The sequence below is a fragment of the Pseudomonas sp. UM16 genome (assembly GCF_050312595.1).
Lineage (GTDB): Bacteria > Pseudomonadota > Gammaproteobacteria > Pseudomonadales > Pseudomonadaceae > Aquipseudomonas.
Genome location: NZ_JBNPJT010000005.1, coordinates 57,326 through 114,996 on the forward strand (window position 1 = coordinate 57,326; position 57,671 = coordinate 114,996).

The following is a 57,671-nucleotide window of genomic DNA, read 5'->3' on the forward strand; positions in this document are numbered from 1 at the left end:
TCGCTAACCGGGACTGAAATCCCCAGACGATTTTCAGGTATACCCCACACAGGTCCAACCCGCTTCACATCAACGACGGCAGTGCACATTGATCCTTTTATCCGCCCATGTTCCCCGTCCTGACGCCTCGCAGGATGATCAGTTCAGGAATTCCGCGACAGTCGTGTGGAGCCATTAGCTGCCGTTCGCTCAACACTGAGGAATGAGCGCGACAGCCTTGATCTCAACCAAGAGACCGTGGTGGGCCAATTCCGACACGCCGATCCTCGTCCACGCGCACGTTCGGCGGGGGAAAAACCTGTTCTTCACCTCCCGGAACAGATCCATGTATCGGCTCATTTCCACATGATATGTTGTCATCTCGACAACATCTGCGAAGCTGCAACCAGCGGCCGACAGGACCTCGTCGAGATTGCGCCAACATGCTTCGAACTGCTCTTCAGGATCGTGAATGACATTCAGATCGTCGTCGCGACCGAACTGGCCCGCGCAAAACAGAAGATTTCCGGCGCGCACGGCGGGAGCATAGCCAGCCCCTTCAATGATAGCCCGCATTCGGGGCGGGACAATGACTTCGCTTTTCATGCTCTACTCGCTTCTTCCCAATTCGAAGGTTTTAATGTTTTGCTTATGTTGCGGTAACCTGCAGGTTGAGCGTCCGCAAAGTCCGCGCCGACGATCGGGAAAATGATATCGCAGACGCACCCCGCGGGCTCGTCGATCGAAGCGCTGGCAATCTCAACCAGCAACCTTTCCTCGCCATAGACCCGCTCGATATCCTTCGCGATATCACCCACTACCTTGCGTTTCGAGCGCGTCCCGATCTTGTGGACCGTCTCGATCAGCAGATCGACCATGGCTTCCGTAAGTTGCGCTTCCGCAAGCAATGCAACGCCGCCGATCAGTGTGCGAGGCGTGTGTATAGACATACGGGTTATCTCTTATTGATGCCGTGTGAAGACGATCGGCACGCCGATTTGTTCCCACTGACGATAGTCGGCTTTAGAGACTTTCTTCTTCACGCCAACAAATCCCGTCCATGGGCTGAGTTGACGTGAAGCTTTAAGCTTTCTGGGGCAGGACTTGCGGCAACCCGAGTCGTTGTGCAGCCAGCTCGCATACGCGCAGGGCCTCACCGTCCATCCACACCCGACGCTTGCGCTCTTCGATCATTCTCACTGGCCCGACTTCCTCAGGTGTACCGGCATGGAATGGCGGCTGCGGCGCGTATTCGATGATCAGCTGGGCGTGCTTGGCCATATCTTCTCCACGCAAAATGGCGGCAAGCGTCAAACCAAAATCAATGCCTGCCGTCACACCGCCGCCGGTCATGCGATTTCGATCATGCACTACGCGACTGCGATCGAGCGTTGCGCCGAGCAGTGGCAGCAAATCAGCCACACCCCAATGAGTATTCGCACGGTACCCGTTGAGCAAACCGGCGGCGCCGATTACCAGTGCACCGGTACAAACGCTGGTGACGTACTTTGCGGTTTGCCCGCGGTCAGCCAGAAACTGCAAGGTGGCTTCATCCTGCATGGCCGCCAGCGATCCCATTAGGCCACCCGGCACAAACAGCACATCAAGGTCGTGGGGGCAGTCGTCAAACACCATGTCTGGCGCAATATCAATGCCGACGTCGGTTGAAACGGGCGCCATAGTCTTGGCCACAAGGTAAATGTCGCTGCCGATGATATTGAACACGGTCTGTGACCCAACCAGGTCCAGCAGGACCATGCGCGGATGCACCAGCATGGCAATCTTGAGTTTGGGGCCGGCCGGTTTGGAGTTGGGCATGGGCATGCCTGGATCTTTCTGGCCGGCCAACGCTTTATCACCCAGCGCGAGTCCGCCGGCGACAATGAGGGAGGTTGAAAGAAAGTCGCGACGGCCGATGCCATTGGAAAATGAGTCGTTCATGGTGTGTTTTCCTGTGGTTCAGAATGAAAAAGTGCTGGAAAGCAGCAAAGTTCGAGGCGTGGCGCGTGAGATGCCGGAGACCTGCCCGGTGGAGGCGGAGGCCCAGTAGCGCGTGTTCGCGACGTTTTCCACAGCCACCCGCAGTACTACCGGCTTGCCCATCACGCCCTTGAGCGAATATCGCGCGCCCAGGTCGTAACGGGTCCAGGCATCAATGGATTGGGTGTTGGCGGCATCGACGTATTGTTTGTCGGTGCGAATGACCCGTGTGGACAAGGTGAGGTCAGGCACCGGGGTATCCCATTCAAGGCCGAGATTGGCTTGATAGTTCGGTACGCCAATCGCTTTTTTATCGTCATACACGCCGCCAGCGGTCTTGGTCTGGCGACCGTCGATCAGCGTTGCGCCACCGAGGATGCGTACCTGCGAAAGCAATGCGCCGGAGATATTCCACTCCAAACCACGGTTGCGCTGTTCGCCATCCAGGGAATAGATATTGGTGCGCAGGTCCGTGATGCCGTTGGGTTGGGTGATCTGGAACGCTGCCAGGCTGGTGAACCAGGTACCGATGTCCGCCTTGATCCCGGCTTCGACCTGACGCGACACCACCGGAGCGAGTATGTCGCCGTAATTGAGCGCCGTGTTGGGTACTGACGGGCCTTGCTGCAAGGCCTCGACATAATTGCCATAGAGGCTCAGATGATCATTTAGCTTGAACACCACCGCCAGCGCCGGTGAAAACGCCGAACAATCGTAGGACGACGTTTTTGCACCACTCTGCGCAGCGTAGCTGTCGCTCTGGATGGTCTGCTGGCGGCCACCTAGGGTCAGCTGTACACGCTCGTTCAACACTGACAGCGTGTCGGCTAAAGCAACACTGCTGAAGTTGACTTGGGACGTGTTATGGATGTCGTCCAGGTCCGCAACGGCTGATGTGTTGGGCTTGGGCTGCGAGATCGTGTTGTAGGCATTCGCGGCATAGCTGCCAAGCGCTGTGCTCACGGCTTTGAAATCCTGGCGCCAGTACGCCGTAGCCAGTGTCAGGTGATGGCCCACAGGCCCGGTATCAAAAGTTCCGCGCAGCCCGGATTGGGTCGACACAGACGTTCCGTTGGACGGAAACGAGCGGATCGTCGCGAGGTAATCGCCGTTGGCCTTGAGGTTGGTGGGCTGCACATAAATGCCGGTTGTCTCGGTGGTGCTGATGCCCAGGTTGGTGAAGGCGGTCCATTGATCCGTCAGGTCGTATTCGCCGCGCAGTGCGGCGTAGCTGTCCTTGCTGGTAACCGACGCCCAGGGTTGTCCAAGGTCGGTTTGGCCATTGATGATCGGCGGTTTTTTCACCCCGGGTGCCAATGTGGCGACCCAATCCACTGCGTCGACTTTCTGCCGCTGCGTGCCGAAGTCGCCATACAGACGCAGGCGATCACCTTGATAGTCGAGGCTCAACGCCGTGGCGCCAAGCTTGGAGGACTGATCATCGACCGTCAGGTCACCCTCGTTGACAAGGCCGTTGAAACGAATGCCGAACTGTTTGGCTTCACCAAAGCGACGCCCGACATCGACATGAGTGCCTAGCTCGCTGTTGGACTCATAACTGGTCGTCAGCGTCGTTACATCGTCATCCGTGGCACGCTTTGGCACGATATTGATCGCACCACCAACCGAACCGCCAAGGGACACCCCATTGACGAAGGTGTCCGGGCCCTTGAGGATTTCAATACGTTCGGCAAATACGGCGGGGTAGCGTTGTTTCGGTGCGATACCGTACAGACCGTCCAAGCCCATGTTGTAGGAAAACAGACTGAAGCCGCGTATGTAATACACGTCCCGATAGCTCGCCCGTGGAAAGACCACGCGTACTGAAGGATCGGCAGCCACCACATCGGCAATGCTGCGTGCCTGGCTGTCGGCAATGTAGGTCGAGGTGTAGCCCGTCACATTGAACGGGGTGTCAAGGCGGTCGCGGTTACCAAGCAGGCCCAATCGGCTGCCGCTTGCCACTTGCCCACCCGGCGCTTCGGGCAGCAGGGTGGTTGCCAGGCTGGCAGAGGGTAGCCCGACCGGTGTGGCGGTGATGCTGATGGACGTCAGTTCAACCGCGGTGTCGATATCACTTTGAGCCTGTGAAGCGGTGACGAAGCACAGGGCGCAGAAGGTCGTCGCCCAGGATGGAGCGTTTGAAAAGTGTTGTGTCATGACGTGGTTTCCCAGGTATCGCTGAAACACCGGCCAGCACGTCAACATGGATCTGACGTGCAACCGCGGACGTCCGACCCGCCTCGCAGGCAGGGGGGGAAACCCAAGATTTAAACGAGCAATCAAGGCGCGGCACTCGCCGACATGCAGCAAGGGCACGTGAGGGTTTAACCCTGCATGGAACCTGGCGGAGCGCGAGTGCGCGCCCCTGGGAAAATCGCCCCACGCCCATAGCCGCCGTTGACACTCCAACCTTTCCTTGGTTGATCAAGACGCTTCGGGTGAGACCTGGTCGCGCGACATTAACTTGTCAAGCCCTGCTGCGGAGCTTTCTGCGACGGCAATCAGCCTTTCTTCCTCCCATCCCTCTCGTGCCGCCGCCGACAGGCCGAGCATGCTTACGGCGACATAATCCACGACCCTCGCAGGTGCTGGTATGTCACATGCTGTGAGAAACGCCAGTACTTTGTCACGGTTCTCGCCAGCAATCTGTATAGCAGCGATGGCCCACTCCGTTGTCCCACACTTTGCGTGCTCGAGGATAAAACAACCACGCCGTAGAGGATGGGCGGCATAAGCACGCGCCGCAGCGATAAGCATTTCGCCAAGGGCAGTCTTAGGCGAATTGCTAGGGATCAAAAAGCGGTCCAGTGGCACCACGGTGGCCGAGTAGCGTTTCAATGTATCCAAAAAAAACGCTCCTTTGCTGCCGAAAGCAGCATAGAAGCTTGGCGCCGTGATCCCGATCGCTTCGGTCAGCGTAGCCACGCTGACATTTTCATAGCCGTGCTCGTGAAACAGATCCTGTCCGACCTGGATAGCCACTTCGAGCTCGAATTCACGCGGCCGCCCACGCGATTTCTTATTTACGTTAACAGGCATTACAAAAAACCTTTACTTTCAGGGATTCCGAATATTATAGTGGGTATTAACGTAAATAACCACATCCTCATTAGCCACGGTTTTAGGCAGGGATTCCACGCGACTTTAAGGCCAATTATGAAACACTCCCCATCACCAATTCCGGTCGAAAAAACACTTGATTCGAGCTCGGCGCTGCCGATCGCCGCATTGGCCGGGCTCGCAGCCAGCGGCTTCCTGTGCATCGTTACTGAGACGCTCCCCGCAGGTCTGTTGCCCCAAATCGCCTCAGGCCTCCGGGTCTCAGAAGCGATTGCCGGGCAGTTTGTTGCTGTTTATGCGCTGGGATCGTTGTTGGCAGCGATCCCACTCACGAGTTTGACGCAAGGCTTCCGCCGAAGACCCGTGTTGCTCGCCACAATCATCTGTTTTGTGATCGGCAACACATTGACAGCTCTTGCGGACTCAATTGGCGTCGTGCTGGCCGCGAGGTTTATCGCCGGGTGCGCTGCCGGCCTCGCTTGGGGAATCCTAGCGGGGTACGCGCGCAGCATCGTACGTCCCGATCAGACTGGTCCAGCAATGGCGGTCGCCATGGTTGGTGTGCCCTTGGCGCTCTCGCTGGGTGTCCCATTGGGGACATTCCTGGGGAGCTTCGTAGGGTGGCGTGGATCGTTCCTGATCCTTTCGGCGCTGGGTGTCATGTTGATCGGATGGATCATCGTGAAAGTACCCGATGCTCCCGGCCGGACAGGGGGCAATCGGCCCTCACTTCTTCGTGTGCTCGGGACACAAGGCATCATCCCGATCCTGCTGGTCATTCTGACCTGGATGACAGCCCACAACATCCTCTACACCTACATCGCGCCGTTTGCAAAGGCGGCGGAAACGCGGGTCGATCTTGTCTTGCTAGCATTCGGAATTAGCTCGCTCCTTGGCATCTGGATCGTCGGACAGCTAGTGGATCGGATGCTGCGCCGGTTAGTACTTCTCGCTATTGGCTCGTTCGCTGTAACTGCCGCCCTACTGACGATCATTGGGGAGCTAGAAATTGCCGTCTACGCGGGCGCCGTAATCTGGGGGCTTGGATTTGGTGGGGCCGGCGCGATGATGCAGACCGCGTCGGCTGACACGGCCGGCGATGGTATCGACTTGGCGCAGGCAATGGTGACCACCGCGTGGAACTTAGCGATCGCCGCCGGTGGGGCGCTTGGTGGGGTGTTGCTCACGACTGGAGGGACGCCGATGCTGCCGCCCACTGTTGCCGCTCTAGCAGCGCTCGCGTTCGTTATTGCACTGGCTGCACATCGCTTCGCCTTCCCCCCTGGTCACCGTGCTCAGGCGAGCCATTGATCTGCTGCTGATTTATTATCCAACGAAAGGTAAAAAGCATGAAATCATACGCAATCGCGCTTGCACTTGCGGCGTTAGTCACAATTGGAGCGCCCATCCAAGCTGCACCGCGCCAAGCCCATCCTATAGCGCAGGAGGAATTTCCGATCCCTAACGGTTTCATCGGGGGATACGAAAGTGTTGACGGGGTGAACTTGCATTTCGTGCGTGGCGGTAAAGGTCCGCTCGTGCTGCTCGTCCACGGTTTCGGGCAAACATGGTATGAGTGGAATATCCTCATGCCGCAACTCGCGGAACGCTATACCGTCGTAGCAGTAGATCTGCCAGGTCTTGGCCTGTCGGAGGCTCCGCAAACGTCTTACACCGGCGTCGACATCTCCGAGTATCTCCACAAACTCGCCAAGCGCCTCAGCAATGACAAGCCCTTCTACCTTGTCGCACATGATATAGGGATCTGGAATAGCTATCCGATGGTCGCGCGTCACCCGACGGATATCGTTAAGGCAGCCTTCATCGAAGCCACAATTCCTGACGATACGCTCTATTCACTACCAGCCTTTATCGCGACCGGAGAGGCCCCTGGCTGGCATCACAGTTTCTTCGCGGCCTCCGATCAGCTTGCGGACGCGATGGTTAAAGGGAATGAGCGTTTATTCCTGACGCACTTCATCCGTAACCACGCGAGCAACCAGGAGGGGCTTACGGATGAGCTGATAGACAGCTATGTCCGCTCATACTCGAAGCCGCCGACCTTCCACCACGCATTTGAATATTATCGCGCGCTTCCCCGGTCTATTACGCAGAATGAGAAATTGGCGAAAACAAAGGTAACGATGCCAGTTCTTGCCGTTGGCGGGGGTGGCAATGGCGGATTCGGCGCCCTGCAGCCGGAGAACATCCGACGCTACGCGACCAACGTTGAAGCGCACGTGTTGCCAGGGTGCGGACACTGGGTCTCAGAGGAGTGCGCGCCAGCGCTAAATCCGTTGATCAGTTCCTTCCTGGATCGGCCATGAGGGAGGAAGGCACTATGTCTAGCAAAGTTGGCTGCGGGAGGAACACAACTACGCGGTCCGAACGCCCTTTCCGGGATGGAAAAGGGACCGGGTAATTCAATGCATTATGTCCGCGCCCCATGGGGTTCACTGATAGAGCTGATTTCCGTCCCGACTGACACAGGGCCAGGATGCGAAGTGAATCGCTGGAGGCCTACTTGAGCTCGCAATGGAGTGTGCGGTAACACTGAGCGACGCTACGCAATCCGCACTTAATCGCTTTCCGCCTCTCGGCTTTTGAGGGGCTGGAAAGCCCTGACTTTCCTTGTGGCTTGATCTATTCGGGGTCGCGGGTGATTCGGGTCGACTTTGCAGACTATGCGCTTCAGCACACGTGTGCTCGCATCGAGGGACTCAGCGCAGATAAAGCATTCGACAGCATCAGTTTGCCACCTCTGTTCAATGCATCTTCAACAAGAGACAGGTTTAATTCCCATCCGACAGTTTTAGTTCTCAAACACCAGAGGTGAATAGGCACGTGTGCCTATCTAGGCAACCAATAAAACCCTTTGTACGATTTTTTCCGTTTTCTGTAGGCTCCCCTCTAACAATCAACAAAACTACATGACAAGCCTTGTATTTGGCCTCACCTGCCCTACCTGTTGATCAGGATTGATAGTTCACGGGGCGCGGTAGGGACGGCAGTTACCTGCCGCCCCCCCCCCCGCACAGATCCGTACGTGCGGAACTACCGCATACGGCTCCTGCCTCGGGTATGTGACGCGAAGCGATCCTCAGGGTAAGGATGTGCATTTCTGGGTCTAGGTATGGACAGCAAAGCAATTTTAAGCCTCATAGATTTAGCGCTGAGTGGAGACCCCCGCACCCTACGCATGCATCTTCATAAAATGCTATACGCTTCTTAAAGGCAAAAAAATGGCTACTGGTGACAGTAGCCCTCGAAATTGAAGCTTGATATTCATATACACACCCTCAAGCAGGGGGGTGGAGGTCTCACCCTACGCCGATGTTCAGCCATCGCCGGGGTTCCTATGCCAGTCCTTGCCGCTGAAGGCCACTGGTTTCGCGCTCAATTGCATCGTATACAAGCTGAGACTTGTGTCAACCAAATGTAAGCGGCCGGCTAAATCGCTGCCGTGCGCTTGGGATTTTGGCTTTTTTCGGCATTAGCTTGAACTCAGAGAGTACAGGTCGCCCCATGGTAAAGCTCGGCCACTGCTTCATGAGACTGACTAAGCACTACAAACGCGCCTAATCATGAAGAACCTTGGATATCACTGGGGGGCAGATTAGCAGTGGCCGCTGGCCTTGAACCAAGAGACGGCTTAACCCTATGTCAGCCTCGCCAGTCGCAGAGGCGATGATTGCACGTCCAGAAGGTTCGCGGCCGGCAGAGGCTGTTCGTAAGGGAGTAAGCGTAATCAGACTAGCGCCTTTTCTTCTTTCTCTTATTTTTTTGGCGCAGCTCTTGCTTTTGTTTAAAAACGGCCGCATTCCACAACCTCGCAGCTTCACTAGCATGTTGGTAAATTCCAGGGCTATGCTTAATGCTAGAAAATAAGTTTAGCAGTACCGGGGAAACTTCCATTTTTTGCTTTCGCATTATAAAAACTATTTGATGTGCAGCAATATAAATGCAAAAAGTCGTGAGCAGCAGAGCAATCTGTAACCATAATGATTTACTTGTTGAAAAAGAATTCGAATATATGAGAATCAAAAAGTATACATATGTCGATCCAACAATTATCAAAGCGATCAGTAGAGACCAGACAAGAGGCCTCGAAAACTTTGCCCGAGCAATACGAAGCCTAGTTAAACTTTGCACATCCCAAATGCTACCTAATAAAAATGGCAGCCCAAAAAAAGCAATATCAATATTTGAAAGACTGTAGGAAACAGGAGAGCAGTACACAACTACGAATAATACTGTAGCAGCGATTAACGTAAACACCACATCCCTTTTAACCTCTGAGTAAAACTCGCCCATATAGGGTGTGCTTTTTCCTGATACTGCCATCACGAAATCATAGCAATATATAGCAGCCACTATCCAGGAAATTGATAGCACTGCAAGAGCAACGTCATGCCACCAGTAGTCGTTTGTGAAGCTGAGCTGCCATAATGTCGAAATGACCGCCACGGCAAGAATAGTCAATTTCATAATAACCCTTAATACTGCCAGAGATCCCCACAAGCCTAATTATTTAATACAGGAGGAAAACAAGATCTAGATAGGGGCCGATACAGCTCGAGCACCGCCTTGAAAAGACAATCTTCAGCAAAAATGCATTGCGTATATATCGCCTTATTTTTTGCTCTATTGAATTTTAGGTCGAGATATCTCTTTCTATACAAAAACTCTGGCCTACGTATAGCTTTGAGCACGGTATCTATAGGAATGAATGCGTGCAAAATACTTTCGAAATTATTTTTCTTGGACCCCCTACTGGCGATGCCAATTACTTCCATCGACGTATCAAAAATAGGTCCACCACTGTTACCCTGAAGCAAAGGTATATCAACCAGCCAATGCTGCTGTTCATATATATGCCTGCCTTGGACCACCTTACCCCCATTTATATATGGAGATGGGCAGGAATCAAATCCCCCCGGAAAACCTACAGCTAAGATCGGGTCCATCGCGGCTTTTGGCTTTCTGGCGGCATGGCGCGCTTTTCACGCCGTCACAGGAACTGCATTGCGCTGACGGGCGTATGCCAAAAAGTCCTCTATGTTGTCATTGCAGAGCAACCCAACAACTTGGGTCACTTCCTCTTTCGGCCATTCCCACCATTGCGAAGCCAGTAGTTCGGCGCGAACGTGCTCATCAAATCGCCAGCCGACCACCCGCGCAGGATTGCCGGCAACGATGGCGTAAGGCGCCACATCCCGGGTAACCACCGCGGATGCAGCAACCACGGCACCTGATCCCACGGTAACCCCGGAGAGGATGGTGCATTGGGAACAAAGCCATACATCGTTGCCGATAATCACATCCCCACGCGAGCCGCCATAATTGCCGATATGAGCCGCCTCCGAGAGTTTGGCCGGGAAAGGATAGGTCGTCACCCAATCGGTACGGTGATGCCCACCCAAGACAATCAGGACACCACCAGCGATCGAGCTATAGGCGCCTATTTCAGGGTGGTGCCGTCGCCGAAATCCTTGACCGTTGGCAGACCATAGGTCCCCGAACCATACGCATACTGGGGGTATTTCTTTTTGAACACATATGCCCCTCGATCAAACTCAGGCACCTGCTTCAAGCGCGCTTTCCGGCGTCGGTTTCGTGCATTGGGGTTACCCCATTTCACATAAAAAACCACGATGAGCAACGAGCACAGTGAAAGCGCCAGGGCGATCCATTCGATCATCTTTTCTCCTTCGGTAAGGCGTGGACAGGGTATTGCGTAGGCTCAGCGGCGCAGCGCTGAAAACTACATGTGTTTTCCTAATGTGAAAACTTATAAAATATACGGGTTTCACTCAGTCAAGATCATCGCCAAGCGCCGACGCCCGGTTAAGGATTTGTACAATGAACGCCTCTACAGCACGGCTGATCCCAGACGTGCCCTTCAGCGTCAGCCACTTCGATGACTGCCGCAATACTGGCTCGGGTTCAGTGTTCATTATCGCCTCGGGCAGCTCGGCAAAAGACTTCCCGTTCCAGACGTTTGCCGACATTCCAATGATCACGATGAACGGCGCAATCTCGATGTTCATCGATACAACGATCAAACCGTTCTTCTATGTCTGCACGGACCGGGATTTCTCCAATCAACAGCCCGAGCTGTTTGCCCAGGCCATGCACAGAAGTGAACGGGTCGCGCTCTGGGAAGATCACTACAACAGCGCCCATGTTGCCGCCAGCGGTGAGTTGTACTTTCTGCGCAAGGCACGCAAGGCGACGTTTTCCGATCTGCTGCGCAAAGACCACGAACTGATTCGCAACCGGCCGTTTCCAGGCAGCCGCAAGAAACCGCTGGGATTCAGCAAGAATCTGCACCGCGGCTTTTTCGACGCCCGTACCGTGGCGTACGTCGCCTTGCAGATCGCCTATCATGCCGGCTTCAACAAGGTCTTTCTGGTCGGTGTGGACCTCAACCAGAACGCAGGCAGATTTTACGAAAAACTGCACTCCAAGCTGTCACCGTGCGGACTGGATCAGCACTTCGACTCGCGAATTCTGCCGTCCTTCGAGCTGATGGCCGAGTCGGTGGTAGGAGATGACTTCGCGGTCTACAACTTGTCACCCTCTTCGCGCCTCCCGCGTACGGTCATCCCCTATAAAACCCTTGATGAAGCACAGGCACTGATTCACGCCGGTTGACTCAACCAGGCTTGGTCGCCAGCGCGCGCAGTGGCTAGGCTAGTGTCCTCATTCCACCCGTCGCCCTGCGCGGCTTTCGCCTGAGAGATTCCATGTCCGACAGCCGCCCCGTTGCCCTCGACGAAATCGACCGCCAGCTGATCTCGCTGCTGCAGATCAACGCCCGCGAAAGCGTCGCCATGCTTGCCCGGCAACTGGGCATCGCCCGCACCACCGTGACCTCGCGCCTGGCCCGTCTGGAAAAAACTAAAGTCATCAGCGGCTATGGCGTACGTCTGGGCCAGCGCTTGATCGATGGTGGCCTGCAGGCTTATGTCGGGATCAAAGTACAGCCACGCTCGGGTAAAGACGTGGTGCGGCGGCTCAGCGCCATGAGCCAGGTGCAGCAGCTGTGTACGGTGAGCGGTGAGTTCGACTATGTCGCCTGGCTGCGCAGCGATTCGCCAGAACAACTGGACCAATTGCTCGACCAGATCGGCAGTGTCGATGGCGTGGAGAAGACCACCACGTCAATTATCCTCAGCAGCAAGGTAGATCGCGGCCAACCCGTCTAATTGTAGAGGCGTATAGTCATTTCGACGAACACTCAATACAAATAGACGATAAACGTCACAAATAGACGACACTCTGCATCTTAATTACGTAACTACCACCCTCTAAACTGACCACCAGTATTTTCCTATACTCAAGCTCCGCATCCTGCGCAGCCCTGGCAAGGTCACCCATGAATAACAACAATCGTCACCCCGCCGACGGCAAAAAACCTGTCACCATTTTCGGCCCGGACTTTCCCTTCGCCTTTGACGATTGGATTGAGCACGCGGCCGGCCTGGGCAGCATCCCGGCCGACCGTCATGGCGAAGAAGTGGCGATTGTCGGTGCCGGTATCGCTGGCCTGGTGGCAGCCTATGAGTTGATGAAACTCGGCCTCAAGCCGGTAGTCTACGAAGCGTCGAAGATGGGGGGTCGCCTGCGCTCGCAGGCCTTCGAAGGTACCGATGGGATCATCGCAGAACTGGGTGGCATGCGTTTCCCGGTGTCTTCCACAGCCTTCTATCACTACGTCGACAAGCTGGGGCTGGAGACCAAACCCTTCCCCAACCCGCTGACCCCAGCATCAGGCAGCACGGTCATCGATCTGGAAGGCCAGACCCATTACGCCGAGAAACTCGCCGACCTGCCAAAACTGTTCCAAGAGGTCGCCGATGCCTGGGCTGATGCCCTGGAAGACGGCGCCCGCTTCGGCGATATTCAGCAGGCCATTCGCGATCGCGATGTGGCACGCCTGAAGGAGCTGTGGAACACCTTGGTGCCGCTGTGGGATGACCGCACGTTCTACGACTTTGTCGCCACCTCCAAGGCCTTTGCCAAACTCAGTTTCCTGCACCGGGAAGTGTTCGGCCAGGTCGGTTTCGGCACGGGTGGTTGGGACTCGGATTTCCCCAATTCAATGTTGGAAATCTTCCGCGTGGTGATGACCAACTGCGACGATCACCAACACTTGGTAGTGGGCGGCGTAGAGCAGGTTCCGCTGGGTATCTGGCGCCATGTCCCAGAGCGTTGCGCCCACTGGCCCGCGGGTACCAGCCTCAGTTCGCTGCACCGTGGCGCGCCGCGTCCAGGGGTCAAGAGCATCGCCCGCAACGCCGACGGACGCCTGGCCGTGACTGACAACTGGGGCGATACGCGCCATTACGCTGCGGTACTCACCACCTGCCAAAGCTGGCTGCTGACCACTCAGATCGAATGCGAAGAATCACTGTTCTCGCAGAAGATGTGGATGGCCCTGGACCGCACCCGCTACATGCAATCGTCGAAAACTTTTGTGATGGTCGATAGACCGTTCTGGAAGGACAAGGATCCACAAACCGGTCGCGACCTGATGAGCATGACCCTGACCGACCGCTTGACCCGCGGCACCTACCTGTTCGACAACGGCGACGACAAGCCGGGGGTCATTTGCCTGTCCTATTCGTGGATGAGCGATGCCCTGAAGATGCTTCCCCATCCCGTGGAAAAGCGGGTGAAACTGGCCCTTGATGCATTGAAAAAGATCTACCCGAAAGTCGACATCGCCGGCCACATCATCGGTGATCCAATTACTGTGTCCTGGGAAGCCGATCCGCATTTTCTTGGCGCGTTCAAAGGCGCCCTGCCTGGCCACTACCGCTACAACCAGCGCATGTACGCGCACTTCATGCAACAGGATATGCCCGCCGAACAACGCGGTATTTTCATCGCCGGCGACGACGTGTCGTGGACCCCAGCGTGGGTTGAAGGCGCCGTGCAAACCTCGCTCAATGCGGTGTGGGGTATCATGACTCACTTCGGTGGGCAGACCCATCCGGACAACCCAGGCCCCGGCGATGTGTTCGACGAACTCGGACCTATCGCCCTCGCCGACTGACGGGAGTAACGTCATGCGCATCGCGTTGTATCAAGGTGCTCCGCAGCCATTGGATGTACCCGGCAACCTCGAGCGCCTGCACCAGCAGGCGCAATTGGCAGCCGCCCGCGGCGCCGATTTGCTGGTCTGCCCGGAAATGTTCCTGACCGGCTACAACATCGGCAGCGAAGCCGTAGAGCGCCTGGCCGAGGCCGAAGACGGGCCTTCGGCGATGGCAGTGGTAGAGATCGCCCAGAGCAATCGCATCGCCATTGCCTACGGCTATCCGGAACTGTCCGAGGATGGTCGGGTGTACAACGCCGTGCAGTTGATCGACGCCCACGGCAGCAGCCTGTGCAACTACCGCAAGACCCACCTGTTCGGCGGCCTTGATCGGGCGATGTTCAGTCCCGGCCCCGACCACTATCCGGTCGTGGAATTGAACGGCTGGCGCCTGGGCATGCTGATCTGCTACGACATCGAGTTTCCGGAAAATGCCCGGCGCTTGGCGCTGGCCGGTGCCGAGCTGATTCTGGTGCCGACGGCAAACATGGTCCCCTACGATTTCATCGCCCAGGTGACCGTGCGCGCACGCGCCTATGAGAACCAATGCTACCTGGCCTATGCCAACTATTGCGGCGCCGAAAGCGAGATCCACTACTGTGGGCAAAGCAGCATTGTCGGCCCGGACGGCAGCATCCTGGCCATGGCCGGGCGCGACAGTCTCCTGCTGCAAGCCGACCTGGAACTGCAACGGGTGCATGAAGGACGCGCCAACACGCCTTACCTGCATGACCTGCGTCCTGAACTGTACGGCGCTCCGCGTGAGCGCAAATAATCCGCTAGCATGACGGTTCGCGCTGCAATGGAACCGTCATGCCCAGCATTGTGCAACACCTCACCCTCGACAATGGCCTGCACGTCACCCTGCGTCATGCCCCGCAGCTAAAGCGGTGCGCGGCCGCCGTACGGGTCATGGCCGGCAGTCATGACGCCCCACACGCCTACCCGGGGCTCGCACACTTTTTCGAGCACCTGCTGTTTCTCGGCAATACGCGTTTTCCCCTTGACGATGGCCTGATGCGTTTTGTGCAACGCCATGGTGGGCAGGTCAACGCTAGCACTCGTGAGCGCACCACCGATTACTTCTTCGAGGTTCCACAAGCAGCGTTCGCCGACGGCCTTGAGCGCTTGCTCGACATGCTCGCGCAGCCGATTTTTGATCAGCAACGGCAAATGCGTGAACGCGAAGTGATCCATGCCGAATTCATCGCCTGGTCGCGTAATCCTCAGGCTCAGTCGCAGTTCGCCCTGCTGCAACGGGTTTCCAAGCTCCATCGCCTGAGTGCTTTCCACGCTGGAAACCGCTACAGCCTTCCGGTGCACAGTGGTGACTTTCAATCCGCCTTGCAGAGCTTTCACCATCGCTTTTACCAAGCCGGGCAAATGCACCTCAGCTTGAGTGGGCCGCAAAGCCTGGAGGCGCTTCAGGTGTTGGCCCACCGTGCGGCAAACATCGTTGCCAAAGGTAATCGGATTTGGCAGGTAACACCGAGCGCACTGGCCGATGGCAAGCTCGTGCCGCATCTGAACGGCCAGCAGTTGGACCTGCTGTTAGCCGTCGAGCAGCAACCTGCCGCTTTGGAACAGGCCATCGACTACCTGGCCACCTGGCTGACCGACGCGCGCGAGGGTGGACCGCTGGCAGCACTTCGTCAGCGCGGCTGGTTGCAGTCACTGGAGTTCTCGCCGCTGTACAGCTTTGCCGGTCAGGCACTGTTGCACCTGCGCCTGAAGCTCAACGATGGCGCCGTCAGCGAGCGGGCCCAAGCGTTACTGCAGGATTGGTTGAGGTTCTTCCATACTGCCGAGCGCAAGGTGCTTAACCAGGAATATGCACGCTTGCAAGCCTGCCGCGAACAGGCCGCGACAGCGCTGGACCTGGCATGCCGTGACAGTGCCGCTAGGCCTTATCAGGCCCTTAGCGCTGACGCTGAGCAGGCCCTGGACAGTTTGCTCGATAGCCTGCTGGATCACTCCTCGCTGGCGCACTCTGAGCCCTGGCATTTGCCGGCTGCAGAATCTTTGCTCGACGTGCCCCAGCATGCCAACAGCAACACCACTGTTGCCACCGGCCTGTATTTCAGCCCGTTACTGCCGCATGCACGCGAACACGCTGTCGTCTATCTGCGCTGGCAGCTCACAGCAGCCGTGCGCGATCAACTCTGGCAGGTCCTTGACCGGGCGTTGCAGCCGCTGCGTGAGCGTGCGGCTGGGGTTGGCGTGGCGCTGAACTTCGACACCCATGGCGAATTCTGGCAGCTACGTTGCGCGGGGGCAGCGGACATAGTGGTCAATGTGATCCATGAAGCACTGGCGCTGCTGATTCACCCGGGCGCGGCCAGCTGGACCGCCAACACCACGGCTGAAGCCGAGGCCATGCCGATTCGCGCCTTGCTGCGGCTGCTTCCTAAACAGCTAATCGGTGAAAGTCCACGCCCCTTGCACGCGGGGCCCCTTAGCCACAGCGACCTGCAGGCTTTATGGACAAACGCCCGCTGGCAAGGCATGGCCACAGGTCTCAACCAAGCAGCACAGCACGCGTTGAATTGGGCCCTGCGCGCTGTTCCTGGGCATCCAGGGGAGCATCGGCCGGTGCGGATTGAAGCTGTTCGTCGCTGGCAAATGCTGCCGCCGTTGGCCAACGAACACGCGCTGTTGCTGTTCTGTCCACTACCCGACGAAGCGTGTGCCCGTTTGCTCGCGCAGCACCTCCAGGGGCCGTTCTATCAGCGTCTGCGGGTTGAGTTGCAACTGGGCTACGCGGTCTTCAGCGCCTTTCGTCAGTTGCATGGCTGCAGTGGCCTGCTCCTCGGTGTGCAATCGCCCAGTGCCAGCCACGAACGGATCCTCGAGCATATCCATGAGTTTCTCGCGCCCCTGCCCTCCACTCTGAGCTGTAATGCCGAGGGCCAAAGGGCACTTGCCGAACAGCTCAGCGAAGCGACAATGAACAATGATGAGGTCGCCGAATGGGCGTGGCAGGCACAGCTAGGCCAGCGCAGTCAGGCATGCCTGGATGATCTGCAAACAGCGATTCTCGCGGTAGACGATGTAACACTGCGCCGTTGCGCCGAAGATCTCATCCTCGCCAAACACGGTTGGCTGTGTCTGGCCAATGGCCCAGCCGCACAAAGCGCTGGTTGGACAATGGTGTGATTCTTACCTGGTTTGTAACGGCGTTTATCGTAGATTTAACCATTCGGTTCGTATTTTTTAGTAAGATAGCGCAATCTCAGCTAATGGAACCTCGCATGCCGTGGGGTGGACTAACGACTAGCTGTCTAACCCAAGCCCCATCCGGAAGGAGTAATCCTATGTGGACCAAACCAGCATTCACTGACCTGCGTATCGGCTTTGAAGTGACCATGTATTTCGCAAGCCGCTGAGTTTGCTTGTGGTACAACGCCTCGGTCAGCCGGGGCGTTTTTATTTCAAGACGCGGCAGGAGTGGCCATGTACATCCAGATTCTAGGTTCCGCCGCCGGTGGCGGCTTCCCGCAGTGGAACTGCAACTGCGTGAACTGCAAAGGCTTTCGCGACGGTAGTTTGCTCGCCTCAGCGCGGACCCAGTCGTCGATTGCTCTGTCCGACGACGGTATCCACTGGGTGCTGTGCAACGCCTCGCCCGATATCCGCGCACAACTGCAGAGCTTCGCGCCCATGCAACCGGCGCGGGCGCTGCGCGACAGCGGCATCGATGCTATCGTTTTGCTCGACAGCCAGATCGACCACACCACGGGTCTGCTCAGCCTGCGTGAAGGCTGCCCGCACCAGGTCTGGTGCACCGAGATGGTCCACCAGGACCTGACTACCGGCTTCCCGCTGTTTACCATGTTGAGCCACTGGAACAGCGGCCTGCAGTGGAACCGTATCGAGCTGGAAGGCAGTTTTGTCATTGAAGCCTGCCCGAACCTGCGCTTCTCCCCGTTCCCGTTGCGCAGCGCTGCCCCACCCTACTCGCCACACCGTTTCGACCCGCACCCGGGCGACAACCTCGGGCTGATGGTCGAAGACCTGCGCACCGGCGGCAAACTCTTCTACGCCCCCGGCCTGGGCCAGGTCGACGACAGGCTGCTGCAGATGATGCGCGAGGCCGATTGTCTATTGGTCGACGGCACCCTGTGGGAGGATGATGAAATGCAACGCCGTGGTGTCGGCACACGCACAGGGCGAGAAATGGGGCACCTGGCGCAGAATGGCCCGGGTGGCATGCTTGAAGTGCTGGAAGGTTTCCCTGCTCAACGCAAGGTACTTATCCACATCAACAACACCAACCCGATTCTCGATGAAGACTCGGCCGAACGCGCCGAACTCGACCGCCGTGGCGTTGAAGTAGCCTTCGACGGCATGAGCATCAGCCTCTAGCAGGAGCCGACATGAGCGACGCCAAAGCGCTGTCCCCCACCGAATTCGAACAGGCCCTGCGCGCCAAGGGTGCCTACTACCACATCCATCACCCCTACCATGTGGCGATGTATGAAGGCCGTGCCAACCGTGAACAGATTCAGGGCTGGGTTGCCAACCGCTTCTACTACCAGGTCAACATACCGATGAAGGATGCCGCGATCCTGGCCAACTGCCCGGACCGCGAGATTCGGCGCGAGTGGATTCAACGGCTGCTCGACCATGACGGTGCGCCTGGCGAAGACGGCGGTATCGAGGCTTGGTTGCGCTTGGGTCAGGCAGTGGGCCTAGACCCTGATCAGCTGCGTTCCCAGGAGCTGGTGCTGCCTGGCGTGCGTTTTGCCGTGGATGCCTATGTGAACTTCGCCCGCCGTGCCAGCTGGCAGGAAGCAGCCAGCAGCTCGCTGACCGAGCTGTTCGCCCCGCAGATCCACCAGTCGCGCCTGGACAGCTGGCCGCAGCACTACCCGTGGATCGACCCGGCCGGCTACGAGTACTTCCGTACCCGCCTGGGGCAGGCTCGCCGGGATGTCGAACACGGCTTGGCAATCACCCTGCAGCACTACACTACAGTAGAGGGCCAACAGCGCATGCTGGAGATCCTGCAGTTCAAGCTGGACATTCTCTGGAGCATGCTCGATGCCATGAGCATGGCCTACGAATTGAACCGTCCGCCTTACCACAGTGTCACCAGCGAGCGGGTCTGGCACAAAGGAATCGCCCTATGAGTTTTGATCGAGGACAAACCCCGAAATGGCGTCCGGGTTATCGCTTCCAGTACGAGCCTGCGCAAAAGGCTCATGTCCTGCTCTACCCCGAGGGCATGATCAAGCTCAACGAGAGTGCCGCGCTGATCGGTGGGCTGATTGACGGCCAGCGTGATGTGGCGGCGATCATTGCCGAGCTGGGCGAGCAATTTCCCGATGTGCCTGAGCTCGGTGACGACATTGAGCAGTTCATGGAGGTCGCCCGTGCCGAACACTGGATCGTCCTTGCCTGAGGTGCCGGCAAAACCCGACGTCGGCCTGCCGCTGTGGCTGCTCGCCGAGCTGACCTACCGTTGCCCGTTGCAGTGCCCGTACTGCTCCAACCCACTGGATTTTGCCGCCCAGGGTCAGGAGCTGAGCACCGCGCAATGGTTCAAGGTCATGGCCGAGGCGCGGGAAATGGGCGCAGCGCAGTTGGGCTTTTCCGGTGGCGAGCCACTGGTGCGCCAGGACCTCGTCGAGTTGATCGCTGAAGGTCGGCGCCTGGGTTACTACACCAACCTGATCACTTCCGGCATCGGCCTAACTGAGCAGAAGATTGCCGCATTCAAAGAAGCCGGCCTGGACCATATCCAGATCAGCTTTCAGGCCAGCGATGAGCAGGTCAACAACCTGCTCGCCGGTTCGAAAAAAGCTTTCGCGCAGAAACTAGAAATGGCCCGCGCGGTTAAGGCCCACGGCTATCCGATGGTGCTGAATTTTGTCACCCACCGGCATAACATCGACAAGATCGACCGCATCATCGAACTGTGCATCGCCCTGGAGGCTGACTTCGTAGAATTGGCCACTTGTCAGTTCTATGGGTGGGCCCATCTCAACCGCGTTGGTTTGTTGCCGACCCGCGCGCAGCTGCAGCGGGCTGAACGCATCACCAATGAATACCGCGACAAACTCAAGGCTGCCGGCAATCCGTGCAAACTGATTTTTGTCACCCCGGACTACTACGAAGAGCGCCCCAAGGCCTGCATGAACGGCTGGGGCAGCGTGTTTCTCACTGTTACCCCAGATGGAACCGCGCTGCCATGCCATGGCGCCCGTCAGTTGCCCGTGCAGTTTCCCAACGTGCGCGAGCACAGCATGCAACACATCTGGTACGACTCGTTCGGCTTCAACCGCTTTCGCGGCTATGACTGGATGCCCGAGCCGTGCCGCTCCTGCGCCGAAAAGGAAAAGGACTTCGGCGGCTGCCGCTGCCAGGCTTTCATGCTCACCGGCGACGCCAGCAATGCCGACCCGGTCTGTGCCAAATCAGCCGAGCACGGCATCATCCTCAAGGCCCGCGAGGAAGCCGAGTACGCCCACCTGAACATTGAAGAGCTGACCTTCCGCAATGAGCGAAACTCCCGTGTCATCGCCCGCAACTGAGCGTTTCAGCGCCGAACAGGCAGTGGCCGCCGGCACCGATTTTGCTGAATTACGCGTCGGCCCCCGAGGTTTATTCTGGAACGAATTCCGCCCAGGTGATGGAGCCTGCCGAATCTGGCATTGGCGTGAAGGTCAGGCCCATTGTCTTACCCCCGATGGTTTCAGCGTGCGTAGCCGAGTCTACGAGTATGGCGGGGGCAGCTTTTGTCTGAGCGAAGAAGGCCTGGTGTTCGTCAACGAAGCCGACCAGCAGCTGTACAGCCAAGACCTGGAAGGTGGTGACCCTGTGGCACTGACCCAGGGTGATTGCCGTTATGGCGATCTGCGCTGGGCTGCGGGACAGGTGCTGGCGGTGGAAGAAACCCATGCTGCAGATCTGGTCGAACATCGCCTGGTAGCAATAGCTCCAGAACTGCGCGAAATACTGGCCGAAGGTGCGGACTTTTATGCAGCACCAACGCTAAGTGCCGATGGCTCTCGCTTGGCGTGGATTGAGTGGAGCCGGCCCGAGCAGCCTTGGACCGCCACCCGCCTGCTTTGCCGTGAGCGGATGAACGATGGACGCTGGGGGCTGCCACGTTGCATTGCCGGTCACCAAGGCCCGGCGCAATCACTGCAACAGCCACGCTTCGATGGTCGTGGGCGGCTGTATTGCCTGTCCGATCAAAACGGTTTCTGGCAACCCTGGGGCGAAACCGCCCAGGGCTGGAGTGCCTTGCCCGCCAGCAATGCCGATCACGCCGCAGCGCCTTGGCAACTTGCTGCTTGCACCTGGCTGCCGCTGGGCGAACATCACTACCTGGCAACCTGGTTCGAGGACGGTTTCAGTCGCCTGGGCCTGTGTCATGCCGATGGTTCGCAACAACAAGTGGAAACCGACTTCAGCCGCTTCCGCTGTCTGGATCTGGATCAGGATTTTCTCTACGCCATCGCCGCCTCGCCCACCAGCCCGTCAGCGGTGATTGCCATCAGCCGCGTGGATCATCGCGTCCAGGTCTTGGCAGGTGGCGCGTCCCCTTTGCCTGCCGAACGCATCAGCCGCCCACAGTCATTGCGCTACCCCAGCGGTGACGGTATCGCCCATGGCTTCTTTTACCCGGCGATGAATGGCGCCAAGCGCCCACCGTTGATCGTGTTCGTTCACGGAGGCCCGACCTCGGCCTGCTATCCGGCACTCGATCCGCGCATCCAGTACTGGACTCAACGTGGCTTCGCCGTGGCGGACCTCAATTACCGCGGCAGCAGTGGTTACGGTCGCAGTTACCGCCAGGCCTTGCATTTGCGTTGGGGTGAAATCGATGTCGAAGATGCCTGCGCCGTGGTCGAGCACCTAGCCGAACGCGAGCTGATTGATCCTGCCAAAGCGTTTATCCGTGGTGGCAGTGCCGGAGGCTACACCACTCTATGCGCTTTGGCGTTTCGCGATGTTTTTCGCGCCGGCGCCAGCCTCTATGGCGTCAGCGATCCCCTGGCGCTGGCGCGCGCCACGCATAAGTTCGAAGGCGACTACCTCGACTGGCTGATCGGTGACCCGCAATTGGATGCCGCACGCTATCAGCAACGTACGCCATTGCTGCATGCCTCTGGCATCAACGTCCCAGTGATCTTCTTTCAGGGCGAGCTGGATGCCGTAGTAGTCCCAGAGCAGACCCGTTCGATGCTGGCAGCGCTCAAAGCCAACGGTATCCATGCTGAAGGGTACTTCTATCCGAGCGAACGCCATGGTTTTCGTACCGCAGCCAATTTGGCGCATGCACTGGAGGAAGAGTGGCGGTTCTATCGGCAGGTGTTAGCCGAAAAATAGCTGCTGTCTCGGTAAAAACATCAGTCTTGTGCTGACCTGTGGGAGCTGGCCGTGCCAGCCCCACGAAAGCCAAGCCTGCCGTTAGCGTTTAGCGATGATGTACACCGCATGCACGATCCCCGGAATGTACCCCAACAACGTCAGCAGAATGTTCAGCCAGAAGGCGCCGCCGAAGCCGACCTGCAGGAATACGCCCAGTGGCGGCAGGAGAATGGCGATGATGATGCGGATAAAGTCCATTGGGCAGCTCCCTTCAATGATGTACTAGAACTGACTCTAGCGCCGCGTCAGGGTTCAACCCAGCCATAGCAGATAAAAAAACGCCCCAAGCCAAAAAACTACAGGCCCGGGGCGATGCGCAGGAACGCGAGACGGTTCGGTTACTTCACCGAAGGTGAAAAATCAGGCAGTGGCTTCGCGCCGCTGGTGCTGTTGCGCCGAATGCACCCGAGCAAAGGCTCGAGCCAGACGCAGAAGCATTTCATCGATGTTGCCTTTGCTCACGTTCAGCGCTGGTGAGAAGCGCAACACGTCAGCCTGTGGGGCGTTGAGCAGCAGGCCTTCCAGCAGGGCAGCCTTGACCAGTTCGGCGCCATTGTCTTCGCTTAGTTGCAATGCCCACAGCAAGCCCTGGCCACGCACTTCACTTTGGGCGTAACGGCCGGCCAGACGGCTCAGACCATCACGCAGGTGCCGACCGGCATCCTCGACCTGCTCGAAAAAGCCCGGTTCCAGAACGGTTTCCAGCACCGCCAGGCCGGCGGCGCTCATCAGTGCATTGCCGTGATGGCTACCTTCCAGTTCGCCGGCCTCGGCGCAACAGGCACTGCCACGCGCCAGCAAGGCCGCCAATGGCACGCCGCCGCCCAGGCCCTTACCGAGGGTGATGATGTCGGCCCGCACGCCGTAGGTCTGCTCGGCAAGCAGGGCACCACAACGGCCAACACCGGTCTGCACTTCATCAAGAATCAACAGAATGCCCAACTCACGGCACAGCTGCTCAACCCCCTTGAGGTAGGCAGCAGTGGCTGGAATCACCCCAGCCTCACCCTGGATAGGTTCGAGCATGATCGCCACCGTGCGCGAATCGACGGCGGCGTGCAGCGCCTCCAAGTCGTTGAACGGCACTTTGCTGAAGCCCGGCAATCCCGGCTCACAGCGGTTGCAAGGCGACGGATCGGAGGCCGACAACGCCCCTAGGCTGCGCCCATGGCAACTCTGGCTGGCGGTGATGATGTGATAGGCGCCATTGCGATGCAGCTGCCCCCACTTGCGCGCCAGCTTGATTGCGCCTTCGCAGGCCTCGGCACCGCTGTTGAGCAGATAGGCCTGGTCGCTGCCAGTGCTCTGACACAAGAGATTGACCAACTTCAGCAAGCCTCGGTTATGAAAGCCTGCCCCTGGGTTGATCAATGCCTGCGCCTGGCTTCCCAGCGCTTTGACCAGCACGCCAGGACTATGACCGAGGCTGTTGACCGCACAACCCTGAGTGAAATCGAGGTAGGCGTGGCCTTCACTGTCCCATAGCCAGGAGCCCTGGCCACGCACGAAGACCTGCGGCGCACGTTCAGTGGCGGGCATCAGGCAATCGCGAGGCAATGCTTCTTGAGCTGCTGCGACAATCGGCATGGGCTTGCGCTCGGTCACAATTGGCGTAGGGCGTCGAAAACTGAACAGGTTCATGTGTTCAACCCTTTTGCCAATCCTATGTAAACAACACCAAGATACACAGTCTTCATCTCGCCTAATGGCCCTGCAAGCCTTGTGAATACGGGATAGACTAGGCTTCTTGAGGGCTAACGGCCATTTGGTTTTTCGAGCATTTTTGATAAGTATTTCTTATGGATTTTCGCCAACTGCGTTATTTCGTCGCGGTCTACGAAGAAGGCCATGTGGGCCGGGCTGCCGAGCGCCTGTCATTGTCACAACCGGCGCTGTCACAACAGATTCGTCAGCTCGAACACAGCCTGGATGTCAGCCTGTTCGAACGGGGCAACAAGCGCCTGCTACCGACTCTGGCCGCGCATACCTTGTACAACCATGCCCTGCCCCTGCTCGACGGCTTGCAGCGGGCTCGCGAGGCCCTGCGCAACTTCAAGGGTCAGTCACTGCGCACCTTGGCCATCGGCGTTCTGCAAACCGTCCGTCCAAGCCTGGTCCCACAATTACTCGACCGCGTGCGCAAAGCCCAACCGCACCTGGTGGTCCAGATCTACGAGCTGTCAGGCCTGGAGATTGAGCGACGCCTGCTCAACGGCAGCCTGGACATCGGCATCAGCTACCTGCCACCGCGCCAGCCGGGGCTGCATGGCTTGTTGCTATACGAAGATGAACTGCAACTCGTAATCCCCAACACTCACCCGTTGCGTGAATTCAAGAAGGTCTCGCTCAAGCAAGCGGCAGAGCTGCCCATGTTGCTGCTCGGCGAAGAGTTCCAGGTGCGCCAGATCTGGCAGACCCAACTGGCCAACCTTGGCCGTCGGCCACAGGTGCAGGCTGAAATGAACAACATGGGCGGGATTCTCGATAGCCTCGGTCATACCTCGCTGGCCACTGTACTGCCGGGCCGGGCCAAGGAAGTGGTTGAGGACGATCAAGAGCTGCTCTGGAAACCGCTGAGTGAGCCGCGGGTTCCACTGAAGATTGGCCTGGTGTTTCGCGATGCCCAGCGCCAGCAGGCATCGGTCGAATTGCTGCGCACGCTGCTGGAAGAGGAAGCCGACCCCAGGCAGATGGGGGTATCGCCGCTGGATGTGCTGGGCTAATGCTTGCCTGAACTTTTCGTTGGGCAAAAGAAAACCCCGCCGAAGCGGGGCTTTGCAGACTGTTTCCCTGACATCCATTTCGCCCCGCCACCCTGGCAGGAATCCTTCGTGTCCCTGTTCTGTACTTGCGCTTCCTGCGCTACGTCCATGGGAGAAGATTAACTGTGGATCCAATCTTTCGATAGAGGCGAAAAGTCACCACGTCGTGTAAGACATTGCTTACACGGCGCACTATTGTCAGAACTGCGCTGCGTCCAGCAGGTACAACGACTCACTGCCGGCTTTCACCGAAGCGCTGAGTGAATGGATACGTGGCAGCAGTCGGGCGAAATAGAAGCGTGCGGTGCCGAGCTTGCTGGCGTAGAAATCATCTTCGCCCTGCTTGCCCAGCGCGCTGCGCGCCATCAGTGCCCACATGTAGGCATAGGCGGTGTAGCCGAATACCTGCAGGTACTCCACCGAGGCCGCGCCAATTTCGTTCGGATTATTTTTGGCCCGATCGAGCACCCAGGCGGTCAAGTCGTCGAGGTTATCCAGGGCGGCGTTGAGCGGTTTAACGAACTCAGCCAATTCACTGTCGGCCGTGGCAGTGAAATGGCGGATCTCGTCGGCAAACAGCTTGTATAGCACCCCACCGCTACCGACAACCTTGCGCCCCATCAAATCCAGAGCCTGGATGCCGTTGGTGCCTTCGTAGATCTGGGTAATGCGCACGTCACGCACCAGTTGTTCCTGGCCCCACTCTCGAATGTAGCCATGGCCGCCGAACACCTGCTGACCATGCACAGCTGACTCCAAACCGAGGTCAGTGAGGAACGCCTTGGAGACCGGGGTCAGCAATGCAACGAGGTCTTCAGCACGTTTGCGTGTGCTTGCATCTTCGCTGTACTTGGCGGTGTCCAGTTGCATGGCGACATAGGTGGAGAAGGCGCGCCCCCCCTCGTTCAATGCCTTCATGGTCAGCAGCATGCGCCGCACGTCCGGATGCACGATGATCGGGTCGGCGACCTTGTCTTTGGCTTGCGCGCCGGTTGGGGCACGGCTCTGCAGACGGTCACGGGCATACTCGATGGCGTTCTGGTAGGAACGTTCCGCCGAAGCCAGCCCCTGGATACCCACACCCAGACGCTCGTAGTTCATCATGGTGAACATCGCCGCCAGGCCTTTGTTCGGCTCGCCCACCAGGTAACCCAGCGCTTCGTCGAAGTTCATCACACAGGTGGCCGAAGCCTGAATACCCATCTTGTGCTCGATCGAACCGCAGTTGACCGGGTTGCGTGCACCGAGGCTGCCGTCAGCGTTGACCATGAACTTGGGCACCAGGAACAGGGAAATGCCCTTTGGCCCGGCGGGTGCGTCCGGCAGTTTGGCCAGCACCAGGTGAATGATATTTTCGGTCAGGTCGTGCTCACCACCGGTGATGAAGATCTTGGTGCCACTGACTTTATAGCTGCCGTCTGCTTGCGGCTCGGCCTTGGTGCGAATGATGCCCAGGTCGGTCCCGGCGTGTGGCTCGGTCAGGCACATGGAACCGGCCCAGATACCGGCATACATATTCGGCAGGTATTGTTGCTTGAGCTCTTCGCTGGCGTGGGCGTTGATCGACAAGCAAGCACCGGCAGTCAGCATCGGGTACAGGCCAAACGCCAGGCTTGATGAGTTGACCATTTCCTCGACTTGGGCCGAGATCACCTTGGGCATACCCATACCGCCGTAGGCCGGATCACCGCCAACACCTACCCAGCCACCTTCGGCATAGGTTTTGTAGGCGTCGATGAAACCGGCCGGAGTGCTCACGGCACCGTTATCCCAATGGCAGCCTTCTTCGTCGCCGCTGCGGCTCAGTGGGGCGATGCTTTTGCCCGTGACCTTGCCGGCCTCCTCCAGCACCGCGAGGGCGGTCTCCTCATCGACAGCGTCTGCCAAGCCGGGCAATTGCGCCCAAAGCTTGGAGACTTCGAAGACTTCATTGAGGACGAAGCGCATATCGCGCAGGGGCGCTTTATAGTCAGCCATGGCAACCTCTCACACTAGAGTCGGGGGGCGGCCCCGCAGGACCGCTTCACTGTTATGCAGGCAGTGTAACCGAACAACTTTTGCGAGACATAGGGTCATCTGGCGACCGCGTAGTCAATTACAGTCACGCCATGCGCACTGCCCCACGTTTGGCCTGATGACCGTAGGCCACGACGCAATTGCGCCCTGCACCTTTGGCGCTGTAGAGCGCCTGGTCGGCCGACTTGAGCACTTCGTCGGGTGAGCGGTGATCAATCAGACGCTCGCTGACGCCGATACTGATGGTCACCGACACGCTGGTTGCAGCCGCTGCTCCGCGTCGCTGGCGACCTTGTTGATCGTCCTGCGGCCGGTTGTCCTGATTGCGCAACTGGATGTTGTAGTTGGCGATCACTTCGCGTACCGCCTCCAGGTGCGGCATGCACTCTTCGATGCTCTTGCCGGCAAACACCAGGGCGAACTCCTCACCGCCATAACGATAGGCGCGACCACCACCGGTTACCTTGGACAGTTTGCTGGCCACCAGGCGCAGAACCTGGTCACCGACATCATGACCGTGGGTGTCGTTGAATTTTTTGAAGTGATCAACGTCGGTCATCGCCAGCACATAGTTGCGCCCCAGGCGTTGCATACGTTCATTGAGTGCGCGTCGTCCGGGCAAGCCGGTCAGTTCATCACGAAAGGCCATCTGATAAGCCTCGTGAGAAACCGCCGCCGCGATCATCAACATTACCTGACTGCACATGATGTTGAGGGTGAAAGGCAAAATGAACGTCTTTGGCAACATCCAGAAAATGCCGATCAACCCGACAATCTGCGCGGCATGCAAAGGGCGGGGCTCACGCAGGTACTGAACCACGAGCACGACAAAGGCAATAAAGAACACCGGATAGGCCAGCTGGATCAGGCTCATCCATTGACCATGCAACGACGGCCAGCGAATTTCGGCCAACCAACCCAACAAGACCTGAGGAAAACTCTGCTCCAGGCCAAGGGCGACACTGCCGACAGCCAACAATACGGCGAATCGCGCCACCATGTCCTGGAATAGATGCGTACGTTCCTGCCAGGCACCGTACAGGGCAAACATCAGCGGCAATAGCAGACACACCAAATGAAACACTACCGCCGCATCTTCGCGGACGCGGCCGTTGTCACGGTAGAAGTCGGTCTGGGTATCGAGCAGAAAATAAGCGATGTAGACCGTAAGCATCAGGAACAGCTCGCGCTGACGGCGATAAACCGCGCAATAGGCGCCACCCAACAGCAACACCAATGTTGGTAGAACGTTGAACAGTGACGTAAAGAAGACGCTGAGGTCTCTCACATAGGCAGCCGCGAGCCCTGACACCAACAGACAAACTGACGGCAGGAAGTGGCTCGGGCGTACAGCGGATAAACGAAACAAGGGTAATCTCCGACCCGGCAGATCAATAATGGCATTGTGCCTTAATGTATCGGCAACGCCCATGAATTGATGAATGCGCTTTATCGGGTCGTAGAAGGCCTTAAACAAAAACGCCTGCCGCTGAGGGCAGGCGTTTCGTTACCGCAGATGACTTAGTACGAGAGACCGAAGTGCTCTTCGTTCATGTCCATCAGGTTGTTGGCACCCGACAGCATGGTTGCCACGTGCGTGCGGGTACGCGGCAGGATACGCTGGAAGTAGAAGCGCGCGGTCTGCAGCTTGGCGGTGTAGAACGCTTCTTCGCTGGTGCCGGCAGCCAGTTTCTCGGCAGCCAGGCGCGCCATGTCAGCCCAGAAGTAAGCCAGGCAGGCGTAACCGGAATACATCAGGTAGTCCACCGAGGCAGCGCCGACTTCTTCGCGGTCCTTCATCGCGGCCATACCGACCTTCATGGTCAGTTCGCCCCACTCTTTGTTCAACTGGGCCAGCGGTGCGACGAACTCGCTGATGGCTTCGTTGCCTTCGTTACCCTGGCAGAACTTGTGCACGATCTTGGTGAAGCCCTTGAGCGCTTCGCCTTGGGTCATCAGCACTTTACGGCCGAGTAGGTCCAGCGCCTGGATGCCGGTGGTGCCTTCGTACAGCATGGAAATACGGCTGTCGCGAACGTTCTGCTCCATGCCCCACTCAGCGATGAAGCCGTGGCCGCCATAGATCTGTACGCCGTGGTTAGCCGCCTCGAAGCCGACCTCAGTCATGAATGCCTTGGCAATCGGCGTCATGAACGCCAGCAGTGCATCGGCTTTCTTCTTCTCTTCTTCGTCCTGGCTGTACTTGACGATGTCGACCTGCTTGGCCGTGAAGTAGACCATGGCGCGGTTGCCTTCGGCGAAGGCCTTCATGGTCAACAGCATGCGACGAACATCCGGGTGCACGATGATCGGGTCAGCGGCTTTTTCCGGTGCTTTCGGGCCAGTCAGCGAGCGCATTTGCAGGCGGTCACGAGCGTATTTCAGGCCACCTTGGAAGGCTACTTCAGCGTGGGCCAGGCCTTGCAGCGCGGTACCCAGGCGAGCAGTGTTCATGAAGGTGAACATGCAGTTCAGGCCTTTGTTGGCCGGGCCGATCAGGTAGCCGGTAGCCGCGTCGAAGTTCATCACGCAGGTGGCGTTACCGTGGATGCCCATCTTGTGCTCGAGGGAGCCACAGGACACCGCGTTACGCTCGCCCACAGTGCCTTCGGCAGTCGGCATGAACTTCGGCACGATGAACAGCGAGATACCTTTGGTGCCAGCTGGAGCATCCGGCAGACGCGCCAGTACGATGTGGACGATGTTGTCGGCCATATCGTGCTCACCGGCCGAGATGAAAATCTTGGTGCCGGTTACTTTGTAGGAACCATCGGCCTGAGGCTCGGCCTTGGTGCGCAGCATGCCCAGGTCGGTACCGCAGTGCGGCTCGGTCAGGCACATGGTGCCGGTCCACTCGCCGGACACCAGCTTGGTCAGGTAGGTCTCTTGCTGCTCGGCGGTGCCGTGCTCGGAGATGGTGTTCATTGCGCCGTGCGACAGACCAGGGTACATGCCCCACGACCAGTTCGACTCGCCGACCATCTCGCTGATCGCCAGGCCCAGCGACTCTGGCAGACCCTGACCACCGTGATCGACGTCATGGGCCAGGCTTGGCCAGCCGCCTTCGACGAACTGCTGGTAGGCATCCTTGAAGCCAGTCGGGGTTTTCACGCCCGATTCGCTCCAGGTGCAACCTTCCAGGTCACCTACGCGGTTCAGCGGAGCCAAAACCTGTTCACAAAACTTGGCGCCCTCTTCGAGGATGGCGTTAACCATGTCTGGGGTGGCGTCCTGGCAAGCCGGCAGGCTCTGATAATGCGCTTCGTAACCGAGCAACTCGTCACGTACGAAGCGAATATCACGCAAGGGGGCTTTGTACTCAGGCATAGCGATGAACCTCTGCTGATGAATCCTGGATAGGGAGACCGCGATATACCGACCAGCTCTAGGTGGCTTTCGGTCAAACAGTTGTTTGAAACATACGTTTACGCCGAAAACTTGTCAAGCATCAAGCAGAGGGCAGTTCGGTCATGCAAGACTGGCCGATTGATCAGGCAAAAATCCGCACAAACGCGCAGCCGAGCGCCTGCCAGCAAGGCCAAGGCGCTGATACTCAAAGACTAGTTGAAGCCGCGCAGCTCGCGCGGCGAGGGGCTCAGGCGTAGGTGTCGATCAGCGTGCCGAGCATTTCGTCCGATGCTTTGGCCACTTTGACACCCAATTCGACCTGATGCTTGCCCAGGGCCATTTCCACACTGCTGGTGGCCAAGTCCATCTGCTGGCTACGGTCGACCGCACGCAGACGTTCGGCCTGATAGTCACTGGACTGGCTGGTGGCTGCACGCTCGACGGTGGTGTTGGCGATCTGGCTGGCGGCCTGATCGACGCGGTTCTGCCCGGTCTGAATGGCCCCGAGCCCCGCGTAGAATGCTGAGTTGCCTGAGATTTCCATGTCGAAACTCCCTGTCGCTGAAGGCGAACAGCCTCTATTGAAGCAGACCTACTGGCAAAAGGCCCGTTGAAATCAGTAATGGCATGTTGCCATTCGATAGACTCAGGCTAGTCCAGCAGGTCCAACTGCAAGTGACCTGCTACCGCTTCAGCGCTGACCTGCTTGAGTTTCGGTACTCGCCCCAGACAAGGTGCAGGCAAACGCTCGGCCAGGCTCGCCAGGTTCTCTTCAAGTCGCGAGGTACGTGGATCGACGATGTTCGCGACCCAGCCGGCCAGTTGCAATCCATCACGCGCGATCGCTTCAGCGCTGAGCAAGGCATGGCTGATACAGCCCAGACGCACACCGACCACCAGAATCACCGGAAGCTTCAAGGCAATGGCCAGGTCCGAGAGGCTGGCCTGGTCGGACAGCGGGACACGCCAGCCACCCGCGCCTTCGATCAGGGTGAAATCGGCACCCTGGGCCAGAATTTGGCGCATCGGTGCCAATAACGCCTGCACACTCAATGTCACGCCGGCTTCACGGGCTGCCAGGTGCGGGGCAATGGCCGGCTCGAAGGCGAAAGGATTGACCTGTTCATACGGCAGCTTGATCGAACTTTGTGCAATCAACGCCAAGGCATCGTCATTGCGTAGCCCCTGGGTGCTGGCGCTGCAGCCGGAAGCGACCGGTTTGGCCCCCAACGTGCTCAGGCCAGCCTGGTGCGCTGCATGCAATAGCCCAGCCGCCACGGTGGTCTTGCCGACATCGGTGTCAGTGCCTGCGATGAAATAGGCTGGGCTCATCTCAATTCCCTTCTTTCAACGGCTTTTGCAGTACACCGTAGACCACTTGATAGGTCGCTGGCAGCCCTTGCGCTTGGCGAAACTGCTCATAGGCCTGCAACAGGCGCTGCATCCGCGCCCGGCCGGTCAGCCCAGCCGGGCGGCCGGGGTTGAGATTGTGCGCCCCCAAGGCCTTGAGTTCGTGGGTCAGGCTGCGTACATCGGAGTAGTACAACACATGGGGACGGGCCTCCAGCTCCAGCACCTGCAACTCACTTTCGGCGCACAAACGCTGGTAGTCCTCCAGGCGGCGGAAGCGGTTGACATGGACCAGGCCGTCGACCGCCTGCCAACTCTCGCGCAGCTCATGCAGCGTGCCTACGCAGAGGCTGGCAAAAGCCAGCACACCGCCGGGTTGCAGGATGCGTCGGGCTTCATTGAGCACGCTGCGAAAATCACCACACCATTGCACCGCCAGGCTGGTGAAGATCAGCTCGACGCTAGCGTCTTTCAACGGCAGCCGCTCGGCATCGCCGGCCACATGGTAGTGCGCCCCACCTTGCCCTCGGGCGTGCTGGAGCATGCCTTCGGCGATATCTACAGCAATACCGCCAGCCTGGGGAAAACGCCAGCGCAAGGCGCGACTGAAGTGCCCGGTACCGCTACCCAGGTCGACCCAGCGTTGCGGATTGACACCCGCAGGCAATTGCTCGAGCAACGCGCTGCCCACGGCGCGTTGCAATTCAGCGACGCTGTCGTAGCTGGCGGCAGCACGCGAAAACGAAGCCGCCACCTGGCGCTTGTCAGGCAAGGCACCGGGCAGGCCCGGCAGAGAAAGATCAGTCATCGCCACTCTCATGTACAAAGGCCTTTATTGCAGCCGCCAACTCATGAGGTGTTTCCATCACAAAACCATGAGCACCGTCTTCAAGCAGCCCGACTTCCACGTCGGGCAATTCTTCGAGCAACACCCCGGCGACTTCCGCCGGCACCAGCGCATCACGCCCGGCGAATAGATGCAACTGCGGGCCGCCATAGGCCTGCAAGGCATTGCGAGTATCCAGCTGGCCGAGCACTTCAAGCCCGGCCACTAGCTGTTCCGGTGCAGGCGTCGGCATGCTGGCACTGAGCAGGCGCGCCAGGCTGCGTGGCTCCTGCGCACCTTGCGAGCACAGCGAAACGAAGCGTTTGAGCGTGACCTGGGTGTGATAACGGCAACCTTCGAGAAAGGTCTGGAAGGTATCGGCAGCCATGCCATGCGGCCAATCAGGACGGCTGACAAAGCTGAGGTTGCTGCCCAGGGTTATCAGACCGTGGCAGTCATCGCCACGGCGCGCCGCGAGTTCGGCAGCGAGCATTGCGCCCAACGACCAGCCACCGAGCCAGGCATTGCGTGGCAGTTGCCGGTCGAGCGTGTCGAGCCAATCCTTCGGGTCATGCGAAAGCAGGGTGGGCAGGTCGTGAATCTCGACCTGCAAGCCGGGGTCGATAGCGCGCAATGTCGCCACCAACGGCTGTAATGCAGAACGTCCCAGGCCCCAGCCCGGCAGTAGTACCAGTCGGTTACGCATCAGCAGGCTCCAGCAGCGGGTAACAGTCGGCCAATGCATCCAACAATAGCTGCACCTGCGCCACACTGTGCGCTGCGCTTAAGGTTACCCGCAGGCGTGCGCTGCCCGCTGGCACTGTCGGTGGGCGAATCGCGGTCACCAGCAAGCCGCGGTCACGCAGCATCTGCGACAACCGCAACGCCCGCGCACTGCCCCCAATCAGGATTGGCTGAATCGGCGTGAAGCTGTCCATCAACTGCAGGCCAATCTGCTCGGCACCACTACGAAACTGCTGGATCAGCGCTGCCAGATGCTCGCGACGCCAATGCTCGCTACGCAGCAGTTGCAGGCTGCGCAACGTGGCACACGCCAGGGCTGGCGGCTGGCTGGTGGTATAGATGTAGGGGCGGGCGAACTGGATCAGGCACTCAATCAAATCCTCACTGCCAGCCACAAAGGCACCCGCAGTGCCGCAAGCCTTGCCCAGCGTGCCGATCAGCACCGGCACCTGTTCAAGGCTCAAACCGAAATGCTCGACGATCCCACCACCATTGCGACCCAAGGTGCCCAGGCCATGGGCATCATCGACCATCAACCAGGCGTCGCGGGCCTGGGCTGTAGCGGCCAGGGCCGGCAGGTCGGCAATATCGCCATCCATGCTGAACACCCCATCGGTGACCACCAGCGTGTTGCCCACGGCCTTGTCCAGGCGGCTGGCCAGACTGCTCGCGTCGTTATGCAGATAACGGTTGAAACGTGCGCCACTGAGCAGCCCGGCATCGAGCAATGAGGCATGGTTGAGGCGATCCTGCAGGACTGTGTCGCCCTGCCCCACCAGTGCCGTCAAGGCACCAAGGTTGGCCATATAGCCGGTGGAAAACAGCAGTGCACGCGGGCGTCCGGTGAGTTCGGCAAGCGCCTCTTCCACCTCGTGATGCGGGGTACTGTGGCCGATCACCAAGTGCGAAGCACCACCGCCGACGCCCCAACGCTCAGCACCGGCGCGCCAGGCAGCGATCACTTCAGGGTGATTGGCCAGGCCCAGGTAATCATTGCTGCAAAAAGCCAACAACGGCTGACCATCGACCACCACTTGCGGGCCTTGTGGGCTCTGCAGCAATGGCCGCTGGCGATACAGGTCGGCCGCGCGACGTTGTTCCAGTCGCGCGCGTAGATCAAAAGCCATGACCGCCTCAGGCCGAGGCGGCGTTGTAGAACAGCTCGCTGCTCTTCTGTTCAATCAGGGCTTGCTCGATAGCCGCCTGGTGGACTTCGTCAGCATGCTCCTCACGGGCTTCAGGCTGGATGCCCAAGCGGGCGAACAGCTGCATGTCCTTGTCAGCCTGCGGGTTGGCGGTCGTCAGCAACTTCTCGCCATAGAAAATCGAGTTGGCACCGGCAAAGAAGGCCAGGGCCTGCATTTGCTCGTTCATCGCTTCACGGCCGGCCGACAGCCGCACATGGGATTTTGGCATCAGAATCCGCGCCACCGCGAGCATGCGGATAAAGTCGAAAGGATCGACCTCCTCGGCATTTTCCAGCGGCGTACCGGCGACTTTCACCAGCATGTTGATCGGTACCGACTCTGGATGCTCTGGCAGATTGGCCAGTTGGATCAGCAGGCCGGCGCGGTCGTCCAGCGACTCGCCCATGCCCAAAATACCGCCCGAGCAGATCTTCATGCCGGCATCACGCACGTACGACAGCGTTTGTAGACGCTCGCTGTAAGTACGCGTGGTGATGATGCTGGTGTAGAACTCCGGCGAAGTGTCGAGGTTATGGTTGTAGTAATCCAGCCCGGCCTCGGCCAGTGCCTGGGTCTGCTCCTGGTCGAGCTTGCCCAGGGTCATGCAGGTTTCCAGGCCCATGGCCTTGACCCCTTTGACCATCTGCAGCACGTAAGGCATGTCTTTGGCCGATGGATGCTTCCACGCCGCCCCCATGCAAAAACGGGTGGAGCCAATGGCCTTGGCCCGAGCCGCCTCTTCGAGGACCTTCTGCACTTCCATCAGCTTCTGTTTTTCCAGCCCGGTGTTGTAGTGACCGGACTGTGGACAATATTTGCAATCTTCCGGGCAGGCGCCGGTCTTGATCGACAGCAGGGTAGAAACCTGTACCCGGTTGGCGTCGAAATGCGCGCGGTGCACGGTCTGCGCCTGGAACAGCAAGTCATTGAACGGCTGCTGGAACAGTGCCTTGACCTCGGCCAGGGTCCAGTCGTGACGTGTTGTTGCAGTTGTGCTGGCGCTCATCGGCGGTTCCTTGTTTTAGGCTTGGTCTGGCGCCGGGACAGGAATGCCCGCCAGCGCATCACGGATAGCTCGCATAGTTAAGGAAGCCCAATGCACTGTCAACCACCATGCAAGGAACAGGTTTACAACTGGTTAAATAATGATCATGAATGCTTGCTGTGCAATGAAGCCACCGAACAGCCGTATCCATTGTGCGTGGCCTGCGAGGCCGAACTGCCGTGGCTAGAAGATGGCTGCCAGGTCTGCGCCCTGCCGTTGCCGATGCGCGGCCTGACCTGCGCTCAATGCAGCCGTCGCGCACCGGCCTTCTATCGGGTTGAAGCGCCCTGGCACTATGGCTTCCCACTGGATGCACTGATCAGTCGCTTCAAGTACCACAGCCAGTGGCCGCTGGGGCGCTTGCTGGCGCAGTTACTGGGTCGCTGGCTGACGCATCGTTTCAGCGAAGGCTTGCCACGGCCTGCTCTGCTGTTGCCCGTGCCCGTGAGCCGTCGGCGCTTGCGCCAGCGCGGTTACAACCAGGCAGGCATGCTCGCCCAATGGCTAGCCGGGCAAATCCAAATCAGCAGCAACGAGCACTTACTCAAGCGCTTGATTGATACACCAGCGCAACAAGGGCTGAAGGCTAGTGAGCGCAAGCGTAATCTGCAGCAGGTCTTTGCCGTGGAACACAGCGAACTGCTGGAAGGGCGGCACCTGGCCCTTGTCGACGATGTACTGACGACCGGCGCCACCGCTCAGGCGCTTGCCAGCCTGCTGCTCAGCGCCGGCGCCCGCCGGGTCGACGTCTATTGCCTGGCGCGCACCGCCAAGCCCGGCAGTACTTGACTTGGCGCCCGGCTGCGGGCACTTTCGGGGCTGATACTTGCCTGATGCCCGTGCCCGCACATGTCCTTGCCCGCCCCGCTCACCCAACACATCGTTCGCCGCCCTCAGCGCATCGCCTTGCTGCAGCACATTGCCGAGCAAGGTTCGATCACCCGTGCGGCGAAAAGCGCCGGGATGAGTTACAAAGCGGCCTGGGATGCAATTGACGAACTCAACAACCTGGCGGCCAGCCCGCTGGTTGAACGCAGTGTCGGCGGTCGCGGCGGCGGTGGCGCCAAGCTTTCTCAGGAAGGCCTGCGGGTCCTGCGCCTGTACCAGCGTTTGCAAGCACTGCAGGCGCAGATTCTGGGAGCCGCCGAAGACGCCAGCGATCTCGATCTGCTCGGACGCCTAATGTTGCGCACCAGCGCCAGAAACCAACTACACGGGCGCGTCAGCGCAATTCAAGCTGAAGGACATTACGACCGGATCAGCCTGGCCCTGGCCGGGGAGTTGAGCATCGATGCGCTAATCACCCGTGACAGCACCCAACACCTGGAACTGATCCCCGGTACCGCGGTAGTGGCATTAATCAAAGCGGGCTGGCTGTCCCTGCTTGCGCCACAAGCGCTTGTGCTTGAGGGCTACAACTGCCTGCAAGCTCAGGTCGAAGCACTACTCGATGAGACACAAGGGCCGACGGAAGTTCGCTTGATCTTGAGCAACAAGCAAACCCTGTGCACCTTCGCTGAACCCGCCTGGCTCAAGGCCCATGCAGTGAAACCCGGTAGCCAGTTACGGGTTCAGTTTCAACCTTCCTACGTGCTTATCGGAACGCCCTTATAAAAACGGACACAAAACCGTCACAAGCCCTGACTAAGGTGACTGCCAAACCCGCAGGAAGCCTGTCATGCACCTACTAGAAGAACATCAGTTCACCGACCTCGAACAGTTGGTCAGCCCCAGCCGACGTCGTTTCATTGGAGCCGGAGCCCTGTGCGGCGCCGCGCTGTTTCTGGGTGGCAATCTGCTCAGTCGCAGCGTCATGGCCGCCAGCGTCAGTGCGGGCAACAGCCGCCTGCTCGGCTTCGCCAGTATCCCCAGTGCCACTGCCGACAGCATCAGCCTGCCGGCCGGGTACCAATCTTCAGTGCTGATCAGTTGGGGCCAGCCCCTGCATGCTGGCGGCCCCGCTTTCGACCCCTCCGGTCAGGGCACTGCCAAGGCGCAGGAACTGCAGTTCGGTGACAACAATGACGGCATGAGCCTGTTCCCCTTCGCCGATGATGACAATCGGGCACTGATGGCGATCAACAACGAATACACCAACTATCGCTACCTGTTTGCCCATGGTGGGCAACCAAGCTCCGCCGAAGAAGTGCACAAGGCACAGGCTGCCGAAGGCGTATCGGTGATTGAGGTCAAGCGCAGCAACGACCAGTGGCAGTTCGTTCAGGGCTCGCCCTACAACCGCCGCATTCACGGCAACTCACCGATCCGCATCAGCGGCCCAGCGGCTGGCGACGCCTGGCTCAAGACCGCAGCCGACAATAGTGGCCGCAAGGCACTGGGCACGTTCCAGAACTGCGCCAACGGCAAGACGCCCTGGGGCACCTACCTGACCTGCGAAGAGAACTTCACCGACTGCTTCGGCAGCAGTGATCCGGCCCAGGTATTCGACGCAGGGCAGAAGCGTTACGGGGCTTCAGTCGCCAGCAAGGAAATCGGCTGGCACCCGCACGATCCGCGTTTCGACCTGGCAAAGAACCCCAATGAACTCAACCGCCACGGCTGGGTGGTCGAAATCGACCCGTTCGATCCCGACTCGACGCCGATCAAGCGTACCGCCCTGGGTCGTTTCAAACACGAAAACGCCGCCCTGGCCGAAACCCGCGATGGCCGCGCAGTGGTGTACATGGGCGACGATGAGCGCGGCGAATTCATCTACAAATTCATCAGCCGCGACCGCATCGATCACAAGACACCTAGCGCCAACCGCAGCTTGCTCGATCACGGCACCCTGTATGTCGCGCGTTTTGACGACGGCGACCAGAATGCCGACCATCCACGCGGCAAAGGCCAATGGCTGGAACTGACCCATGGCAAAAACGGCCTGATCGCCGCCAACGGTTTCGCCAGCCAGGCTCAGGTTTTGATTCATGCCCGTCTGGCTGCCAGCCAATTGAAGGCAACGCGCATGGACCGCCCGGAGTGGATCGTGGTCAGTCCCAAAGATGGCCAGATCTATTGCACCCTGACCAACAACGTCAAACGCGGCGAAGAAGGCCAGCCAGCGGGCGGCCCCAACCCGCGTGAAAAAAACCTTTACGGGCAGATCCTGCGCTGGCGCGAAATGGACAATGACCATGGCGCCAAGAGCTTCGATTGGGACCTGTTCGTGGTTGCCGGCAATCCTTCGGTCCATCCAAATGATGCCAAGGGCGGCTCTAGCAACATTACCCCGCAGAACATGTTCAACAGTCCCGACGGGTTAGGTTTCGATGCCGATGGCCGGCTGTGGATTCTCACTGACGGCGATTACAGCAATGCCGGTGACTTTGCCGGTATGGGCAATAACCAGATGCTTTGTGCCGATCCTGTCAGTGGCGAGATTCGTCGTTTTATGGTTGGGCCAGTGGCGTGCGAAGTAACCGGCATCGCCTTTGCGCCAGACCAGCGCACCTTGTTCGTGGGGATTCAACATCCAGGCGAAACGGGCGGATCGACCTTTCCAGAACACCGGCCCAATGGCAAGCCGCGCTCATCGGTGATGGCAATCACCCGCGAGGATGGAGGCATCATCGGCGCCTGAACTTTCCAGTAAGACCAGCCTTGCTGGCGATGGAATCGACGCGTGTCCGTTGTTGCGCAGTGTCTGCATCGCTGGCACGGCCAGCTCCCACCATGGCCGCATCAATCGGCAGCCCCCCCCTCAGGTGGGGTACCATGCCTGCATGATGCGGCCACCTGCCGCACAGCAGGAGCAGACATGTCTCACCCCTTCGAAACCCTCACCCCCGACCTGGTCCTCGACGCTGTGGAGAGCATCGGCTTTCTCAGCGATGCCCGTGTGCTGGCGCTCAACAGCTACGAGAACCGCGTCTACCAGGTAGGCATCGAAGAAGCTGAACCACTGATTGCCAAGTTCTATCGTCCTGACCGCTGGACCGATGCAGCCATCCTCGAAGAGCATGCCTTCACCGCTGAACTGGCCGAATGTGAAGTCCCTGTAGTGGCGCCACTTATCCACAATGGCGAGACATTGTTCGAACACAGCGGTTTTCGCTTCACCCTGTTCCCCCGTCGCGGTGGCCGCGCCCCGGAGCCTGGCAACCTCGACCAACTCTATCGCCTCGGCCAGTTGCTCGGGCGCTTGCATGCAGTCGGTTCTACCCGTCCGTTCGAGCACCGTGAAGCCCTGGCCGTGGATAACTTTGGCCACGCCTCACTGGCCACCTTACTTGACGGCAACTTTATCCCCAAAAGCCTGCTGCCAGCATTCGAGTCAGTTGCCCGCGACCTGCTCAAGCGCGTCGAAGCCATCTACGCCAGCACCCCGCATCAAACCATCCGCCTGCACGGCGACTGCCATCCCGGCAACATGATGTGCCGCGACGAGATCTTCCACATCGTCGACCTCGATGATTGCCGCATGGGGCCCGCCGTTCAGGACCTGTGGATGATGCTCGCCGGAGATCGCCATGAGCGTCTCGGACAACTGGCCGAGCTGATGGATGGCTACAACGAGTTCCATGATTTCGACCCCCGTGAGCTGGCCCTGATCGAACCGTTGCGTGCCTTGCGCCTGTTGCATTACAGCGCCTGGCTGGCACGCCGCTGGGACGACCCGGCATTTCCGCGCAGCTTCCCCTGGTTTGGCCAGGAGCGTTATTGGGGTGACCAGATTCTCGCCCTGCGCGAACAGATGGCAGCACTGGATGAAGAACCGCTGAAATTGTTCTGAAGCACGCACGAGTCTGTCTACAATAGCGATGCTTTTAGATAGCTGCCTAAGCAAGGAATCTGCATGCACGCTGCCAACCCGCGCCGCGGGTACATACTGGGCCTTACCGCCTACATCATTTGGGGCTTGTTCCCGCTCTATTTCAAAGCGCTGCAAAGCGTTCCCTCGGTGGAGATTATTGTCCACCGCGTGCTCTGGTCGGCATTGTTCGGCTCGTTGCTGCTACTGGTCTGGAAGCATCCGGGCTGGTGGCGTGAACTGCGCGACAACCCTAAACGCCTGGCGATCCTGGCCCTCAGCGGCTCGCTGATTGCCGGCAACTGGCTGACCTACGTCTGGTCGGTGAACAACGGGCGAATGCTTGAAGCGAGCCTTGGTTACTACATCAACCCGCTGATCAACGTGTTGTTGGGCATGATGCTACTAGGTGAACGCCTTCGCCGCCTTCAGTGGGTTGCCGTGGGCCTGGCCGCAGTAGGTGTGGCCCAGCAGGTCTGGCAGGTGGGTAGTCTGCCGTGGGTTTCGCTGGTGCTGGCCTTGAGCTTTGGTTTCTATGGCCTGATCCGCAAACAGGCCCCGGTCGCGGCGTTGCCGGGGCTGGTAGTGGAAACCTGGATGCTGGTGCCTCTGGCCATCGGCTGGCTACTGCTTAACCCGCTGGCTGCCAGCGCCGATCCCAGCTTCTATACCAGCAGTGAGGCACTCTGGCTGATTGCGGCTGGGCCGGTCACTCTGGTACCGCTGGTGTGCTTCAACGCTGCCGCTCGCCACCTGCCCTACACCACTTTGGGCTTCCTGCAGTACCTGGCACCGACGTTGGTGCTGCTGCAGGCAGTGCTGTTGTTTGGTGAGCACCTGTCGAGCAGTACGCTGGTTGCTTTCATGTTTATTTGGGCTGGCCTTGCCCTCTACAGCGTCGATGCCTGGCTGAGTCTGCGCCGCCGCAGCTGATCAAAAAACGTACAAACTGCTGCAAGCCACGTTATTCGTGGCCTGCAGCAACCGCTCCCAAGGTTATCCACACCCTCATCCCCGTGCTTTGTGCACAAGCCCCTGATTATTGGTGGTTTTTTGCTCAACTGCAGCAAAGCCACGGCCCGCTTGGGCTGGCGCAGGCTTCCCCCAGCTTATCCACAGGCCGGTCCCCGGCAAACCGGGATAACTATTCTTCCGGCCGCAGCTTGAGCTCCACCATCAGATCGTCCGCCAGCGCCTCAAGCTTGGCCTGCAGGACATCCAGGGAAAGGGTCAGCGGCATCGCCAACAAAGCATCGGCATGGAACAACGGCTCGCTGCTCATCGGCGCCGGGCGTACGTCGGTGGTAAAGCGCTCAAGATTGATCCCTTGCTCGGCCAGCAAGCGGGTGATGTCACGCACGATGCCTGGACGGTCATTGCCCACCAGCTCCATGGCGATCGGTTTCCAGGTGCACGACGGCTCGATGCCGCTTTCGGCAATCAGTACCCGAATGTCGTACTTACCCAAAGCCTGCAGCGCCTCGACCAATTCATCATAGGTTTCAGCGGGTACCGCCACACGCAGGATCCCGGCGAATTGCCCGGCCATGCGCGACATGCGACTCTCCAACCAGTTACCGTTGTGCTCGGCAATGCACTCGGCAATACGCTCGACCTGGCCTGCCTTGTCCGGGGCGATTACTGTCAATACGAGATGATCCACGCGCCATTCCTCTGCTGATTGCCTTCGGACGCCCAAAAAACAAGGGCGCGCAGAAAGTATAGGCAAGGCGCGGCAACCTGCCGCAGCAGGCCTTGATGACTAATCGTGTACTGTTTCAAGATTTATCTGGAACAATCTGCCACTTTTTTGAGAACATACTGTTTCCCAGCGTGACCCTCTGCGACCGATTGGTCGCAGAACGACGTATTTAGTCTAATTTTCACAACCGCAGCGCATCATGTAGTATGCCGCAGCGCGGACTACAAAACGTCGAATCGATGTCTGCCAAGGCGCCTGTGAAAATACGCCAACGCCCGCCAGCCTGTCTGGCTGGCCGCACCCAGTCGCCCCTAGGGCATGTTCTGGTGCCGTGTTTAGAGAAGCGCGCAAGGCTTAAATAGAAGAGCTGAATAGCTGAGCAGAGTGAGGCAAGCAATGACTGAACACGTTCAAGTCGGTGGCCTTCAGGTCGCCAAAGTCCTGTTCGACTTCGTGAACAACGAAGCCATTCCCGGAACTGGCGTCAACGCCGAGCAGTTCTGGGTGGGGGCAGAAAAGATCATCAACGACCTCGCTCCAAAGAACAAAGCACTGCTGGCCAAACGTGACGCGCTGCAGGCACAGATTGATGCCTGGCACCAGGCGCGCCAAGGCCAGGCTCACGATGCCGTGGCTTACAAAGCCTTCCTTCAGGACATCGGCTACCTGCTGCCAGAAGCTGCAGACTTCCAGGCCTCGACCCAGAACGTCGACGACGAAATTGCCCGCATGGCCGGCCCGCAACTGGTTGTACCGGTGATGAATGCGCGCTTTGCCCTGAACGCCTCCAACGCCCGCTGGGGCTCGCTGTACGATGCCCTGTACGGCACCGATGCTATCAGCGAAGCCGGTGGCGCGGAAAAAGGCAAAGGCTACAACAAGGTTCGTGGCGACAAGGTGATTGCCTTCGCCCGTGCCTTCCTCGACGAGTCCGCACCTCTGGCTGCCGGCTCCCATGTCGATTCCACTGCCTACCGCATTGAAGCCGGCAAGCTCGTGGTTGCCCTCAAGGGTGGCAGCAACAGCGGCCTGGCTGATGACGCACAACTGATCGGCTACCGCGGCGATGCCTCGGCACCGACCGCGATCCTGCTCAAACATAACGGCCTGCATTTCGAAATCCAGGTCGATGCCAGCACCCCAGTCGGTCAGACCGACCCTGCCGGGATCAAGGACGTGCTGATGGAAGCCGCCCTGACCACCATCATGGACTGCGAAGACTCGGTCGCCGCCGTTGATGCCGATGACAAAGTAGTGATCTATCGCAACTGGCTCGGCCTGATGAAGGGCGACCTGTCCGAAAGCGTCAGCAAAGGCGACCAGACCTTCACCCGGACCATGAACCCGGACCGCGAGTACAGCGCACCGAACGGTGGCACTGTCACTCTGCACGGCCGTTCCCTGCTGTTCGTGCGCAACGTTGGTCACCTGATGACCATCGACGCCATCCTCGACAAAGACGGCAACGAAGTGCCTGAAGGCATCCTCGACGGCCTGATCACCAACCTTGCCGCAATCCATAACCTCAACGGCAACACCAGCCGCAAGAACAGCCGTACCGGTTCGGTGTATATCGTCAAGCCGAAGATGCACGGGCCTGAAGAAGCGGCGTTCACCAACGAGCTGTTCGGCCGCATCGAAGATGTCCTGGGCCTCAAGCGCAACACCTTGAAGGTCGGCATCATGGACGAGGAACGCCGTACCACGGTCAACCTCAAGGCCTGCATCAAAGCTGCCAGCGAGCGCGTGGTGTTCATCAACACCGGTTTCCTCGACCGTACCGGTGACGAAATCCACACCTCCATGGAAGCCGGCGCGGTAGTACGCAAGGGCGCCATGAAAACCCAGAAGTGGATCGGCGCCTACGAGAATTCCAACGTCGATATCGGCCTGGCTACCGGCCTGCAAGGCCGCGCCCAGATTGGTAAAGGCATGTGGGCCATGCCGGACCTGATGGCCGACATGCTCGAGCAGAAGATCGCTCACCCGCTGGCGGGTGCCAACACCGCTTGGGTACCGTCGCCGACGGCCGCCGCGCTGCATGCGCTGCACTACCACAAGGTCGACGTATTTGCCCGTCAGGCCGAACTGGCCAAGCGTGCACCGGCTTCGGTAGACGATATTCTGACCATCCCGCTGGCCACCGACACCCACTGGTCGGAGGAAGAAAAACGTAACGAGCTGGACAACAACGCCCAGGGCATCCTCGGCTACGTTGTGCGCTGGATCGACCAGGGTGTGGGTTGTTCGAAAGTGCCGGACATCAACGATGTCGGCCTGATGGAAGACCGCGCCACCCTACGGATCTCCGCCCAGTTGCTGGCCAACTGGCTACGTCACGGTATCGTCAGCGAGGCTCAGGTGCTGGAAAGCCTCAAGCGCATGGCACCAGTGGTGGACAAGCAGAACGCCAACGACCCGCTGTACCGCCCGCTGGCACCAGACTTCGACACCAACATCGCCTTCCAGGCGGCGGTCGAACTGGTGGTAGAAGGCACCAAGCAGCCGAACGGCTACACCGAGCCGGTGCTGCATCGTCGTCGTCGTGAGTTCAAGGCCAAGAACGGCCTGTAACGCCCGGGAGCTGCTTTGCAGCCCATCGCTGGCAAGACCCGCTCCTACCAGGAGCCAGCCTTGCCGGCGATGGAACCTCTCAGACCGAAGAAATCCCCAACTCCTTGCGCACCAGCACCATCAATTTGTCCAGATCGATTGGCTTGAGCAAAAAGTCGACGACACTCAAATGCATCGCCGCAATCGCATCTGGTACGTCAGCATCACCGGACACGATGATGATCGGCAATGCCGCTTTCTCCGATTCGCGAATCTGCCTAATCAGCTCCAGGCCATCGAATGGCTCCATGCGCAGATCGGTAATCAACAGGCCGATGCCCCGATCTCTTTTCAGGCACAGCAACGCCCGCTCGGCGTTCTCCGCCGTCACGCACTTGATGCCCTTGGCTTTCAAGTAGCTGGCCAAGGCATCACGGGCCGGTCGATTGTCATCAACGATCAATACCATCTGTGGCGCAGCCCGCGGTGCCGTAACCGTTGCCAGCGCTTCACGCTCAGCATCACTCAGTATGTCTTCTTGGTCGGGCATGGCTGTCTCATCATCAATGACTCGTAAAATGTCCCTCGAATCAAGTTCAGACTGCTTTTGATCGCCTTGCAACCCGCCTCTCGTCGGCAATTTGACACCCGTCGCGTTTCTCACCCTGCCCGTCGCTCCATTTAGACTTACGTCCAATGGGCAGTGAGCACCCTGCGACCGACCATGAGGGTCGAAAACAACAAGGTCGATGTACACAGCTCGACACAAAGACGCGGTAAATGCTCATGAGCAAAATGGACGCCTTCACCCAGGCCGGGAAGACTGCGGTACTGCAGAATATCCAAGGAACCCTGCAGTTCCTGCAGCGCTTTCCACCGTTCAACCAGATGGAGAACGCTCACCTGGCGTTTCTCGTCGAACAGTGCCAGCTACGTTTCTATGCGGCCAATGACAGCATCATCAAGCCCAGTGACGGGCCGGTCGAACACTTCTATATCGTCAAGCAAGGCCGCGTGGTCGGCGAACGCCAACACGTGAGCCGCCCCGGCACCGAAACCACCTTCGAGATAACCAGTGGCGAGTGTTTCCCCCTCGCGGCCCTGCTCGGCGAACGGGCTACGCGTACTGAACACCGGGCAGGAGAGGACACTTTCTGCCTGCAGTTGAACAAAGCCGCGTTCATTCGCCTGTTCGCTCTCTCCGAAGCTTTTCGCGACTTTGCTCTGCGAGGTGTGAGCAGTCTGCTCGACCAGGTCAATCAGCAGGTCCAGCGTCGCGCGGTGGAAACCTTAGGCACGCAATACTCACTCAATACCCGCCTGGGCGAATTGGCCATGCGCCACCCGGTGGTCTGCGAAGCGCAAACACCGCTGCGCGAAGCTGTGGCGCTGATGCACGAGCAGCAGGTCGGCAGCATCGTCATCATCGACGCGCAACGTTTTCCTATCGGCATTTTCACCCTGCGCGACCTACGCCAGGTAGTTGCCGATGCCAGCGCCGATTTTGCCCAGCCGATTGCCGGCCATATGACGGTTGGGCCGTTCTATCTGAGCCCCCAGGCCAGTGCGTTCGATGCCGCCATTGCCATGACCGAACGTCACATTGCTCATGTCTGCCTGGTCGAGGACAAGCGCTTGTGTGGCGTGGTTTCCGAGCGCGACCTGTTCTCCCTGCAACGGGTCGACCTGGTGCACCTGGCCCGGACCATTCGCCATGCCACCCGGATCGAAAGCCTGGTGTCGCTGCGCGGCGAGATCAGCCAATTGGTCGAGCGCATGCTGGCCCACGGTGCATCTTCAACACAGATCACACAGATCATCACGCTGCTCAACGATCACACCGTGTGCCGGGTGATCGAGCTGGCGATTGCGGAAAAAGGCGATCCGGGCGTGCCGTTCAGCTGGCTGTGCTTTGGCAGTGAAGGGCGGCGCGAACAGACCCTGCATACGGACCAGGACAACGGCATTATTTTCGAAGCCCGCGATGCGGCTCACGCCGCCGAAATCCGCGGCCGCCTGTTACCGCTGGCGCAACACATCAACCAGGGCCTGGCGCAATGTGGCTTTACCCTGTGCAAAGGCAACATCATGGCCGGCAACCCTGAGCTGTGCCTGTCGCGTGCCGAATGGGCGCGGCGCTTCGCGGCCTTCATTCGCGAAGCCACCCCGGAGAACCTGCTGGCCTCGAGCATCTACTTTGACCTGCGCGCGGTGTGGGGTGATGAGGGCGCCTGCGAACAGCTGCGCCAGACCATTCTTGAGCAGGTAGCCGACAACCGTTTGTTTCAGCGCATGATGGCCAACAACGCCTTGCGCCAGCGCCCGCCGGTAGGGCGATTCCGAGAGTTCGTGTTAACCCGCCAAGGCAATGACAAGGCCGGCACCCTGGACCTAAAGGTTCAGGGGCTGACTCCCTTTGTCGACGGTGCCCGTCTGCTGGCCCTGGCCAATGGCATCAGCACCAACAACACCCTGGAACGCCTGCGCGAACTGGTGGCGCGGGAGGTGATCGACCCGCTCGATGGCGCCGCTTATGAGGAGGCTTATCACTTCATCCAGCAAACCCGCATGCAGCAACACCAGCTTCAGAGCCGGGAAAACCTGCCCTACTCCAATCGTGTCGATCCTGACAGCCTCAACCACCTGGACAGACGCATACTGCGCGAGTCCCTGCGCCAGGCCCAGCGCCTGCAGAGCAGCCTGGCCTTGAGGTATCAGCTGTGAGTCTGTTTGCCTGGTTACGGCCTCGCCAGATCGAAGACCATATACGCCAGCAGGCCATGCACATTACTCCAGCGGCCGCGCTCAGTGAAGACACCCTGCGCAGCCAACGCTGGGTAGTCCTGGACCTGGAAACCAGTGGCCTGAACACCCAACGCGATGAAGTTCTATCGATTGGCGCGGTGGTCATCGAAGACGGCGCCATAGACTTCAGCCAACAATTCGAACGCACCTTGTTCCAACGCGATCACAAGCTGACCTCCAGCGTGCTGATTCACGGCCTGGGGCCTAGCGCTATCGCCGCGGGCTGTGATCCGGCCGAGGCCTTGCTCGACTTGATGAGTTTCATTGGCAGCAGCCCGGTATTGGCCTTCCACGCCCCCTTCGACCAGCGCATGCTTGCCCGCGCCCTGAAAGACCACTTGGGCTACCGGCTGCAACATCCGTTCTTCGATGTCGCCGAACTTGCGCCGCTGCTGAATCCGCAGATCACCCTGCGCGAGGCCGGGCTGGATGACTGGACGGCATGTTTCGGCCTGGAAGCCATCGAACGGCACAATGCCAGTGCCGATGCCATGGTCACCGCCGAACTGGCCCTGATTCTATTCAGCCAGGCCCGGCGCCAGCACCTGGACAGCCCGGCGCAACTGGACCAGCACCTGCAGCGCTGGCGGCGGCGAAGACAACAAAGTCACGGTTTCTAGGGCAATCCGATGAGCGTCAATTGCGTTCCACGAGTAGATTCTGCACAATCGCGAATAATTCTCGTTAGTTAACGCATCTTTTTCGGGGAACGCCTTGTCGTCCGTACAAAGCCCACACAGTGAGCTGGTCGGTACGCTCTACCGCGACCATCGCAGCTGGCTGCTCGGCTGGCTACGGCGTAATATCGCCTGCGCCGAGCGTGCCGAAGACCTCAGTCAGGACACCTTCGTACGCCTGCTCGGTCGCGAGCAGCTGCCCGCACCGCGTGAACCGCGAGCGTTTCTCTTGGCCATCGCCAGGGGCCTGCTGTTCGATCACTTCCGTCGCGCGGCACTGGAGCAGGCCTATTTGGCCGAGTTGATGCTGATCCCTGAAGCCGAGCAACCGTCCCCGGAAGAACAACACCTGATTCTCGAAGACCTCAAAGCCATTGATCGTCTGCTGGGTAAGTTGTCGAGCAAGGCCCGCGCGGCATTCCTCTACAACCGCCTGGACGGCCTCAATCATGCGCAAATAGCCGAACGCCTGGGGGTTTCAGTTTCCAGAGTGCGCCAGTACCTGGCCCAAGGCATGCGTCAGTGCTACATCGCCTTGTATGGCGAGCCGATATGAGTAACCAACCCGTTAACTCTCGCGTCCTTGATGCCGCGATCGCCTGGCAGCTGTGCCTGGACTCTGGCAGCGGTAGTGCGCACGAGCGTGCCGAATTCGACCGCTGGCATGCAGCCAGTGAAGAGCACGCCCGGGCCTGGATGCAATTGGGCATGCTCGACCAGCGCTTCAGCGCCGCAGCCGGACCGGCGCGCCAGGCTTTGCTGCAATCGCGCGCGGGCCTGCGCCAACGCGTGCGCAAGCTCGGCGGCAGTGTTGCCAGCCTTACCCTGGTAGTGGGATTACTGGGCTGGGCCAGTGCCTATCAATCCGTGGGCTATTGGCTGGCCGATCAACGTACAGCCACCGGGGAGCAGCGCAGCCTGCGCCTGACCGACGGCACACTGATCAGCCTCGACACTCATTCGGCGGTAGATATCCGCTTCGATGGAGAAGAACGCCTGATCGTCCTGCACGAGGGTGAAATCTCCATCGAGACCGGCCACAAGGACGATCGCCCCTTCGTCGTCGCCACCGAAGATGGGCGCATGCGTGCGCTGGGTACACGCTTTCTAGTCAAGCTGGAAGACCAGGGCACGCGCCTGAGCGTGTTGCAATCAGCCGTGGCCGCCAAGCCACAAGACAGTGGCGATGAACAGATTCTGCATGAAGGCCAGCAAGTGCTGATGAGCCAGGATCAGCTCGGTCAGATAGAAGGCCTGCGCTCCGGCGCCGATGCCTGGACCCGCGGCATGCTGGTGGTCGACAACGTGCGCCTGGCTGACCTGGTCGAAGAGCTGAGCCGCTACCGCACTGGCTACCTGGGGGTTGCGCCGGAGGTGGCCAACTTGCGTATTACCGGAAGCTTCCCCCTGAACGATAGCGACCTGGCCCTGACTTCATTGCTGCCGACCCTGCCGGTGCAGATCGAACAGCACACCCCGTGGTGGGTGACGGTGGTGGCACGCCGCGATTAATCCTTGAGCCTGATCGCCAGCCATGCCGACTCCCACAAAACCAGCCAATACCTTGTGGAAGTCGGCCTTGCCGGCGACTAGCCGCGCCTGCCGCGGTCACTGCAATCAAAATCTAAATTATTTTCACTAAGCCCTATCACTTTTCCCAACTCACTCGGCAAGGAAGCTAGTTAGCACTTATCCGTCGAGGAGCCGCTGCATGACCCGTGCGTTTAAAACCTTCCTGCGTCCCAGTTTGCTGGCCATGGCCATTGCCCTGTCCGCACCGCTGGCGAGCAGCCCGCTGATCGCGGCTGAACAGTCCGCCATGCGCAGCTACAACCTGCCAGCAGCGCCGCTGTCGAGCACCCTGAACCAGATTGCAAGCCAAGCCGGCATTGCCCTGACCCTCGATCCGAGCCTGGCCAGCGGTCGTACCTCGGCGCCGGTCAGCGGCCAATACAGTGGCGTCGGCGCCTTGCAGGCGGCCTTGCGTGGTACTGGCCTGCAACTGCAGCAGAGCAGCGCGGGCACCTTTACCTTGGTGGGCACCCCGGAAGGTACCCTGGCGTTGCCAGAAACAGCCATCAACGCAACCGGCGACTTTGAAAGCGCCTGGGGTCCGGCCACTGGTTTCACCGCAACTCGTACTGCTGCCGGCACCAAGACCGATACGCCAATTGTCGAAATTCCGCGCTCGATGACCGTCATCACCCGCGAGCAACTGGATGACCGCCAGGTTCTCAACCTCAACGACGCCCTGCGCTACACCGCTGGCGTACAAAGCAGCGGCTACGCCTCCGACCCCCGCGCCGACTGGCTGCGAGTGCGCGGCTTCGACCCGACCCAGTTCCTCGATGGCCTGCCACTGCCCAAGGGCTCGTTCGCCAACCCGAAAGTCGAGCCATGGAACCTAGAGCGTATTGCCGTGCTGCGCGGCCCGGCTTCGTCGGTCTACGGTCAAACGCCGCCAGGCGGCATGCTCGACATGGTCAGCCGTCGCCCACAGGAGCAAAGCGCTCACGAGATCGAAACCCAACTCGGCAGCAACAATCACCGCCAGATCAACTTCGACAGCACTGGCAAGATTGATGAAGAGGGCCAGTTTCTCTATCGCGTCAGCGGCGTAGTCCGTGACAGCAGTTCGCCGACTGATCATGTTCCGGACAAGCGCTACAACATTGCGCCAAGCCTGACCTGGAACATGGATGAAGACACCAAGCTGACCTTCATTACCCAGTACACCCGCGACGATACCGGTATCTCCGGGCAGTTCCTGCCGCTGCAAGGCACCAAGCTGGACTCACCGGCCGGCGATATTTCCCACCATAAGAACCTGGGTGATCCCGACTGGGAGTTCTACGACCGCACCTACTACGCGCTGGGCTATGCCTTCGAGCACCGAATCAACGATGTCTGGCAGTTCCGTCAGAACCTTCGTTACACCAAGAGCGATCTGTCGTTTCAGGGTGTCAACGTTGCGACCATGAACAACGGCACCATTGAGCCTGACGGTACGGTTCCGCGTGAAACCGGCATCGTCGACGAAGACATCAGTCAGTTCGCCGTGGACAACAACTTCCAGGCCGACTTCCAGACCGGTGAGTTGAGCCACACGCTGCTAATCGGCCTCGACCACCAGCGCTCGAACACCAACTACCAATGGCTGTACGGCCTGCCCGACAGCGTACCGCCCGGCAACGTGATCAAGCCGCCCTACGGCCAGGACTTCTCCAAGGTCCAGTACTTCACCATGTACGACTATGCGCAGAAGACCTACCAGACCGGCTTCTATATGCAGGACCAGATCGCCTTGGACAACTGGCGCCTGACCCTCGGTGGTCGTGAAGACTGGGTGCACACCGGCACTACCTTTGAAAACCAGGGCGACGCCACCAGCACCGAGCGCGACAAGGCCTTCACCGGCAACGTCGGCCTCAGCTATGTGTTCGACAATGGCATAACTCCCTATTTCTCCTACACCGAGTCGTTCCAACCGACCACTGGTGCTGCGGTCAACGCCACGCAGTCGTTCAAGCCGACCGAAGGGCGCCAGTATGAAGTCGGTGTGAAGTACCAACCGGTGGACAGCAAAAACCTGTACACCGCCGCGGTCTACGATCTGCGTCAGGAGAACGTGAAAGTTACCGAAGGCAACCTTACCCGTCAGGTCGGTGAGCTGCAGGTACGTGGCCTCGAGCTGGAAGCCACCACTCAGGTGACCGATAACCTCAAGCTGATTGGTTCGTACACTTACACCGACACTGAAATCCTCAAGGGTGCAGCCAACGAAGAAGGCAATCGCATGGCCCTTATCCCGCGCAACCAGGCCACCCTGTGGGCGGACTACACCTGGAATCTCGGGATGCTGGACGGCTTCGGCATCGGCGGTGGCGTGCGCTATGTCGGCGACACCTATGGCAACACGACCAACACCGATCTTGGCCATGTTGGCTCGTACACCGTCTACGATGCTTCGGTGCATTACGATCTGGGTCGTAAGATCAACACCCTCAAGGGCCTGACAGTAGCAGTCGAAGCCAAAAACCTGTTCGACAAAGAGTACCTGGCCAACTGCGACGGTTACTGGTGCTACTACGGTGACGAGCGCAACGTGGTTGCCAGCGTGAACTACAAGTTCTAAGGCAACTAATGAAAAGCCAGACCATACGCCGCTGGTCCTTCGTCCACACTTGGACCAGCCTGATCTCGACCCTGTTCCTGCTGATGCTGGCGGTGACCGGCTTGCCGCTGATCTTTCATCACGAGATCGACCACTTGCTCGGCGATGCACCGGAACTCAAAGAGATGCCGGCCGACACACCGAAACTGGATTTGCAGCAGCTGGTTCTCAAAGCCCAGGCGCACCGCCCCGGTGAGGTCATGCAGTATTTCGGCTGGGATGAGGAAGACAGTAATGGCGTGGTAGCAATCATGGCTGCCACCGCCGGTACCGAACCCAACTCATCGCACACCTTCATGCTCGATGGCCGAACCGGCGAAGCGGTGGAAATGCCCTCAGCCAACGGTGGCTTCATGATGACCATGCTGCGCCTGCATGTGGATATGTTTGCCGGCTTGCCCGGTAAGCTGCTACTGGCCTTCATGGGCGTGCTGTTTGTCGTGGCGATCATTTCCGGCGTGGTGCTGTATGCACCGTTCATGCGCCGCCTGAAGTTCGCTACGGTGCGCCATGAAAAATCACGGCGTTTGCGCTGGCTCGACCTGCACAACCTGATCGGGATCGTCACCTTGACCTGGGCCCTGGTAGTTGGCGTGACCGGGGTAATCAGCGCCCTCTCGGACCTGGTCATCGCCGCCTGGCGCAACGACAGCTTGAGCGCCATGGTCGCACCCTACCGCGATGCTCCGCCATTGACTGAACTCGCACCCGTCAGCCGGGTGCTGGATATTGCAGCCGAAGCAGCACCCGCCATGGTGCCAGACTTCATCGCCTTCCCCGGCACACGCTTTTCCAGTGAGCACCATTACGCAGTGTTCATGAAAGGTGGCACGCATCTGACCGCGCACTTGCTGACACCGGTCCTGATCGACGCGACGACACTGGCGGTAACCGCTATCGGCGAACGCCCCTGGTACATGGATGCGATGGGGTTGTCGCAGCCGCTGCACTTCGGTGACTACGGTGGCCGACCGATGCAGATCCTCTGGGCGGTGCTCGATGTGCTGACCATTATTGTACTGGGCAGCGGCCTGTACCTGTGGTGGGGCAAACAGCGACGCACGCGGGTACAAGAGGTGCCAGCATGAGTCACCGCTCACAATCCACCCGCAAGCTCTTTGCCTGGCCACTGCTGATCAGCCTGCTGGGGGCAGCTGGGCTGTTCGCCGCCCTGCTTGGCGATGGCTGGTGGGATACTCTGGCCTGGCTGGGTCTGGGTATTCCCGCCGTGCTGGGCTTGCGTGGATTGTTTAAGCCCAGAGCCAAAGTGACATAACAGTGTACCGACTACACCCCCCAGTCCGACCCTAGCATGGCCAGCTCCTTTTTCAACAGGAGCTGGACCATGTCCCCCCTTGAACGCATCGAAGCCCTGGATCAGCAGATAACTGAACTGCTTAAAGAGCTCCCCCGGGCGCAGCAGTCCGTGGACAGCAGCCATGAAGCACGCCAGCGACTTCATGGCGCATTGGCAGGTTTCTGGTCGGACCCCGGCCCTGAAGGTACAACGCGCAAGCAGCAATTACTGACACTGCACCGTGAACATCTGCGCGCTGAAATCGATCTGCGTCTTGCCGACCAAACCCTTGATGTCGAGCACGCCAGGCAGATTCGTACCTGCCTGGAACTGCCACGGTCCTGGCAACGTCGGCATCTGCCACAGCATCAACGGCCACAGGTCTATCGACCGCTTTTGGAGTGCAGCCGACCGAACTGGCGCAGTTACTTGCATGGCGCACTGGTCATCACTACAAACGCCCCAGAAGGGACGCTGCTCAAGCCAGGCGACTCACGTGGGCGGGCACTGCTCTACAGTTTGTCTCATGGCATCGAAGCTTATGCCTCACTCGCTGAGTTGCACTCAGAACTGTGCGAACGCCTGGACGATCCGCTGCAAAGCACACCCCTGCTCCACCTGTTAAGCAACAGGGAGGACGCTGAACGCGGACGTCACGCCGAACGCCTGCGCTATGACTGGTATGCCTACGATTTGCTCGAAGTACAGATCGAGCGCCTCCTCGACGCCCAGCGACAGCGCCTGAACGGCGCTTGGCTTGCAGGCCAACAAGGGCAGCTCATGGAGCGGCTCAACAAAGCAATAAGCCTGAAGGAAGATATTGGCACTCAGGCGGCGCTGAAGACGCGCTATTCGTTGCTTCTGGAGAAACACTTGCCTTCATGGCTGCGCAACACGACCAGCCAAGGGCTCAGCCACATCATGCAAAGCATGCAAGAACTGGTACTGGCCACGCAGAGAGCGACCGCCCCCGGCATCCTCAACCTCACCCAGTTCCAGCAGCGACACAACTTACTGGCATGGACGCGCGAACGTCTGCAAGCACGTATCCAACACGATCTGAACGTAATGCTTGTCCCTGAACAGGTCAGGGTCAACATCACCCATGGGCTGCAGACCGGGCCCCACCTGAACCCGCTGAACCCATCAAGTTACGTCACTTGGCACGGTACAGTACGCGTTGGCGACGAGTTGGTGCAGAAGGTCACCCAGAGCTTCCCGCTGGACATACTGGCCTTACACAACCTGCCCTGGTTCGACCTCGACTACTGGCTGACAGCGAGAATTACTCATGCGCAAGGAGAAGTTATTCCCGCCGAGCTCTCACCTGACTATGTGAAAACGCTTATCCGCGATCTGAATGTCGGTGGCAGTTACGCTGAGTTCCTTTACACCCAGTTAATCGAGTCACGTGCAGGTCGATGGCGATTGCAGGCGCACGCCGGTATCAACCGTGCACGGATGCGTGCCGAAGCAGCCAAAGCCCGATATGCAGGTCATTTCACCGAGCACCGGCTAGAGCGCGGTTACCGCTGGGTAAGTACGGTGCTGGACTACCCCGATAATGATTACCGCCCAACAGTGGCAGGCCATATGATTCAGGTTCGGCAATTGCTGATCAAAGGCCATACTCTGCAGGGCGTACTCCTGATCAGCGCTCAGGAGCTGAGTATCCCCTCCTTTATTCTTTACACCCCTGATGCACCCGATAGACGATCCTGGCGCGAATTCGGCAGCGTCCGTGAGCTGCTGCGTGCTCTACGCAGCAGCCCGAGCCTGCGCCAGTACGTTAGCCAACGCCTCCCCCTGCTCGATTCAGCCGCTATCGAGCAACTACTGACCAAGGGGCGACTGGGGCCTCACTTCAGCAAACCCGCCATCACCGGAGAACTGTTCTTCGCTTATTACATGGCGGAAGCGCGCAGCTTGTTGGCAATAGCCAATGCAAGCAGTCGAACAACCGCCGAGGTCAACGTCCAATCGGTCATGGACACCGCTTGGCTGATCATCGACCTGATCAGCCTGGTGCTGCCCAATCGCGCCATGGTGCCGTTGTCCATTGGCCGCTTGGCCATTGATGTCTGGGATGGCCTCGATGCCTACAACCGCGAAGACCGGGAGGGCGTTCTAAGACACGCCTACAACGCCCTCAGCCACGCCAATGATGCGGCAACCAGCTACGTCGGTTCAGGCTTCATGCGTCGGGCCCTGCGCGGCATGCCCAAGCGGCCACCATTGCCGATGCCCAGTCGCTATCAGGTCAACCCCGAGACCAGCACCCTGCGCTACCGAATCGATGGCATCTACGGCGAAGGGGTATACGAAAAGGCGTCTGCGTTCGAAGGGTTATCACAGTACTTCGTACAGGATAACCATGGACGCTATTACAAAGTCAGCTTCGATGGCCAGCGTTGGCGCGTGATCGATCCCGACCAACCGGACGCTTACCTTCAACTCCCGCTCAAACGCCGCAAAGATGGCGAATGGGTTATCGATTCACCCGTGCTTTGGTACGAAGGCTTGCCCGATCTGCAACGGCTGCTCGATGACTGTCGCTCGCCAGACCTGCTGGCGGGGCAGCCCATCGATGGTGGCCACGGTGTATATGAAGACGACGGTCAGTTGTACTTCCTGACTGCCGGGAAACAACTCCCCCTGCGCCGACACCTGCTCGACAATCACTACCATCTGATCATCCCGCAAGCTCAGCGCGCCTTGGTCGTGGCCTGGGCGGTACTTCGCTGGCATGAAGACCAATGGCGCATCAGGGTGCGCCAGGCCGGTCGCAGCAGCGACTGGCTGGCGCTGCCTGCAAGCTACTCAGATATACGTGGCAGCAACTGATCCAGGCGCTGATGAAGAGCACTGCTGCTCGGCCAGTTACGCAACAGTCGTGCGCGGTCGCGGGCAAAGGCTGGAGCAAAGCTGAGTTGGGTAGCATGCTGGCACATGGCATCAAGATCGATCAGCGACCACTGACCGTCCTGCCAGAACAGGTTGTGGCCCTTCATATCACCATGGCTGATACGCTCATGAATCAATTGCTTGAGCAGTGCCTGCAAGGCCTGAAGCTGCGCCTCGGGCACTTCGCCGCTATCAATGAATGGAGCGAAGCATTCGATCAGGTCCGGTCCGTCAGCGTATTCGGTGACCAGATAGGCACGACTGCGCAGGCCCATGACCCGATGCTCAAGTACCGCTAAGGGGCGCGGTGTGGCAATCCCGAGAAACTCCAGGCGGTGCCCTTCAATCCACGAATGCCAGGCCCGGCTCGGGCGCCAGAAGCGCTTGAACCAGTGCGCGGTGTTCTTGATGTTGTAGCGTTTGAGCACCAGTGGCCGGCCGTTCACTTCAATTCGCGCAACACTGGCAGCACCGCCGGTCTTGTACAAATGCCCCTGGTCGATCAGCGTGTCGGCCTGCTCCAGAACTGGCAGCAAGGCTGGAGCTTCGGTGCGGCGAATCGAGCGCAAGCCAGAGGCCCCGCGCTCAACGCTGAACAGCGTGCACTCACGCCCGGCCTTCTCCAGGTAATCCTTCAGGCGCCAGCTGCGCACCTTGTCGATCTGCTTCTGCAACGCTTCCAGTGGCAGGGCATGCTCGCCGTTGGCCAGCAGGTAATGCACCAGCAGCTCTTCAATGAATGGTTCCAGGCGCTTGGGCAGTTGCGCGAAAAGGACGCCAAGGTTCTGCAACACTTGTGGGCGCGACAATGGCTGGCCCAGTGTTTCAGCCTTGATCCCGGCACCGTCGATCAAATACAGCTGGCCGTTGTGACGCAACAGGTTGTCCAGGTGCAAATCTTCCTGCCACAAGCCCTTGGCATGCATCTGGCCAACGGCGGCCAGTGCCTCGCCAAGCACCAACTGCTGTTCATCGGCCAGCGGTGGCAACGCTTCGACCGCTGCCCAGGCATCGGCCAGGC

Annotated in this window: 50 protein-coding genes (1 of these 50 cut by a window edge); 28 read left to right on the forward strand and 22 right to left on the reverse strand. The window is 59.1% G+C overall.

Annotation, left to right across the window (positions count from 1 at the left end; translation table 11 throughout):
* Positions 1–189: 189 nt before the first annotated feature.
* From ACQRAX_RS07195 to ACQRAX_RS07215, 5 genes are all read right to left on the reverse strand, one after another.
* Positions 190–585: a RidA family protein gene (locus ACQRAX_RS07195; RefSeq protein ID WP_412039050.1), complete on the reverse strand. Its 396-nt coding sequence runs from the start codon at positions 583–585 to the stop codon at positions 190–192.
* Positions 582–929, reverse strand: a complete 348-nt coding sequence (locus ACQRAX_RS07200; protein ID WP_412039049.1) for a hypothetical protein — start codon at positions 927–929, stop codon at positions 582–584. Before ACQRAX_RS07200 ends, ACQRAX_RS07195 begins: the two co-directional genes overlap by 4 nt.
* A gap of 133 nt (positions 930–1,062) precedes the next feature.
* Positions 1,063–1,920 (reverse strand): DJ-1/PfpI family protein, encoded by an 858-nt coding sequence (locus tag ACQRAX_RS07205; RefSeq protein ID WP_412039048.1) that lies wholly within the window; start codon positions 1,918–1,920, stop codon positions 1,063–1,065.
* 18 nt (positions 1,921–1,938) lie between these two features.
* Positions 1,939–4,119, reverse strand: a complete 2,181-nt coding sequence (locus ACQRAX_RS07210; protein WP_412039047.1) for a TonB-dependent receptor — start codon at positions 4,117–4,119, stop codon at positions 1,939–1,941.
* Between the two features lie 267 nt (positions 4,120–4,386).
* Entirely contained in the window at positions 4,387–4,944 is a 558-nt protein-coding gene (locus tag ACQRAX_RS07215; RefSeq protein ID WP_412039046.1) for a TetR/AcrR family transcriptional regulator, read from the reverse strand.
* On the opposite strand from ACQRAX_RS07215, the gene ACQRAX_RS07220 reads away from it, so the two are divergent.
* A complete protein-coding gene (locus tag ACQRAX_RS07220) occupies positions 4,912–6,333 on the forward strand; it encodes an MFS transporter (RefSeq protein ID WP_412039045.1) in 1,422 nt (473 codons plus the stop codon). The two genes, ACQRAX_RS07215 and ACQRAX_RS07220, sit on opposite strands and share 33 nt — an antisense overlap.
* Positions 6,334–6,371: 38 nt before the next feature.
* Positions 6,372–7,349, forward strand: coding sequence for an alpha/beta fold hydrolase (locus tag ACQRAX_RS07225; RefSeq protein ID WP_412039044.1), 978 nt, complete (start codon positions 6,372–6,374; stop codon positions 7,347–7,349).
* 1,426 nt (positions 7,350–8,775) lie between these two features.
* Here the strand turns inward: ACQRAX_RS07225 and ACQRAX_RS07230 are convergent.
* The 3 genes from ACQRAX_RS07230 to ACQRAX_RS07240 form a co-directional block, all read right to left on the reverse strand.
* Positions 8,776–9,510: a hypothetical protein gene (locus ACQRAX_RS07230; protein WP_412039043.1), complete on the reverse strand. Its 735-nt coding sequence runs from the start codon at positions 9,508–9,510 to the stop codon at positions 8,776–8,778.
* A gap of 515 nt (positions 9,511–10,025) precedes the next feature.
* Positions 10,026–10,418: a hypothetical protein gene (locus ACQRAX_RS07235; protein ID WP_412039042.1), complete on the reverse strand. Its 393-nt coding sequence runs from the start codon at positions 10,416–10,418 to the stop codon at positions 10,026–10,028.
* Between the two features lie 65 nt (positions 10,419–10,483).
* Positions 10,484–10,723 carry a hypothetical protein gene (locus ACQRAX_RS07240; RefSeq protein WP_412039041.1) on the reverse strand — a complete coding sequence of 80 codons (240 nt, stop codon included), beginning with the start codon at positions 10,721–10,723 and terminating at the stop codon, positions 10,484–10,486.
* A 161-nt stretch (positions 10,724–10,884) separates the two neighbouring features.
* Between ACQRAX_RS07240 and ACQRAX_RS07245 the strand changes: the two genes are divergently transcribed.
* The 11 genes from ACQRAX_RS07245 (at position 10,885) to ACQRAX_RS07295 (ending at position 22,468) form a co-directional block, all read left to right on the forward strand.
* A complete protein-coding gene (locus ACQRAX_RS07245; RefSeq protein ID WP_412039040.1) occupies positions 10,885–11,679 on the forward strand; it encodes a lipopolysaccharide biosynthesis protein in 795 nt (264 codons plus the stop codon).
* A gap of 92 nt (positions 11,680–11,771) precedes the next feature.
* Complete coding sequence (locus ACQRAX_RS07250) at positions 11,772–12,233, forward strand: Lrp/AsnC family transcriptional regulator (RefSeq protein WP_412039039.1); 462 nt, start codon at positions 11,772–11,774, stop codon at positions 12,231–12,233.
* Positions 12,234–12,403: 170 nt separating this feature from the next.
* Positions 12,404–14,086, forward strand: a complete 1,683-nt coding sequence (locus tag ACQRAX_RS07255) for a flavin monoamine oxidase family protein (RefSeq protein ID WP_412039038.1) — start codon at positions 12,404–12,406, stop codon at positions 14,084–14,086.
* Between the two features lie 13 nt (positions 14,087–14,099).
* Positions 14,100–14,903 carry a carbon-nitrogen hydrolase family protein gene (locus ACQRAX_RS07260; RefSeq protein ID WP_412039037.1) on the forward strand — a complete coding sequence of 268 codons (804 nt, stop codon included), beginning with the start codon at positions 14,100–14,102 and terminating at the stop codon, positions 14,901–14,903.
* Positions 14,904–14,941: 38 nt separating this feature from the next.
* Positions 14,942–17,284: a pyrroloquinoline quinone biosynthesis protein PqqF gene (pqqF, locus tag ACQRAX_RS07265; RefSeq protein ID WP_412039036.1), complete on the forward strand. Its 2,343-nt coding sequence runs from the start codon at positions 14,942–14,944 to the stop codon at positions 17,282–17,284.
* Between the two features lie 158 nt (positions 17,285–17,442).
* Positions 17,443–17,514, forward strand: a complete 72-nt coding sequence (gene pqqA, locus ACQRAX_RS07270) for a pyrroloquinoline quinone precursor peptide PqqA (RefSeq protein WP_010209364.1) — start codon at positions 17,443–17,445, stop codon at positions 17,512–17,514.
* A 67-nt stretch (positions 17,515–17,581) separates the two neighbouring features.
* Entirely contained in the window at positions 17,582–18,493 is a 912-nt protein-coding gene (gene pqqB, locus ACQRAX_RS07275) for a pyrroloquinoline quinone biosynthesis protein PqqB (RefSeq protein WP_412039035.1), read from the forward strand.
* A gap of 11 nt (positions 18,494–18,504) precedes the next feature.
* Positions 18,505–19,260, forward strand: a complete 756-nt coding sequence (gene pqqC, locus ACQRAX_RS07280) for a pyrroloquinoline-quinone synthase PqqC (protein ID WP_412039034.1) — start codon at positions 18,505–18,507, stop codon at positions 19,258–19,260.
* Positions 19,257–19,532, forward strand: coding sequence for a pyrroloquinoline quinone biosynthesis peptide chaperone PqqD (gene pqqD, locus ACQRAX_RS07285; RefSeq protein WP_412039033.1), 276 nt, complete (start codon positions 19,257–19,259; stop codon positions 19,530–19,532). The genes pqqC and pqqD overlap by 4 nt, the downstream gene beginning before the upstream one ends.
* Positions 19,504–20,664, forward strand: a complete 1,161-nt coding sequence (pqqE, locus tag ACQRAX_RS07290) for a pyrroloquinoline quinone biosynthesis protein PqqE (protein WP_412039032.1) — start codon at positions 19,504–19,506, stop codon at positions 20,662–20,664. Before pqqD ends, pqqE begins: the two co-directional genes overlap by 29 nt.
* Positions 20,630–22,468: a S9 family peptidase gene (locus ACQRAX_RS07295; protein ID WP_412039031.1), complete on the forward strand. Its 1,839-nt coding sequence runs from the start codon at positions 20,630–20,632 to the stop codon at positions 22,466–22,468. Before pqqE ends, ACQRAX_RS07295 begins: the two co-directional genes overlap by 35 nt.
* Before the next feature lie 81 nt (positions 22,469–22,549).
* Here the strand turns inward: ACQRAX_RS07295 and ACQRAX_RS07300 are convergent, their stop codons facing one another.
* Positions 22,550–22,708, reverse strand: coding sequence for a YqaE/Pmp3 family membrane protein (locus ACQRAX_RS07300; RefSeq protein ID WP_003177654.1), 159 nt, complete (start codon positions 22,706–22,708; stop codon positions 22,550–22,552).
* A gap of 162 nt (positions 22,709–22,870) precedes the next feature.
* The gene (locus tag ACQRAX_RS07305; RefSeq protein WP_412039030.1) at positions 22,871–24,151 is read right to left on the reverse strand and encodes an aspartate aminotransferase family protein; all 1,281 of its coding nucleotides are present in this window, start codon (positions 24,149–24,151) and stop codon (positions 22,871–22,873) included.
* A gap of 158 nt (positions 24,152–24,309) precedes the next feature.
* Here ACQRAX_RS07305 and ACQRAX_RS07310 point away from each other — a divergent pair, with 158 nt between their 5' ends.
* On the forward strand, positions 24,310–25,233 hold the full coding sequence (locus tag ACQRAX_RS07310) for a LysR family transcriptional regulator (RefSeq protein WP_045180575.1): 924 nt from the start codon (positions 24,310–24,312) through the stop codon (positions 25,231–25,233).
* 237 nt (positions 25,234–25,470) lie between these two features.
* Here the strand turns inward: ACQRAX_RS07310 and ACQRAX_RS07315 are convergent, their stop codons facing one another.
* The 9 genes from ACQRAX_RS07315 to bioB all read right to left on the reverse strand — a co-directional run bounded on the left by ACQRAX_RS07315 (position 25,471) and on the right by bioB (position 35,749).
* Positions 25,471–27,249 (reverse strand): acyl-CoA dehydrogenase C-terminal domain-containing protein, encoded by a 1,779-nt coding sequence (locus ACQRAX_RS07315; protein WP_412039029.1) that lies wholly within the window; start codon positions 27,247–27,249, stop codon positions 25,471–25,473.
* 124 nt (positions 27,250–27,373) lie between these two features.
* Positions 27,374–28,657 carry a GGDEF domain-containing protein gene (locus ACQRAX_RS07320; protein WP_412039028.1) on the reverse strand — a complete coding sequence of 428 codons (1,284 nt, stop codon included), beginning with the start codon at positions 28,655–28,657 and terminating at the stop codon, positions 27,374–27,376.
* Positions 28,658–28,809: 152 nt separating this feature from the next.
* Entirely contained in the window at positions 28,810–30,615 is a 1,806-nt protein-coding gene (locus ACQRAX_RS07325) for a phenylacyl-CoA dehydrogenase (protein ID WP_412039027.1), read from the reverse strand.
* A 268-nt stretch (positions 30,616–30,883) separates the two neighbouring features.
* The gene (locus tag ACQRAX_RS07330; protein ID WP_412039026.1) at positions 30,884–31,180 is read right to left on the reverse strand and encodes a pyrroloquinoline quinone biosynthesis protein PqqE; all 297 of its coding nucleotides are present in this window, start codon (positions 31,178–31,180) and stop codon (positions 30,884–30,886) included.
* A 107-nt stretch (positions 31,181–31,287) separates the two neighbouring features.
* Positions 31,288–31,968, reverse strand: a complete 681-nt coding sequence (gene bioD, locus ACQRAX_RS07335; RefSeq protein ID WP_412039025.1) for a dethiobiotin synthase — start codon at positions 31,966–31,968, stop codon at positions 31,288–31,290.
* 1 nt (position 31,969) lies between these two features.
* Positions 31,970–32,794, reverse strand: a complete 825-nt coding sequence (bioC, locus tag ACQRAX_RS07340) for a malonyl-ACP O-methyltransferase BioC (protein ID WP_412039024.1) — start codon at positions 32,792–32,794, stop codon at positions 31,970–31,972.
* On the reverse strand, positions 32,787–33,518 hold the full coding sequence (locus ACQRAX_RS07345) for an alpha/beta fold hydrolase (RefSeq protein WP_412039023.1): 732 nt from the start codon (positions 33,516–33,518) through the stop codon (positions 32,787–32,789). Before ACQRAX_RS07345 ends, bioC begins: the two co-directional genes overlap by 8 nt.
* Positions 33,511–34,683 (reverse strand): 8-amino-7-oxononanoate synthase, encoded by a 1,173-nt coding sequence (gene bioF, locus ACQRAX_RS07350; protein WP_412039022.1) that lies wholly within the window; start codon positions 34,681–34,683, stop codon positions 33,511–33,513. Before bioF ends, ACQRAX_RS07345 begins: the two co-directional genes overlap by 8 nt.
* Positions 34,684–34,690: 7 nt before the next feature.
* Positions 34,691–35,749 carry a biotin synthase BioB gene (gene bioB / locus ACQRAX_RS07355; RefSeq protein WP_412039021.1) on the reverse strand — a complete coding sequence of 353 codons (1,059 nt, stop codon included), beginning with the start codon at positions 35,747–35,749 and terminating at the stop codon, positions 34,691–34,693.
* A 90-nt stretch (positions 35,750–35,839) separates the two neighbouring features.
* Here bioB and ACQRAX_RS07360 point away from each other — a divergent pair, with 90 nt between their 5' ends.
* The 5 genes from ACQRAX_RS07360 (at position 35,840) to rarD (ending at position 41,471) form a co-directional block, all read left to right on the forward strand.
* Positions 35,840–36,577: a ComF family protein gene (locus tag ACQRAX_RS07360; RefSeq protein ID WP_412039020.1), complete on the forward strand. Its 738-nt coding sequence runs from the start codon at positions 35,840–35,842 to the stop codon at positions 36,575–36,577.
* A gap of 60 nt (positions 36,578–36,637) precedes the next feature.
* A complete protein-coding gene (locus ACQRAX_RS07365; protein ID WP_412039019.1) occupies positions 36,638–37,402 on the forward strand; it encodes a TOBE domain-containing protein in 765 nt (254 codons plus the stop codon).
* Between the two features lie 64 nt (positions 37,403–37,466).
* A complete protein-coding gene (locus tag ACQRAX_RS07370) occupies positions 37,467–39,368 on the forward strand; it encodes a PhoX family protein (protein ID WP_412039018.1) in 1,902 nt (633 codons plus the stop codon).
* Between the two features lie 177 nt (positions 39,369–39,545).
* A complete protein-coding gene (locus ACQRAX_RS07375; protein WP_412039017.1) occupies positions 39,546–40,520 on the forward strand; it encodes a serine/threonine protein kinase in 975 nt (324 codons plus the stop codon).
* 63 nt (positions 40,521–40,583) lie between these two features.
* Complete coding sequence (rarD, locus tag ACQRAX_RS07380) at positions 40,584–41,471, forward strand: EamA family transporter RarD (RefSeq protein ID WP_412039016.1); 888 nt, start codon at positions 40,584–40,586, stop codon at positions 41,469–41,471.
* A gap of 211 nt (positions 41,472–41,682) precedes the next feature.
* On the opposite strand, the gene ACQRAX_RS07385 is transcribed toward rarD, so the two are convergent.
* Positions 41,683–42,201 (reverse strand): glycine cleavage system protein R, encoded by a 519-nt coding sequence (locus ACQRAX_RS07385; protein ID WP_412039015.1) that lies wholly within the window; start codon positions 42,199–42,201, stop codon positions 41,683–41,685.
* A gap of 435 nt (positions 42,202–42,636) precedes the next feature.
* Here ACQRAX_RS07385 and ACQRAX_RS07390 point away from each other — a divergent pair, with 435 nt between their 5' ends.
* The gene (locus ACQRAX_RS07390; protein WP_412039014.1) at positions 42,637–44,814 is read left to right on the forward strand and encodes a malate synthase G; all 2,178 of its coding nucleotides are present in this window, start codon (positions 42,637–42,639) and stop codon (positions 44,812–44,814) included.
* A gap of 79 nt (positions 44,815–44,893) precedes the next feature.
* Here ACQRAX_RS07390 and ACQRAX_RS07395 read toward each other — a convergent pair whose 3' ends face one another.
* Positions 44,894–45,343: a response regulator gene (locus ACQRAX_RS07395; protein WP_412039013.1), complete on the reverse strand. Its 450-nt coding sequence runs from the start codon at positions 45,341–45,343 to the stop codon at positions 44,894–44,896.
* A gap of 236 nt (positions 45,344–45,579) precedes the next feature.
* Here ACQRAX_RS07395 and ACQRAX_RS07400 point away from each other — a divergent pair, with 236 nt between their 5' ends.
* From ACQRAX_RS07400 to ACQRAX_RS07435, 8 genes are all read left to right on the forward strand, one after another.
* On the forward strand, positions 45,580–47,517 hold the full coding sequence (locus ACQRAX_RS07400; protein ID WP_412039104.1) for a DUF294 nucleotidyltransferase-like domain-containing protein: 1,938 nt from the start codon (positions 45,580–45,582) through the stop codon (positions 47,515–47,517).
* On the forward strand, positions 47,514–48,218 hold the full coding sequence (locus ACQRAX_RS07405; RefSeq protein WP_412039012.1) for a 3'-5' exonuclease: 705 nt from the start codon (positions 47,514–47,516) through the stop codon (positions 48,216–48,218). The genes ACQRAX_RS07400 and ACQRAX_RS07405 overlap by 4 nt, the downstream gene beginning before the upstream one ends.
* Before the next feature lie 94 nt (positions 48,219–48,312).
* Positions 48,313–48,831, forward strand: a complete 519-nt coding sequence (locus tag ACQRAX_RS07410; protein ID WP_412039011.1) for an RNA polymerase sigma factor — start codon at positions 48,313–48,315, stop codon at positions 48,829–48,831.
* Positions 48,828–49,787 (forward strand): FecR domain-containing protein, encoded by a 960-nt coding sequence (locus tag ACQRAX_RS07415; RefSeq protein WP_412039010.1) that lies wholly within the window; start codon positions 48,828–48,830, stop codon positions 49,785–49,787. Before ACQRAX_RS07410 ends, ACQRAX_RS07415 begins: the two co-directional genes overlap by 4 nt.
* 199 nt (positions 49,788–49,986) lie before the next feature.
* Positions 49,987–52,410 (forward strand): TonB-dependent siderophore receptor, encoded by a 2,424-nt coding sequence (locus ACQRAX_RS07420; protein ID WP_412039009.1) that lies wholly within the window; start codon positions 49,987–49,989, stop codon positions 52,408–52,410.
* Between the two features lie 8 nt (positions 52,411–52,418).
* Positions 52,419–53,537 (forward strand): PepSY-associated TM helix domain-containing protein, encoded by a 1,119-nt coding sequence (locus ACQRAX_RS07425; protein WP_412039008.1) that lies wholly within the window; start codon positions 52,419–52,421, stop codon positions 53,535–53,537.
* Positions 53,534–53,725 carry a hypothetical protein gene (locus ACQRAX_RS07430; RefSeq protein ID WP_412039007.1) on the forward strand — a complete coding sequence of 64 codons (192 nt, stop codon included), beginning with the start codon at positions 53,534–53,536 and terminating at the stop codon, positions 53,723–53,725. The genes ACQRAX_RS07425 and ACQRAX_RS07430 overlap by 4 nt, the downstream gene beginning before the upstream one ends.
* Before the next feature lie 69 nt (positions 53,726–53,794).
* Positions 53,795–56,590 carry a dermonecrotic toxin domain-containing protein gene (locus ACQRAX_RS07435; RefSeq protein ID WP_412039006.1) on the forward strand — a complete coding sequence of 932 codons (2,796 nt, stop codon included), beginning with the start codon at positions 53,795–53,797 and terminating at the stop codon, positions 56,588–56,590.
* Here the strand turns inward: ACQRAX_RS07435 and ACQRAX_RS07440 are convergent.
* Positions 56,563–57,671 carry the 3' portion of a lipopolysaccharide kinase InaA family protein gene (locus ACQRAX_RS07440; protein ID WP_412039005.1) on the reverse strand. It continues 334 nt past the right edge of the window, so only the last 1,109 of its 1,443 coding nucleotides appear in the window; its start codon lies off the right edge, out of view — the gene reads right to left on this strand; it ends in the stop codon at positions 56,563–56,565. The genes ACQRAX_RS07435 and ACQRAX_RS07440 overlap by 28 nt on opposite strands.

Coding starts and splice junctions, on each gene's coding strand:
- ACQRAX_RS07395 (WP_412039013.1), bottom strand. CDS start 45,343: ATGCCCGACCAAGAAGACATACTGAGTGATGCTGAGCGTGAAGCGCTG.
- pqqC (WP_412039034.1), top strand. CDS start 18,505: ATGAGCGACGCCAAAGCGCTGTCCCCCACCGAATTCGAACAGGCCCTG.
- ACQRAX_RS07305 (WP_412039030.1), bottom strand. CDS start 24,151: ATGAACCTGTTCAGTTTTCGACGCCCTACGCCAATTGTGACCGAGCGC.
- ACQRAX_RS07260 (WP_412039037.1), top strand. CDS start 14,100: ATGCGCATCGCGTTGTATCAAGGTGCTCCGCAGCCATTGGATGTACCC.
- ACQRAX_RS07435 (WP_412039006.1), top strand. CDS start 53,795: ATGTCCCCCCTTGAACGCATCGAAGCCCTGGATCAGCAGATAACTGAA.
- ACQRAX_RS07400 (WP_412039104.1), top strand. CDS start 45,580: ATGAGCAAAATGGACGCCTTCACCCAGGCCGGGAAGACTGCGGTACTG.
- ACQRAX_RS07430 (WP_412039007.1), top strand. CDS start 53,534: ATGAGTCACCGCTCACAATCCACCCGCAAGCTCTTTGCCTGGCCACTG.
- ACQRAX_RS07375 (WP_412039017.1), top strand. CDS start 39,546: ATGTCTCACCCCTTCGAAACCCTCACCCCCGACCTGGTCCTCGACGCT.
- bioF (WP_412039022.1), bottom strand. CDS start 34,683: ATGGCTTTTGATCTACGCGCGCGACTGGAACAACGTCGCGCGGCCGAC.
- ACQRAX_RS07370 (WP_412039018.1), top strand. CDS start 37,467: ATGCACCTACTAGAAGAACATCAGTTCACCGACCTCGAACAGTTGGTC.
- ACQRAX_RS07310 (WP_045180575.1), top strand. CDS start 24,310: ATGGATTTTCGCCAACTGCGTTATTTCGTCGCGGTCTACGAAGAAGGC.
- ACQRAX_RS07195 (WP_412039050.1), bottom strand. CDS start 585: ATGAAAAGCGAAGTCATTGTCCCGCCCCGAATGCGGGCTATCATTGAA.
- ACQRAX_RS07300 (WP_003177654.1), bottom strand. CDS start 22,708: ATGGACTTTATCCGCATCATCATCGCCATTCTCCTGCCGCCACTGGGC.
- bioD (WP_412039025.1), bottom strand. CDS start 31,968: ATGAGCCCAGCCTATTTCATCGCAGGCACTGACACCGATGTCGGCAAG.
- ACQRAX_RS07420 (WP_412039009.1), top strand. CDS start 49,987: ATGACCCGTGCGTTTAAAACCTTCCTGCGTCCCAGTTTGCTGGCCATG.
- ACQRAX_RS07240 (WP_412039041.1), bottom strand. CDS start 10,723: ATGATCGAATGGATCGCCCTGGCGCTTTCACTGTGCTCGTTGCTCATC.
- ACQRAX_RS07245 (WP_412039040.1), top strand. CDS start 10,885: ATGAACGCCTCTACAGCACGGCTGATCCCAGACGTGCCCTTCAGCGTC.
- ACQRAX_RS07225 (WP_412039044.1), top strand. CDS start 6,372: ATGAAATCATACGCAATCGCGCTTGCACTTGCGGCGTTAGTCACAATT.
- ACQRAX_RS07250 (WP_412039039.1), top strand. CDS start 11,772: ATGTCCGACAGCCGCCCCGTTGCCCTCGACGAAATCGACCGCCAGCTG.
- bioC (WP_412039024.1), bottom strand. CDS start 32,794: ATGACTGATCTTTCTCTGCCGGGCCTGCCCGGTGCCTTGCCTGACAAG.
- bioB (WP_412039021.1), bottom strand. CDS start 35,749: ATGAGCGCCAGCACAACTGCAACAACACGTCACGACTGGACCCTGGCC.
- ACQRAX_RS07200 (WP_412039049.1), bottom strand. CDS start 929: ATGTCTATACACACGCCTCGCACACTGATCGGCGGCGTTGCATTGCTT.
- pqqF (WP_412039036.1), top strand. CDS start 14,942: ATGCCCAGCATTGTGCAACACCTCACCCTCGACAATGGCCTGCACGTC.
- ACQRAX_RS07205 (WP_412039048.1), bottom strand. CDS start 1,920: ATGAACGACTCATTTTCCAATGGCATCGGCCGTCGCGACTTTCTTTCA.
- rarD (WP_412039016.1), top strand. CDS start 40,584: ATGCACGCTGCCAACCCGCGCCGCGGGTACATACTGGGCCTTACCGCC.
- ACQRAX_RS07390 (WP_412039014.1), top strand. CDS start 42,637: ATGACTGAACACGTTCAAGTCGGTGGCCTTCAGGTCGCCAAAGTCCTG.
- ACQRAX_RS07230 (WP_412039043.1), bottom strand. CDS start 9,510: ATGAAATTGACTATTCTTGCCGTGGCGGTCATTTCGACATTATGGCAG.
- ACQRAX_RS07255 (WP_412039038.1), top strand. CDS start 12,404: ATGAATAACAACAATCGTCACCCCGCCGACGGCAAAAAACCTGTCACC.
- pqqD (WP_412039033.1), top strand. CDS start 19,257: ATGAGTTTTGATCGAGGACAAACCCCGAAATGGCGTCCGGGTTATCGC.
- ACQRAX_RS07330 (WP_412039026.1), bottom strand. CDS start 31,180: ATGGAAATCTCAGGCAACTCAGCATTCTACGCGGGGCTCGGGGCCATT.
- ACQRAX_RS07365 (WP_412039019.1), top strand. CDS start 36,638: ATGTCCTTGCCCGCCCCGCTCACCCAACACATCGTTCGCCGCCCTCAG.
- ACQRAX_RS07210 (WP_412039047.1), bottom strand. CDS start 4,119: ATGACACAACACTTTTCAAACGCTCCATCCTGGGCGACGACCTTCTGC.
- pqqB (WP_412039035.1), top strand. CDS start 17,582: ATGTACATCCAGATTCTAGGTTCCGCCGCCGGTGGCGGCTTCCCGCAG.
- ACQRAX_RS07415 (WP_412039010.1), top strand. CDS start 48,828: ATGAGTAACCAACCCGTTAACTCTCGCGTCCTTGATGCCGCGATCGCC.
- ACQRAX_RS07325 (WP_412039027.1), bottom strand. CDS start 30,615: ATGCCTGAGTACAAAGCCCCCTTGCGTGATATTCGCTTCGTACGTGAC.
- ACQRAX_RS07295 (WP_412039031.1), top strand. CDS start 20,630: ATGAGCGAAACTCCCGTGTCATCGCCCGCAACTGAGCGTTTCAGCGCC.
- ACQRAX_RS07315 (WP_412039029.1), bottom strand. CDS start 27,249: ATGGCTGACTATAAAGCGCCCCTGCGCGATATGCGCTTCGTCCTCAAT.
- ACQRAX_RS07345 (WP_412039023.1), bottom strand. CDS start 33,518: ATGCGTAACCGACTGGTACTACTGCCGGGCTGGGGCCTGGGACGTTCT.
- ACQRAX_RS07425 (WP_412039008.1), top strand. CDS start 52,419: ATGAAAAGCCAGACCATACGCCGCTGGTCCTTCGTCCACACTTGGACC.
- ACQRAX_RS07360 (WP_412039020.1), top strand. CDS start 35,840: ATGCACTGTCAACCACCATGCAAGGAACAGGTTTACAACTGGTTAAAT.